Genomic DNA, 57,671 nt, shown 5'->3' with positions numbered 1-57,671 from the left:
CTCGCTGCCGGCGCTGGAGGCGGCGGTGGGCAAGCCGGTGCTCACCGCGAACCAGGTGTCGGCCTGGGAGGCGCTGCGCCTCACGGACCGCCGGGTGAACGCCCCGGAGCTGGGCGCGCTCTTCACCCGGGAGCCGCTGGTCCAGGTCTGATTCCGCGGTCCGAGCCGGGTCCGCGCCGCGCGGTCGGACCCCGGTCCGAGCCGCGGTCAAAAGTCCGTCTCTGCCCGGTCCGCACGTCGTCTTCAAGCCTTCCGCAAGAAGTGGTGCGTGCCTGCGACATATGCCACCTGCGCAAGCACGCCCGGTGGCGTTCCCGTGGGCCGGAAGGCCCTGTCCGGATCGCGTCGCCCCGGTATCGTGAGGCTGTCGATCGACCGGATCAACGGCCCGAACACGCTGGCGCAGGGGGAAACCGTGGCGCTGAACGAACCGGCCGAGTCGCACCATTCGGTCCAGGAGGCCCTACGGGTCCTGGACGTGGTGGCGCGGCACCCCGCCGGAATCACCGACGCAGAACTGGGCCGCCAGCTCGGCCTCCGCACGCGGCGCCCGACCACGCTGCTGCGGATGCTCCGGCGCGAGGGCTACGTTCTGCGCCTCCCGGACGGCGCCTACGCCGTCGGGGACACCTTCACGCGCCTGACCTCGGCCGACGGGCGCGAGCAGGCGCTGCGCGAGAAGCTCCAGCACACCCTCGACCGGCTGCGGCAGGACGTCGGGGCGGCGGTCTACCTCAGCCGGTACGTCGACGGCGAGGTGAGCGTCACCCAGTACGCCGCCGGTCCGGAGGCCCCGGCGGTGAACGAGTGGGTGGACTTCCGCTCGGCCGCGCACGCCAGCGCCGTCGGCAAGAGCCTGCTGCGGCAGCTGGACGGCGACGGCCGCCGCGACCACCTCTCCCGCCACCGGATGCCGCGGCTGACCTCGCGCACCATCACCAGCGAGCAGCTGCTCCTGTCCCACCTGGAGGCCCAGCCGCCGACCTCGCCGGTGCTGGACATCCAGGAGTACGCGGTGGGCACGGTCTGCGCGGCGGTGCCGCTCTCCACGGGCGGGCGGGTCAGCAGTCTGGCCCTGTCCATGCCGGTGAGCCAGGCGCACCGGCTCCGGCTGGCCGCCGACCGGCTGCACCGGGAGGCCGCGCCGGTGCTGCTGTCGATGTCCATCGCGTCCTGACGTCGCCCGTTCGGGCCCCGGCGCCGCCTGTCGGCCGCGGGGCCCGGGTCCCGGCCCGCGGAAAACCTGGTCACGAGCACCCCCGAGGACCAGGTAGTATTTTCTTCGTCGCCGGCCGCAGAACGCGGACGGCGGGAGTCACGCGCCGCTAGCTCAGTTGGTTAGAGCAGCTGACTCTTAATCAGCGGGTCCGGGGTTCGAGTCCCTGGCGGCGCACAGATGAAGGGCCCCTCGCCGAGGCGAGGGGCCCTTCGGCGTGCGCGGCCCGATCAGAAGGTGACGTCCGAGCAGGCGTAGAACGCGTTGGCGGTGTCGGCGACGGTCCAGACCGCGACGATCATGTGCCGGCCGCTGAGGCCACCGGGCAGCGTGCCGCTGTGCGAGAGCGTCTGCGGCGGCTGCTGGTTGTTGTAAGGCACCGTGAGGAACGGCGTCAGGTTCAGGGCCGACCGGGTCAGCGGTGCGTTCTGGTTCCAGCCGGGCTTGGTGATGTAGTAGCGGAAGTCGCTCGTGGAGTGGCGCGCGGTGAACTGCCACCGGAAGGTGTAGCTCTGTCCCGCGGTGACCTTGGTCGCCGGCCAGGCGGCGCCCGACGGCGTCTTCGGCTGGTCGAGCTGGTTGAAGGTCCCGTGGCCCGCCGAGCAGATGTCGCCGTCGGCGGGGCCCGCGGCCGGGAAGCCCTTCGGGCCCTCGACGCTCTGCGGCTCCCACTGGATGTTGCCGCAGTTCGTCACGGTGCCGTTCTGACAGAGCTTCTGCCGGCTGATCGGCAGGTCCGTGTAGCCGTGGCCGTTGGCGCCGCCGGTCGAGAGCACCATGACTCCCGCGGTGGCCAGGCCGACCGAGGCCGCGTACATCTTTGTCCTTTTGCGCATGCCGACGCTCCCTGAGGGGTGGGGGTCCGTTGCTGAGCCGAGTCGTGCGAGAAGGTCTAGACCAAGTTCCACGCTAGAAGCGGAACCTGAACATGTCCATACCAATCTCGGCCGCTCTCGGAAAGCTCGGTGGATCCTCCAACTCCCGTCGCTACGGCGTCGGTTCACTCCGTCCGGCGCAGAACGCGACGGTCAGGTCCTTCACCAGCACCTTTCGCTCGTAGTCGTCGAGCTCCACCAGGCCGCGCAGGGTCAGGCGGTTCACGGTGTCCTCCACCGAGTCGACGACCGCGCTGAGCACCCCGGCCCGCTGCCGCGCGTCCAGCGCCGCGATCCGCCGCCGCTGCATCACCGCGGCGACCTCGGGGGCGTACTCGACGCGGATCGGTCGCACCGCGAAGACCTCCAGGCCCACCGCCCGGGCGTCGGCGGCGACCTGGGCGGTCAGCGCCTCCTCCAGGCCCGGCTCCTCCGCCTCCGTCCCCGCGCGTTCGTCGGCCGGCTCCATCGGCGGGTCGACGGGGACGCGGGCCAGCGCCGCCTCCACGCAGCGGCGCAGGTACTCCTCGTGGTCCGCCACCGCGTGCACCGCCCGCGCGGTGTCCTTGACCCGCCACACCACCAGCGTCCGCACCCGCAGCGCGACGCCGTGGGGGTCGTGCGCGCACAGCGGCTCGCTGCGCCAGTGCCTCAGCCGGACGTCGACCCGGCGGCGCAGCAGCAGGGGGTTGACCCAGAGCAGGCCGGTGCGGCGGACGGTGCCGCGGTAGCGGCCGTACATGCCCAGCACCCAGGCGCAGCCGGTGTTGCCGCGGGCCAGTCCGCCGAAGCCGAACAGGCCGAGCGCCACGGAACCCGTGTACGCGGCCCACTGGGTGAGGCCGAGCCCGGTCCCGCCGCCCGCCACGGCCGGCAGTCCGGCGATCTCCAGGGCGGCCGGGGGCACCACGCCGGTCCACCAGGTGGTGAGCGCGCCGCCCGCGACCCCCACCGCGCCGGCCAGCGCCCCGAGGGCGCCGGGCAGGGCGCGGCCGGGCCGCTCCTCCAGCGCCGGGTCGACGTCGGAGGCGACCGCGGGCACCGGGGTCGGACGGCGCCGGCCCGTGCGGGGCGGGCGCTGCGGGCCGATGGCGCGGTTGGCGCCGGTGGCGCCGGTGGCCGTGTCGGCGGGGGCGCCGGGGCGGGGGCGGGGGCCAACGCTGTTGCCGCTGCCGGTTCCGGTGCCGGTGCCGCCACCGGCGCCGGTTCCGGTTCCGGTGACGCCCACGGTGGTGGTCTCGACGCGGGCGAACACGGCGGGGGTCGTGCCGGTGGCGGGGTCGTCGCGGAAGAGGAGGTGGACGGGGATCTCGGTGGTCGCCTCGTTCTGGATCAGCCGCGCCTGCGGCCGCGGGGCCGGGGCGTACTGCGGGGCGGAAGCGGGCTGTGCGGTGTGGATGCTGTGCGCGGGGTGCGTGCTGTGCGCGGTGTCGGCGGTGTGCGCGGCCGGGAGGGTCGCGGGTGCCGCGGGCGGCGGTCCGGCGGGGAGGGCGGGGGCGCCGCCCTGGGGGGACGGACGGGCCGCGGGGTCGGGTTCGGGTCCCGTGGCGGGGATCTCGTCGGTGGTCGCTGTCATGCCAGTTGCCCCTCGTGTCGCTGCTGCGTCGTCTGCGTCGGGTGCGTCGTCTGCGTCGGGTGGTGCGTCTGCGGGCCGGGCGCGGGGGTTCCGGTGCGTCCGGTTCAGGAGAAGAGCCGGCGCCAGGTCTCCGGGCCGGGGTAGCCGTCGGCCGCGCCGCCGCGCCAGCCCTGGGCGCGCTGGAACGCCTGCACCGCCCTGCGGTCGGCGTCCGTCCACTCGGGGCCCGGACCGGCGGGGTAGTGGCGGCCGTACCCCTTCCTCACCAACTGCCGCCCCAGCTGGGTGATGTACGCGTTGCTCGCGCCCGGGCGGAACGCGGCCCGGCCCGGATAGCCGGTGACACCGTGCGAGGAGGGCGTCCCCTCGGGCGGGATGTCGTGGCCGCCGCCGGTGACGAGCAGCCGCCAGGTGTGCGGGCCGGGAACGCCGTCCGCCTGCGGGCCGGTCCAGCCCTGGGCGCGCTGGAACGCCTGGGTGGCCCGGCGGTCGGCGTCGCTCCAGCGCGAGCCCGGGCCGTCGGGGTAGAAGCGGGCGCCGCCGCGTTCGGTGAGCATCCGGCCGAGGCGGGTGACGTGGGCGTTGCCGGCGCCGGGGCCGAAGGAGGCGCGCCCGGGGAACGCGGCGGACCGCCCGGCACCGTCGCCGGGAACGGGCTCCCCCGCGCCGCCGGGGGCGAGGGCCCGGTAGCGGTAGGGGACGTAACGGTCGCCGTCCTCCGGGTACGGATACGCGAGCACCCGGCGCACGGCGTGCGGGCGGGTCTGCTCGTAGGCGACGTAACGGGTGTGGGTGTAGTCCGTCCAGCCGCCGAAGATCACGACATGCGAGCCGTTCTCCGGGTCCGCGGGGTCGTGGTGGAGCAGGATGTCGCCGGGGCGCAGGTCGTCCTTCGGGATCCGCTCGGCGAAGGCGTCGAGGGTGCCGGTCCAGGCGTTCTCCGGCAGGTTCCAGGCCATCGCGACGAACCCGGAGCAGTCCTGGCGGTAGCCGTCGCTCCAGTTCCGTGTCATGTCGTACGGCACGCCCGCGTCGGTCCACCGCCGCGCCCGTTCGAGGATCTCCCCGCGCGACACCACCCGCAGCGGCGCCGTCCCGCCGCCCGCCTGTCCCGCGCCGGAGCGTTCGGCCTGGCGGCCCACCGGCGCGGGCGCCGCCTCGGGGCCCTCCTGGGCCGCGGGGGCGACGGCCGCCACCGCCGGGGCCGCGCCCATCGCCGTGGCCGCCGCGGCGGTGACCGTGACCACGCGGGCCCCGGCCGGGTGCCGGGCCGCGGCGCCTCCCGCGCTCCCCGGCATCACCCGCCGCCAGTGCACGCACCCTGCGCAGTCGCACGTCCCGGCGGGGTCGAACTCCTCGAAGGCCGGTTCCGTCATGCGATCTGCCTCACATTTCGTAGGGAAATGTCCGCGCTCGTGTACGTTCGCCAGTCTCGCAACCCCGGGCGCGCGCCGCATGTTGACGGTCCGAATGATGTACGCGGCCACCCTGCGGGACGAAAGGGGCAGGTGGGGTGGTCGGGAGCACCCCGCCGCGTGGGGTAGAGTTTTCTTCGTCAGCAGGCGCCGCTAGCTCAGTTGGTTAGAGCAGCTGACTCTTAATCAGCGGGTCCGGGGTTCGAGTCCCTGGCGGCGCACGACAAGGCCCTCGCGCGAGCGAGGGCCTTTTTGCTGTCCGCGCGACGGCGACGGCAACCGCGACCACGACGGCGACCGCGACCGTCACCGCCAGGCACTCCCCGGGAGGGGGAGCCCGCCGCCGCCAGGGGGCGCACAACGGTCCCACATGCCCCACCCTCACCCCTGACCGCCCCATTGTGCTCGTATGACCGGTTACGACCGCGTTTCGCATCTTGCGATCATGCTCAAAACCGTAGAACCCTGGACACAAGTCGCCGCGGAAACGCGGCGGTTGGGGGAGGCGCGGCGCACGGTTGCCGCCGCGGCGGGGGTGGGGCCCCGTACGGACCGGACGCCTGGGGGGCGTCCAGCAGCCGGCCAGGGGGAGGACACGACGTAACGGACACGCGCCGCGGCATCGCCGTGGCGCGTGCGGGGGGATGACTTCATGACGTCGACGCCGAAAGGCGCCGCGCAGGACTTCGGCGCGTCCAGCAACGCATCGCCGCGCAGAGCCGCGGTGCCGCACCACGGGGCGCCGGCCGCCGGCCACACCCCGGCGACCGGCACGACGACCACGACCGGTGTCTTCCGCCGGCTGCGGCGGACCCTGCCGGTCTACGACTACGAGCACTACAGCCGGCTGGCCGGGCCGCTCACCCGCCCGGATCCGCGGCAGCCGTACCGGGTCCGTTACCGCTCGCTGCTCTCCCAGGAGCCGCACCGGGTGCGGGTCTCCCTGATGCTGCTCGCGGCCCCGCTGGTGTCGGTGGGCCTGCTGGTCTGGCTGCTCCAGCCGTCGCACTGGACCGAGCGGGACTACCCGACGTACGACTTCCTGCCGGCGCTGGACGTCGTGATGCTGGTGTCGATCGGGCTGATCGAGCTGTTCCGCTGCGCCAACGTGCTCTCCAACGCGCACGCCACCCTGGTCGCCCGGGACCCGGTCCCGGTGGTGCCGGAGGCCGGGACCCGGGTGGCCTTCCTGACCTCCTTCGTGCCCGGCAAGGAGCCGCTGGCGATGGTGACCAGGACCCTGGAGGCGGCCGTCCGGATCCGCCACCGGGGCGTGATGCACGTCTGGCTGCTCGACGAGGGAGACGACCCCGAGGTCAAGGAGGTCTGCGCGCGGCTGGGCGTGCGGCACTTCTCCCGCAAGGGCGTCGAGAGGTGGAACACGGCCAAGGGACCGCACCGCGCGAGGACCAAGCACGGCAACTACAACGCGTGGCTGGACGCGCACGGCGACGCCTACGACTTCTTCGCCTCGGTCGACACCGACCACGTGCCGCTGCCGAACTACCTGGAGCGGATGCTCGGCTTCTTCCGCGACCCGGACGTCGGCTTCGTGATCGGCCCGCAGGTGTACGGCAACTACGACACCTTCGTCACCAAGGCCGCCGAGTCGCAGCAGTTCCTCTTCCACGCGCTGATCCAGCGCGCGGGCAACCGGTACGGCGCGCCGATGTTCGTCGGCACCTCCAACGCGGTGCGGATCTCGGCGCTGCGGCAGATCGGCGGGCTGTACGACTCGATCACCGAGGACATGGCGACCGGGTTCGAGATCCACCGGCACCGCAATCCGGCCACCGGGCGCAAGTGGCGGTCGGTGTACACGCCGGACGTGCTCGCGGTCGGTGAGGGGCCGAACTCCTGGACCGACTTCTTCACCCAGCAGCTCCGCTGGTCGCGCGGCACCTACGAGACGATCCTCAAGCAGTACTGGAAGGGCTTCTGGTCGCTGCCGCCCGGCAAGCTCTTCAACTACACGATGATGATCATCTTCTATCCGATCTCCGCGCTGAACTGGATCCTGGCGGCGCTGAGCTGCGCGTTGTTCATGGGGCTGGGCGCGTCGGGCGTGAACATCGACCCGGTCGTCTGGCTGATGCTGTACGGCAACGCGTCGGCGCTGCAGATCGGGCTGTACGTGTGGAACCGGCGGCACAACGTCTCGCCGCACGAGCCGGAGGGGTCGGGCGGCGTCGCGGGCATGGTGATGTCCGCGCTGTCGGCGCCGGTGTACGCGCGGTCGCTGCTGGACGCGGTGCTGCGGCGCCGGAGCCGGTTCGTGGTGACGCCCAAGGGCGACTCGGCGAGTCCGGACACGTTGCTCGGGACGTTCCGCATCCACCTGTTCTTCGTCACGGTCTTCGGCGCGGCCATCGGTGTCGGCTTCTGGCAGGGGCACGCCCACCCGGCGATGGTGGTCTGGGCGTCCCTGGCGCTGCTGATCACCGCGCTGCCCGTCGTGGTGTGGCGCCTCACGCTGCGGGCGGAGCGGCGCCGGCTCACCGCGCCGCGGCCCGCTCCGGCGCCGGCTCCGGCCGTGGCGGCGACCACCGCGGTCCGGGTCACGCCGCCGCACGGCACGCCGGCCTGGTCCGCGACCCGGCCGCCGATCGGCTCCGGCGCGCACGCGCGACCGATGCCGGCGCCGGTCCCCGCGCCGGTCCCTGCGCCGGTCCCGGCCGCCGTCGGCGCGTCCCCGTCCATGCCCGCCCAGGCCACGGCACCCCCGTCGGCCTGGCCGGACCGTGAGGCGGACGGCGCCCCGTCCGGGCACCGCCGCCCGAGCTGGGCCGCCGACCCCTGCGAGACCCTGGCCCTCGCGCTGCCCCGCGACGCCCGCCGCGCCCCGTCGGCATCCGCCGACGCCGCGGCGACCGCCGCCCGGGCCGCCGGGGCGGAGCCGGCCGACGCGGCACCCGCCGACGCCGGGCCGGCGGACGATCGGCCCGCGGCGGCGGACGCGGCCGTGGACGCGGCCGTGGAGGCCCGGGAGGGCCGGGGGGAGGGAACGCGGGGATGACGCCGAGCGGGCCCAACCCCTCGCGGCGCAGATGGCGCCGCATCGCCGTGGTGACGGCCGTGGTGCTGGCCCTGGCCGGCGCCAACGGCCCCTGGCTCTACCGTTTCGGCTCCGAGAAGTACCACGCGTACCGGATCGACCGGCCGGAGTACAAGGCGCGCAACGGCCGCTGGGAGATCGTGGAGTTCCCGGAGGGGTACCGGCAGAACACCATCCACGCCGCCCTCCTGCGCACCGGCAAGGTGCTGCTGGTCGCCGGCTCGGGCAACAACCAGAAGAACTTCGACGCGAAACGCTTCGACACCCGCGTCTGGGACCCGGTGAAGGGGACGGTCAAAAAGGTCCCCACCCCCAGCGACCTGTTCTGTACCGGCCACACCCAGCTCGCCGACGGCAACCTGCTGATCGCGGGCGGCACCCGGCGCTACGAGAAGCTGAAGGGTGACGTCACCAAGGCGGGCGGCCTGATGGTGGTGCACAACGAGAATCCCGACAAGCCGATGACCATCGCGGCGGGCACCCGCTTCACCGGCAGGAAGAACGGCAAGACCTTCGTCGCCCAGGACGCGGTGCTGGTCCCGCGCGCCAGGAAGCGGTTCGACCCGGAGACGGGCAGGTTCCTCGGCAACGACGCCGGGCTGGGCCGCGTGTACGTCGAGGCGGAACAGCGCGGCGCCCGCCACGAGACCGGCGCCGAGGACAACTACCGCGTCCAGGGTCTGCGGGGCGCGGACGCCCGCAACACCTACGGCATCGCGCAGAAGCTGGCGTTGGACAAGAAGGACTTCCAGGGGATCCGCGACGCCTACGAGTTCGACCCGGTGGCCGAGCGGTACGTCAAGGTCGACCCGATGAAGGAGGCCCGCTGGTACCCGACGCTCACCACGCTCTCCGACGGGAAGGTCCTCTCCGTGTCGGGCCTGGACGAGGTCGGGCAGCTCGTGCCCGGGAAGAACGAGGTGTACGACCCCGCGACGCGGTCGTGGGAGTACACGGAGAAGGAGCGTCGGTTCCCCACCTATCCGGCGCTGTTCCTGATGCAGAACGGCAAGGTCTTCTACTCGGGTTCCAACGCCGGGTACGGCCCCGCCGACCAGGGCCGCGACCCGGGAGTGTGGGACGTGCGGACCAACAGGTTCACCAAGGTGCCGGGGATGAGCCACCCGGACCGGCTCGAGACCTCGGGGACGGTGCTGCTGCCGCCCGCGCAGGACGAGAAGTACCTGGTCATCGGCGGCGGAGGGGTCGGCGAGTCGCGGGCGTCCACCAGGAGGACGCGGCTGGTGGACCTGAAGGCGGAGAACCCGCGGTTCACCGACGGGCCCTCGCTCGGCCGCGGCACCCGCTACCCGCAGTCCTCGATCCTGCCGGACGACACCGTGCTCGTCTCCGGCGGCTCGGAGGACTACCGGGGACGGTCGGGCTCCGACATCCTCGAGGCCCGTCTCTACGACCCGGACAGCAACAGCTTCCGCCGGGTCGCCGACCCGCTGGTGGGCCGGAACTACCACGCGGGCTCGATCCTGCTGCCGGACGGGCGGGTGATGTTCTTCGGCTCCGACCCGCTCTTCGCCGACCCGGCCAACTCGAAACCGGGGGTGTTCGAGCAGCGCATCGAGATCTACACGCCCCCGTACCTGTACCGGGGCGAGCGGCCGGTGGTGGAGGACGGCCCGGACACCCTCCGGCGGGGCGGCACGGCGGCCTTCCGTTCCCCGGACGCCGCACGCCTCCGGACGGCACGGCTGATCCGGCCCAGCGCCTCCACGCACGTCACGGACGTGGACCAGCGGTCGATCGCGCTGGAGCTGGAGAGGACGGCCGGCGGTGTGGAGGTGACCGTGCCGGAGAACCGGAACCTGGTGCAGCCGGGGTGGTACATGCTGTTCCTCACCGACCGGGACGGGGTGCCTGCGACCGCCCGGTGGGTGAAGGTCCCCTGAGGCCGGACCGGGGCCGGACCGGGGCCGGACGGCGGAGGGGCGGGCCCGGGTCGCGGGACCGCCCCTCCGCCGTGCCGTCACCCGGAGGCCCGGGCCAGCTCCAGCGCGTACTCCGGCCACCACTCGCCGGCCTTGGGGCCGCCCTTGCAGGTCCCGTCCGACTCGCCGGGCCGCTTGGCCCAGACGTAGGCGTCGACCAGCGGGTCCGCCGTCCTCGTGGTCGGTGTCTCGCCCAGGGCGCGGCCCGGCGGGTTGCACCAGCGCTCCCCGGGGTCGCCCTCCTGGTAGGCGCCGTTGCCGTTGCGGCTGGTGTCGACGACGAAGTGCTTGCCGCCGGTCTTCTCGGAGAGCGCCTTGCCGTAGGCGATGGAGTCCTCGGTGGAGTAGAAGTTGGAGACGTTGACCGCGAAGCCGTCGGCCTTCTCCACCCCGGCCCGCCGGAGCGGTTCCCAGATCTGCTCGGGTCGGCCCCAGCCCGCGTTGCCCGCGTCCAGGTACACCTGGGTGTTCTTCAGTTCCTTCAGCCGGCCCACCGCCTCGTCGAGCAGCGCGTACCGCTCCTCGTGGAACTCGGCGGGCGTGCACCCGTCGACCAGGTGGAGCACGGCGTCGGGCTCCAGGACGACGGTGGCCGGACGGTCCCCGATGCCGCGGATCACGCCGTCCAGCCACGCCCGGTAGGCGTTGCCGTCGGGGGCGCCGCCGCCGGAGTAGTTGCCGCAGTCGCGGTGCGGGATGTTGTAGAGCACCAGCAGGGCCCTGCGGTCGGCCTCGACCGCGGCCTCGGTGAGCGCGCGGGCCTCGCTCTCGGGTGTGTCCGTGCCGATCCACTCCCCCACCGGCTGTCGCGCTATCCGCCGGATCGCCTCGGCCTCGGCCTCCCGGCCCTCCCTCTCGTAGGCCTGGACCTGACGGGCCGCGTTGCCGTTCGGGTTGACCCAGAACGGCGCGCCCGGCGCGGCGGCCGCCCCCCGCTCCTGCGGCGGCTGCCGCTCCTCGTCGCCGTCGCCGTCGTCGCCGGAGCAGGCCGCGGCCGTCAGCAGCAGCGTCGCGCCGAGCGCCGCCGCGCAGAACCGTCTTCCTGCCCGGGCTCGCCTGATGGCGTCCATGCTCTTCCCCCCTGGTGTCCCCCCTGGGCGCACTGTCGTTCTCATTCTCAGTCCTGACATTTCAGTTGTCACCCACGCGAATCCAACGCAGGGCGCCAAGACGGAAGTTCCGGATCATCACTCGTCCGAACCGGTGAGATAGGCGGAGATCACCACATTGGCCGTGTAGGCCCGCGCCGTCCCGTCCCATGCCCCGGCACAGGTCACCAGCCGCAGTTCGGCGCGGCCGGGTCTGCGCGGGCCGTAGGCGAGACGGGCGTCGAAGCGGTCGCGGTCCAGGGTCCACACGTCCTCGACGGTGAACCGGGCCGCCCGGCCGTCGCTCCGGTGGACCCGGATCTCGGCGCCGGGCCGCAGTTCGCCGAGCCGGTGGAAGACGGCCGCGCCGCTCGCGGTGTCCAGGTGGCCCGCCAGCAGGGCAGGGCCCGCGGCTCCGGGGGCGGGGCCGCGCTGCCACCAGCCCACCGCGCCCGCCATCTCCGGCGGCGGCGTCCCGGGGGCGCCCGAGGCGTCGAGCGGCCGGGCCACCACGGGCGCGCCGAGCTCCAGCGAGGGGACGGCGATCCGCACCGGCGGGGACGGCGGCAGGGGCCGCCGGGCGGCCGGCAGGCGGACACCGGGTCCGGGCGCCGCGGAGGCCGCCGTGCCCGCCCCGTCCCGGCTCCGGGCGGCGGGCGGCGCCAGGTCGACGTCCGTGAGCTCGGCCGCCCAGGTCAGGGTGGCGCCGAGGAGCAGCGTCCAGGCCAGGGCGGGCAGCAGTCGTCCGCGGCGCACGGTCACCGTTGCCTCGCACGTCGCCTCCGCGCGGTCCGCGGCACCAGCACCACCACGGCCGCGGCGACCCCGGCCAGCACCAGTCCGGTCACCGTCTGGGCGGCACCGGGCGCGGCGGCGTCCGCCTCCGCCTCGGCCTCGGCGCGGGCCAGGCCGCCGCCGCCGGCCGGGACGGGGGCGGTCGGCGTGGCGGGCGGGCTGCCTCTGTCGGCGCGGGAGCCGGCCACCGTCATCCCAATGCGGCGTTCGGGCACGCCGTCGCACCGCACCCGCACCGGGTAGGGGCCCGGCCGCGCGCCGGACCGCACGCGGGTCTCGCCGCTGAGCCTGCCGTCGGCCCCGGTACCGGTGAGCCTGGCCTCCGCCACGAAGGCGTCGGACGCGGCGGTGCCGGTACGGCCGTCGCAGCCGTTCACCGTCACCCGGACGTCGTCGCCGGGGCGCGGCGCGGTCGGCGCCACGTCCACGGCCCTGTCACCCTCCTCCGCGAAGGTGCCGCCGGCCACCGGGGTGAGCGCGACGGCCACCGCGGCGCCCGCACAGCTGAGCGTCGTACGTAGTGCACCCATCACGAACCTCCCGTTACCAGGAGACTCCCCCGGGCTCCGCCGTCCTCATCGGGACCGTGCCGGGTATGCCACGAACGAACGTGCGCGCGCCGCCCGTTCGGAGCAGCGCGCGCGGTTCGGGCCACCGCGGGCCCCGCCCTGCCGGGCGTCAGACCAGGTCGACGATGTCGGCGATCGACTCGACGACCTCCGACGGGCGGAACGGGTAGTTCTCCACCTGGGCCTTGCCGGTCGACCCGGTGAGCACCAGGTAGGTGCGCATCCCGGCCTCCATGCCGGCCAGCACGTCGGTGTCCATCCGGTCGCCGATCATGGCGGAGCTCTCCGAGTGCGCGCCGAGCCGGTTGAGGCCGGTGCGCATCATCAGCGGGTTGGGCTTGCCCGCGAAGTACGGCTGCTTGCCGGTGGCCCGGGTGATGAGCGCGGCCACCGATCCGGTGGCGGGCAGCGGGCCCTCGGTGGAGGGGCCGGTCTCGTCCGGGTTGGTGGCGATGAACCGGGCGCCGGCGTTGATCAGCCGGACGGCCTTGGTCATCGCCTCGAAGGAGTAGGTGCGGGTCTCGCCGAGGACCACGTAGTCGGGGTCGTGGTCGGTCAGGACGTAGCCGATGTCGTGCAGCGCGGTGGTCAGGCCCGCCTCGCCGATGGCGTACGCCGTGCCGCCGGGGCGCTGGTCGTCCAGGAACTGGGCCGTCGCCAGGGCGGAGGTCCAGATGTTCTCCACCGGCACGTCCAGGCCCATCCGGCGGAGCCTGGCCTGCAGGTCGCGGGGGGTGTAGATCGAGTTGTTGGTCAGGACCAGGAAGGGGCGGTCCTTGTCCTTCAGGCGCTTGATGAACTCCTCCGCGCCGGGGATCGGCACGCCCTCGTGGATGAGGACGCCGTCCATGTCGGTGAGCCATGACTCGATGGGCTTCCGCTCGGACATCCACAGCCTCCTGAACCTCTACTGCCACCTGGCGCTCACCCTATGCGCCCCGGGCCCGGGGCCAGGGCCCACCTCCCGGTTTTCCTCCGCCTCCCGGCCGGACCGCCTCGTCACTCGGCGCGGCGGCGGCGCCTCACGTGGCGGACGGTCCAGGCCCCCGCCGCGGCGAAGGCCGCCGCCGTGGCCGCGGTGACGGGGCGCCAGGGGAACGGGTCGTCCTGGGCCGCGGCGGGGCCGGCGGCGCCGCGGACGGGGGCGTCGGCGGGGCGGATGCGGAACCGGTACGGGTCCTGCGACCTCCCGACCCACTCCCCGTCGGCGCCGCCCGCGCCGGCCCGCCGCACCACCACCGCCTCCGCCGTGACCTCGTTCGCCGCCGCGTCGGGTGCGACCGACAGCAGCACCCGTACCCGGACCGTGCCGCCCGCGGGGACCGTGAAGCCGTCGAAGTCCCCCTTGCGCCCGCGCCGTTCCTCGCCGAACACGCCCACCAGTTCGGCCCGGTCCGTGCCCTCGAAGTCGACCGCACGCGGCCGCTCCCCGTCGAAGAAGAACAGCGCCGCCTGGGAGGGCAGCAGCGACCGCCGCTCGTCGGTGAGCACCACCACCGGGTGCAGCCCGGCGCAGGCCCGCGCGGACCGGTTCGTCAGCTCCAGCACCCACGCCTCGGGCACTCCGCCCGCCCGGAAGGCGTCCGGTCCCCGCAGCCGCGCCACCACCGGGAACCCCCGCCGCCCCTTTCCCACCCCCTCGCACCTCCGCTCCCGCGCCGACGGCGCCGACGGCACGGACTCCGCGGGCCGCGCGAACCGCCCGGGCGGCACGGCCACCCCGGGCCGCGCGGACCGCTCGGCCGGCGCGGACCGCTCGGGCGGGGCCGCCGGGGCCCACCCGGCCGCCGGCGCCACCACCGCCGCGGCGAGGACCACGGCGGCCGCGCCCCGTCGACACCGTCGCAGGCACCGTCGCATGTCCCGAGAACTTCCCCGGGCCTCGCCCGCGTCCCCCGACACGCCGTCACACCACCCGAACGGACGTACGGAACCCCCCGCCCGGACCAGCGCCGGAACCTCTCGTGCCAGAGTGGTCGTATGACTACTGCACCGCTGCGCGTGGCCCTGATCGGTTACGGTCTGGCCGGGTCCGTGTTCCACGCGCCGATGATCGCCGCCGCCGAGGGCCTGGTCCTCGACACCGTGGTCACCTCCAATCCCGAGCGCGCCGCCCAGGCCCGCGGCGAGTACCCCGACGTGCGGATCGCCGCCTCGGCCGACGAGCTGTGGCCGCGGGCCGACGAGCTGGACCTGGTCGTCGTCGCCTCCCCGAACCGCACGCACGTCCCGCTGGCCACCGAGGCCCTGCGTCGGGGCCTGCACGTGGTGGTGGACAAGCCGGTCGCCGGCACCGCCGCCGAGGCCCGCGAGCTGGCCGCGCTGGCCGAGGAGCGGGGCCTGCTGCTCTCCGTGTTCCAGAACCGCCGCTGGGACGGCGACTTCCTCACCCTGCGCAAGCTGCTGGACGAGGGCGCGCTCGGCGAGGTCCAGCGGTTCGAGTCCCGTTTCGAGCGCTGGCGTCCGCAGCCGAAGGGCGGCTGGCGCGAGTCCGCCGACCCGGCGGACCTCGGCGGCCTCCTGTACGACCTCGGCAGCCACATCGTCGACCAGGCGCTGCACCTCTTCGGTCCGGCCGTGGCCGTCTACGCGGAGGTCGACACCCGGCGTCCCGCCGCGACGATCGACGACGACGTGTTCATCGCCGTCACGCACGCGAACGGCGTCCGCTCCCACCTGTACGCCTCGGCGACCACCGCCCAGCTCGGCCCCCGCTTCCGGGTGCTCGGCTCCAGGGCGGGCTACGTGAAGTACGGGCTGGACCCGCAGGAGAACGCCCTGCGCGAGGGCTTGCGTCCGGCCTCGGAGGGCGAGCGCTGGGGGCAGGAGCCCGAGGACATGTGGGGCGCGGTCGGCGCGGGCGAGTCCCCGCTGACCGGCGGCGGGCAGCCGGTGCCCACGCTGGCCGGTGACTACCCGTCGTACTACCGGGCGGTGGCCGCGGCGGTGACGGGCGGCGGGGCGAACCCGGTGACAGCGCTGGAGGCGGCGGACGCGCTGGCGGTGCTGGAGGCGGCCGCGCGGTCCGCGCGGGACGGGGGGACGGTGAAGCCGGCATGAGCAGGGTGATTCCCGAGATCTCCCCGACCGTCGAGGAGCTCGAGGCGCAGGAGCGGCGGCTGGTGCTGCCGCGGTTCGGCAACGAGGACGCCTGGGAGCTGGGTTCGCTGCTGGTGGCGTTGGCGCGGGAGCGGCAGGCGCCGGTCGCGATCGACATCCACCGGGCGGGGCAGCAGTTGTTCCACGCCGCGCTGGAGGGGTCCGCGCCGGAGAACGACGCGTGGATCGACCGGAAGCGGCGGGTGGTGATGCGGTACGGGCACGCGTCCTTCCTGGTCGGCACGCGGTTCCGGGCGAAGGGGCGGAGCTTCGAGGAGTCCTCGCGGCTGGACCCCGACCGCTACGCGGCGCACGGCGGGTCGTTCCCCCTCCGGGTCGACGGGGTCGGCGTCGTCGGCGCGGTGACGGTGTCCGGGCTTCCCCAGGCGGAGGACCACGCGCTGGTGGTCGAGGCCCTGGAGCGCTTCCTGGGCCTCGCCACGGACTGACCGCACCCGCTTGCTGGGTGTGGTGTGTGTCCTGTGTCAGGTCGGGTGGGGCTGGGCCTGGCCGGTGGGGGCGACGGGGCAGAGGGGCGGGGCCTGGCCGCGGGTCGTCTGGGCGTCGCCCAGGGTGACCGCGGCGGTCAGGACCATGCCCGCCGCCGCGGCCGCCGCGGCGGTGACCACGGCCGACCATCGCCGCCACCGGAGCTCCGCCGCGACCGCGTTCGGTGTCTCCGCCGCCGCGTACGGTGCCCCGACCGCGGCCCGCGGGCCCGGTTCGCCCCGCGCCGCGGAGTGGGCGTCGGGCCCGGCCTCTGCGGCGGTCACCGGCGCGGAGTGGGCCCCGGGCTCGGTCCCTGGTGCGGACCGGTGCTCGGGCTGGTGTGGCGTCACGGATCGGGCGTCGGCCCCTGCCGGGTCCCCAGGGGCGGGCTCGACCCGCGCCACGGGGCGGGGCTGGGGCTCGGCCCCTGCGGAGTGCCGACGTTCAGGTCCGGCCCCTGCCGCGTCGCGGCCTGCGGGCCCGGGCTCGGCCGGCGGCGATGACCGGGGGCCGGGTTCGCCCCCGGGCGCGGAGTGGGCGTCGGCCCCTGCGGCGGAGCGGCGTTCAGGCTCGACCCCCACCACGGGCCACGGTTCCGCCGCCGTCCCGTACCGAAGCGCGGGCTCGGCCCCCGACACTGATCGGGAGCCGTGCTCGACCCCTGCCGCGGTATGCGGCTCCGGCAGCGCGGGGACCCCGGCCCCAGGCTCCGGCTCGACGCCCGCAGGGAACCGGGCCCCGGGCTCGGCCCCCGATGCGAACCGGGGGTCGGGTGCCCTCAGGGCCCCGGGGCGGGCCTCGGCCCCCGCCGCGGGGCGACGTTCAGCATCGGCCCCGGCCGCGGCGCAAGGCTCCGGATCAGCCGCCCCGTACCGAGGCTCGGGCACAGCCCCGTGCACAGGCTCAGCCGCCGCCCCGGGCCGAGGCTGGAGCCCGGTCCCGCGCGGAGGCTGAGGCACCGCCCCGGGCCGGGGCTCGGGCACCGCCCCGCCGGGCAGAGGCTCCGGCGCGGCCCCGCCGGGCCACGGCTCAGCCACCGCCCCGCCGGGCAGACGCTCGGGCACACCCCCGCCGGGCCACGGATCAGACGGAGCCACACCGGGCGGAGGCCCGGGCTCCGCCCCCGTGGTGTGCAGGCGCCGCAGCGCCGCGGTGGTGTCGGGAACGCCCCGTGCGGTCGCGTGCAGTTCCAGCGCCTCGGTCAGCTCGCTCTCGCGCCGGCCGAGCACCTCGTGCAGCGCGCGGATCACGTCCGGCCGGGCCACCGTCGGCCGGGTCCGGTGCAGGTAGCGGCAGAGCATCTCCTGGCTGGTCCTGACCCCCCGCTCCCCCAGCCGCCGCGCCAGCGAGGACTGCGTGGCGCGACCGGGGTCCTCCTGCCACCAACTCCGCAGCAGCGCCGCCAGCTTCAGTCGCGCCTCGGCACCGCCCTCCGTCAACTCCCCGCGCCCCCGCCCCCGGCCCCGGCCCAAGTCCCCACGCATATTGATGCGCCTCCCCCACGGCTCCCTGCATCGCCGCTGGTCGGCCGCGTGCATGGGAACCGGTTTGTGCATGAATCAACTGACCCGCCGGAAGTATAGAACTCGCCGGAATTGCCGGGGCAGTGTTGAGACGTCCAAGCCACCCGGTCGAGCGTCATCGGCCGGGGAAACCACCGTCGCCCCGCGATCCACGACGCGACCACGACGGCAGTCGAAAGGACCCGCATCCGTGCGCAACGCCACCGAGCAGCTCGCCCCGGCCACCGAGGCCGCCCCGTCCCGCACGCCGGCCCGTCGCCGCAAGGGAGCCGTGGCCGCTCTCCTCGCCACGGCCCTGGCCGGCGGCCTGATGGCCTTCTCCCCGGTCGCCTCCGCCGCCCCGGCCGCGGCCGACTCCGTCACCTCGTCGTCCCGGCCCGGTGACCGCCTCAGCGACCGCGAGGCGGACCGCGTTCTCGACCGCGCGGGCGTGCGCCGCGTCTCGCCCGGCGACTGCCGCAATCCCAACCGTTCGCGCTGCACCAGCTACGACGGCATCCAGGAGGACACCGTCCGCGGCCTGGTGCGGCTGAAGCGCGACAGCCGCTGCCAGGTGGTCGTGGTCAACGGCACCGAGGTGGGCAACGACCGCTTCGGCCGGGGCCGGTACACCCACGCCAACGGCCACAAGGTCGACCTGCGCGAGAACCGCTGCCTGATCCGCTACATCCGCGACACCGCGGACCGCGTCCGCGGGGCGCGCGGCGACATCGTCTACCGCGACAGCTTCCGGGGCCGTCCGTACGTCCAGTACGACCTCGAGCGCGGTGTCCTGGACGTCACCTACTTCTGACGTCCGCCGAACGGCAGGCGCCCGGACCCGACCCGGGTACGGCTCCCCGCCCGGGCGCCTGCTCCGCACCTCCGTTCCACGTCTCCATGCCCACGTCACCCGGCGGTTCCCTGGCGGCCGCCGGGTGACGTGTGCCTGGGCCCCCGCGGCCCGCGCGCCGTGACGCTGCCGACACCGTGCCCCGCTCCCCCCGCCGCGTCGGACCCCGGCGCTACCGTGAGGACATGCGCCCCGACATGCCTGCAGAGAACGCCGTCGACCACACCGAAGAAGCCGCCCGCCTGGAGCGCGCCGCCGGTCTCTACCCGGAGGACGCCGAAGCGCTGCTGCTGCGTGCCGCCGCGCACCACGAGCTGGCCGGGGACCGGTCCGCGGCCACCGCCCTCTACGACCGGCTGCTCGTCCGGCCCGCCGCCCTGGACGACCCGCACCTGGTGCGCGCCCTGAAGGCGTCCAACCTGTGGCGGTACGACCACGTCGCGGAGGCCAGGGCGATCATCGACGGCGTGCGCGCGGCGACGCCGCGGACGCCGGAGCCGTGGGTGATCGTCGCGGAGGCCCTCGAGTCCCACGACGAACTGGCCGCCGCCGAGGAGACGTTCACCGAGGGGGCCCGGCTGCTGATCGGGGACGCGCAGGAGCCCTCGTCCGCCACCCGCCCGCTGCTCTACGGCCGGCACCGGGTGCGCCGCATGCTGGGCGTGGACCACGACGCCTGGGACGCGCTGGCCGACCGCCTGCACGACGGCTCGTCCGCGGTCCGCCTGGACGAGCTCCACGACCCCAAGCGGGTCTGGTCCCTCGGCTCCTCCGACCCCGGCGAGCTCGCCGCAGAGATCGCCAGGCTCCGTGCCGAACTGGGCGCGTTCCGCCGTGAGATCTCGCGCCCGTTCCCCGTCGCCGTGCTCCACTGGCCCGAGCAGGAGCTGAACGAACTCCTCGCCGCCTACCCGGAGTTGTCGGCGGAGTACCCGTCGCACGCCGCGCACGTGGCCTCCATAGAGGAGAGCCTCAGGGAACTCGCCGCGTCCGGCACGCCCAACCTGGGCATCGTCTCCGGCACCGTCCCCTCCTACGAGGCCTTCGCCGCCTCCGAGCAGGGCACCCCCGGCGACGCCACGCTCCTCCCCCAGTACGCCACCACGCTGGCCGCCCGCGGCCGCGCCCTCCCCTGGCCCCCGGAACCGACCGCCCCCTGCTGGTGCGGCTCCGCCCGCCCGTACGGGGAGTGCCACGGGCCGAAGTCGTAACCGAACCTCAACACTCACAGGACTGTCACACAATATGCACACGGCTAGAGTCTCTCCCCTCGCTTCACCCGCATCACCGAGGGGGGATTCCTCATGCGCAAGTCCACCGTGGGCGCGGCCCTGCTGGCCGCCGTCTCCACCGCCGCCCTGGGCGTTCTGACCGCCGCCCCGGCGCAGGCCGCCGAGTACAGCTCCGCGCTCAAGATCCGTGGCGTCCAGTACGACGCCCCGGGCACCGACCGCAACAGCTGCACGTCGGGCAACACCAGCCAGGAGTACCTGACGCTGAAGAACTACTCGAAGACCGCGACGATCAACCTCAAGGGGTACGTCGTGGAGGACGCGGCCGGCAACTCGTTCACCTTCACCGCGAGCCACTCCCTGCAGCCCGGGGACTACATCCGCCTGCGCGGCGGCAACGGCGCCGACTCGGACGCCAAGAACGTCGTCTACCGGGACAACTGCAACTTCATGTGGAACAACGACAAGGACACGATCTACCTGTACAAGCCGTCCGGTCCCCGCTCGGACGTCCACGGGTACACCAGGTCCGCCGACGGCGACCGCGACGGGTACATCACGTTCCACAGCTGACCGCCGGACGGCCCGCACGTCACGCACGGGCGCGCTCCTGAGGGGCGCGCCCGTCCGCGCGTCAGGGAACGACCCGCAACTCCTCCGGCCAACCGAGGGAGTCGAGGCGGGTGAAGAGGTCCTTGATGTCGTCCGGGCGGAGTTTCACGGAGCCGTCGGAGCGGTAGTCGGAGTCGCCGTCCCAGCGGCGGGGTTCGGTGTCGCCCTGGGTGCCGTCGCGGTGCATCTCGGAGTGGACGAACAGGTCGGTGCGGGTGACGGTGCCGTCGGAGCAGCGCAGGTTGCCGAGCTGGATGCCGTACCCGCGGACCTTGGCGCCCTTGAACCGCCGGTCCTTGAGCACGATCCGCCACGTGCCGTCGGGCAGCCAGCCCCGTCCGGCGGCGCAGTCGTCCACGCTGCCGTCCCCCGACCCGGCCCGGTAGCGGGCCTGACGCACGCCGTCGCGGTGGAGGGTGAGCGTGGAACGGCCGGGGTCGGCCGGGTTCTTGTCGAACACCAGGGTCACCTCGGGCCGTGCCGAGGCCCCCGCGGGCGCCTCCGCCGTCCCCGCCACCACGGCGGCCACGGCCACCACCCCGCACATCCCGCGCGTCCACCGCGCCCGCCCTGTCGTCCGCTCTCCCGTCGCCACCGCGCTCCCGCCTCCCGTGTCCGCTCCGGCCCCGTCGGTCCGCAGCATCGGTGGTGCGCGGCCGGCGGGGGAAGCGCGGGCGGGACCGGCCACCCGGACGGCAGGAGCACGGTCGCGTCGCACGCCCCGCGCGCGGGCGGTGAGCGCCCCGGGCGGGCCCGTGGGCTCAGCCGTACCGGGCCTGTGACCGCGGGTTGGCCCGGAGCGCGGGGGGCCGGCCGCGCCGGGCTCTTCCGAGCACCGCCCCGGCGGCCAGTCCGGCGGTCAGACGCAGAAACTTCCCTCGTGTCATCGGCACGCACCTTCCGCGAGAAGGCCCTTCTGGATCACCGGGCCGTTCTCGCAGGATCAGCAGGGATCACCGCCGTCGACAGGGCCCGCACCGCCGATTCACCCGGTCGGCCGGAGCCCGCCTCCGCCGCACGCCCGGCCGGGCCCGGTCTCCCGCCGCCGCACGGGCCGTGCGGTCCGGCGCAACGGGCGCTCCACGGCGCCCGGTTCGCGCCGGGGAGCAGGACGACCGCCTCGGTGGCACCGTGCGGTCGTCCCGAGCTTCCGCGCGGGAGTGAACGGGGCGCGGGTGAGGGGCGCGTCGGCTCGGCGGGTGCGCCCTCTGCTGGGTCCGATGGGTGAACGACGGGTGCGACACGGGGCGGGTGGCGGTCGACGGGGGCCGTCTGCTGGTGCCATGGGGGCACCGGACGCGATCACCCGCCCGACCGTTCCGCGTCCGGGGTCCGATCTCTGAGGAGGAACCATGCGCGTTCGCCGCGCCACCGCCACCGTTCTGGCCGCCTTCGCCCTCGTCGCCGGCCTCGGCGCCGGGACCGCCGTCGCCGCCGGCGACGACGACTCGCCGAACCTGTTCTCCGGCACCCTGTGGACCTCCGAGGAGGGCAACTACGGGACCGCCAACGCCGGTCGCGTCGACTGACGACTTCCGCGCGACGTCCTGGCCGCGCTGGGTCACGTCTCACTCCGCTCCGCACCCCCGCAGGTGCCGCGTCCGACGACGCGTCCGCCTCGGGGGTGCGGCGCGTCGCGGCCCGGACGCCCGTGTCGCGCCGACCCGACGGGGAACGCGGCCCGACGGGGAACGCGGCACGGCAGGACGCGACACGGCAGGACGCGACACGGCCGGGCGCGACACGGCCGGGCGCAGCACGGCACGGCAGGGCACGGAGGACAGAGCACGGTGACAGCGGACGCGGGGCGGAGAGGAACGAGCGGTGGATGAGAGAGCGACGGCCGCGCTGCAGTGGGCGCGTCTGATCGAGGCCAGCCACACCGCCACCCTCGAGCAGCTGCCGAGGATGATCGCCCGCCACGCCGAGGCCGCCGGACTGTTCGACGTGACGGTGTTCATCGCGGACATCCGCGAGACCACGCTGCGCCAGCTGACCGGCCAGGGCCAGGACGCCGGCCGCGGCGGGCAGTCGCTCAACGTCCAGGGAAGCCTGCCGGGTCAGGCGTACCAGCGCGTCGACATCGTCCCGGAACGCCTCGCCCCGCCCGTCTCGGGCCGGCAGCGCTGGTGGGTGCCGATCACCGACGGGGTGGAACGGCTGGGGGTGCTGCGCGCGGACACCGACACGGTGGGCGAGCCGGTCCGGGCGGCGTTGCGCGACCTGGCGTCGGTGACGGCCCTGGTCCTGCTCAGCAAGCGTTCCTACAGCGACTCCTACGCGAGGCTCACCCGCACCGAGCCGATGAACGTGGCGGCGGAGATGCAGTGGAACCTCACGCCGCCCCCGGCCTTCGCCGGTCACGAGGTGACCGTGAGCGCGGCCATGGAGCCCGCCTACCACGTGGGCGGGGACGCCTTCGACTACGCGGTGGCCGACAGCACGCTGTACATCAGCATCTTCGACGCGATGGGCCACGACACCACGGCCGGCATCACCGCCAACGTCGCGGTGGCCGCCTGCCGCAACGCCCGCCGCCAGGGCGCCTCGCTGACCGAGACCAGCAGGCACGTGGAGCGCACGCTGGTGCGGGAGTTCAGCACCAGCCGGTACGTCACGGGCATCATGGCCCAGCTCAAGATGGACACCGGCCGGCTGACCTGGATCAACCGCGGCCACCACCTGCCGATCCTGCTGCGCGGCAACCGGTGGATCACGGAACTGTCCTGCCCTCCGGCCGGCCCCCTCGGCACCGACCTCGGGCTGCCGGTGCGGGAGTGCACCGAGCAACTGGAGCCGGGCGACCGGCTGCTGCTCTACACCGACGGCATCGTGGAGGCCCGCGACTCCCGGGGCGTGGAGTTCGGGCGGGAACGCTTCGTCGAGTTCATCCTGCGCCACCACTCGGGCGGTCTGGCCGTGCACGAGACGCTGCGGCGCCTGATGGCGGCGGTGCTGGAGCACCACGACGGGGAGCTCGCGGACGACGCGACCGTGCTGCTGACCGAGTGGCGCGGCGGGTACCAGTCGCTGCTGACCCCCTGACCCCCCTGGCCCAACCCTGACCTCCTGCCCCTGACCTCCTGACCCTGACCTCCTGACCCCCTGACCGGCAGGGCGGAGGTCGTCACCCGTTCCGCCCATCGCGGATGCCGCCGTCCGGGCACGACCCGAGGATGGAGCCACCCTCGGCCCCTTCCTGGAAGCGAGAGTGCCCATGACCCCCACCTCCTCCGGTACGTCCTCCCGGCCGCCGCGCCGCATACGCCTGTCGGCCCGCCGGGCCACCGTGATCACCGCCGCGACCCTGGCGGTCGGAGCGACCGCCGCCGCGCTGTGGCCCTCCCAGCCGGCCGCGGCCGCCGCCGGCACCGCCCCGGCCTGCGTGAAGCGGTACGTGAACCCGACCCACGAGGGGTTCGACGTCCACCTCACCAACGACTGCTCGAAGACGATGCGGGTCCGCGTCGTCGTCGACAACGCCGGGGACAGCCCCTGCTACTCGCTGAACCCGAAGGCGTCGGTGATCTACGCCCACGAGTCGATCACCGGCAGCTACGAGCGCACCGTCACCTGCTGAGGCACCGGTCCCCGTCCCCCGGACGGCCCCGCGGGAGTGCGCGGGGCACCGGGCGCTGGTGGACTCGTCACGTCGGCCCCGCGCCACCGGGTCAGAGCCGAGCGGGGCCGACGACCAGGGCGCGGGCAGCGATGACGTGCCGTCCCCCGGGCCCCGTTCCGCCCGCCCGACGCGGGAGAGCGCTTTTGCCCCGGGCGACTTTCGCCCCCGGCGACTTTTTGTCCGCGGCGACCGGTCATGACGCGGGCGTGGCGTGAAATCGACGTTGTCCGCCGGCGGCGGCGGAGGGGCACGGAACCGGGTGGCGGCGGAAAAGGATCATCGCTCGCCTCGGCCCCTCCTTGCCGTTTTCCTGTCTCCCCCGGCCGCCTTTTCCTGCTTTTCGCGCCGCGATTCCGGTACGCGAGACCCCCGGCTTCCGCGCGAACGCGGAGACCGGGGGCGGCGCGCACCTCGGGGTGCGTCAGGAGGCCGAGGTGGAGGCCTTCTCCGTCCGGGACTGCCCGGGCACGAGGGCCGCGGCGACCGGCTCAGGGTCCTCCGCGGCGACCGGCTCCGGCGGCACGTACCCCTTGAACGCCTCCGGCTTGATCACGCCGGCGTTCACCCCCGCGCCGGGGTCCAGCTCGGCCATGACCCGGTTGAAGTCCTTGGTGGAGAGCCAGAACTTGTACATGATCACGAGCTCGAAGGCCATCATCAGCACCGCCGCGACGGCCGTGGTCCACAGCAGCTGCCCGATCAGCGGGCCCACGATGAAGACGAACATCTGGAACTCGATGCCGCTGACCAGGTGCGGCCTGACCCGCCGCTCGAGGAGCGCGGTGCGGACCCGGGTGTACCAGGGGAACTTGGAGCGGAACTCGGTGTGCAGGTCGATGACCTGACGCTCGGGAGCGAGCGCCCCGGCCCGCAGTTCCTCGGCGCGGGCCTCGGCCTCGTCGTTCGAGTCGTTCTCGCCCTCGCTCTCGCTCTCGCGGAGCAGGTCCTCCATGAAGACGACGCCCGACTCCGGGTCGCCTGAAGCGGCCACCGGGCGGCCGTCCGCGTCCAGGCCCTGCTCGGCGGCAGCGGCGGCGCGGCGCGCGCGCACGGCCTTCTTGATGCGGCCGCGCATGCCCGCGCGCATCTTGTAGATCTGCAGCGCGTCCAGGTACCGCAGGCTGTCCAGGAAGACGACGACCAGGCCGGCGAGGAGGTACACGCCCTCACCGGTACGCAGGTACTGCCCGCCCATCAGGCCGAGGGCGCAGCACAGCACGCGGACGCGGTCGAAGACGTAGTCCAGCCAGCCGCCGAACAGCGAGCCGTTGCCCTTGAGGCGGGCCAGCTTCCCGTCGACGCAGTCCAGCACGAAGCTGAAGTGGTAGATCACCGCACCGATGACCAGGGACAGCGGGTCGCCCGCCAGGAAGAACCCGGCGGACGCCAGACCGAAGACCAGAGCCGCCCAGGTCACACCGTTGGGCGTGACGAACCGGAATTTCGCGAGCACCAGCAGCAGCCGGGTCGCCAGCGGGTCGACGAGAAACACCGTCCACCAGGCGTCCCGCTTCTTACAGGTCAGATGCTGCACGGCTTTCAGCGAAAGTTGACTCATGGCTCCTCGTCACAGGGACGCGTCTCCGATTGGCTGCTCGCGCCGTCGGTGAACCCCCGACGACCGCCCCACTCGCTCCGGCGGTACCAAGATCACGCCCATGGGGGGAATTCGGACTGTAGCAATCACTCACCCTTTCGACGCGCGAACGTAACCTTAAGTTCGGGCGTCGTTTGTCACAGCACTTCGCGTACAACCTTGCGCCTTCTCATCCGTCGTTGTAGCTGAATGTGACAGTCCGCTTCTTCTTCCGGTCGATGGCGGACGTGCGGGCGACGACGCCCGGTGGGGCGCGGGTGCCGGGTCCGGTCAGTGGCTGCCGGCGAGTTCGCCGCTGAGCCTGCCGTGGAGGTGGGCGCTGGGGGTGTTGAGGCCGGTGATCTCCACGCTCTTGCCCCGCCGGGCGTACCTGGTTTCGACGGCGTCCAGCGCGGCCACCGAGGACGCGTCCCAGACGTGGGCGGCGGACAGGTCGATGACGATCCTGCCGGGGTCGCCCGCGTAGTCGAACCGGCCGACCAGGTCGTTGGAGGAGGCGAAGAAGAGGGCGCCGGTGACCCGGTAGACCACCGTGCCGCCGTCGGGGTCGGTGACGGCGGTGACCTCGGCCAGGTGGGCCACCCGCTTCGCGAAGATCACCATGGCGGTGACCGACCCGACGACCACGCCCACGGCCAGGTTGTGGGTCGCCACGACGCAGATCACGGTGATCGCCATGACGGCGATCTCCCCGGCCGGCATCCGGCGGAGCGTCCTCGGGGCCACCGAGTGCCAGTCGAAGGTCGCGAACGACACCATGACCATCACGGCGACCAGCGCCGCCATGGGGATGTCCTGGACGACCGGCCCGAAGACGATGCACAGCACCATCAGGAACACGCCCGCGAGGAAGGTCGACACCCGGGTACGGGCGCCGGACACCTTCACGTTGATCATCGTCTGGCCGATCATGGCGCAGCCGCCCATGCCGCCGAAGAAGCCGGTCACGATGTTGGCCACGCCCTGCCCGACGGACTCGCGGGTCTTGTCGGAGCGGGTGTCGGTGAGGTCGTCGACCAGTTTCGCCGTCATCAGCGACTCCATCAGCCCGACCAGCGCCATCGCGAACGCGTACGGGGCGACCGTCGTCAGGGTGTCCAGGGTGAACGGCACGTCCGGCAGGCCCGGCGTCGGCAGCGCGGAGGGCAGGGCGCCCTTGTCGCCCACGGTGGGCACGGCGATGCCCGCCGCCAGCGTGATCACGGTCAGGACGACGATCGACACGAGCGGCGCCGGGACCACGGTCGTGATCCGCGGGAAGAGCACCATCAGGGCGAGCCCCGCCGCGATCAGCGGATACACGGCCCAGGGGACGTCCCGCATCTCGGGAACCTGCGCCATGAAGATCAGGATGGCGAGCGCGTTGACGAAGCCGACCATCACCGAGCGGGGGATGAACCGCATCAGCTTCGCCACCCCGAGCACGCCGAGGACCACCTGGAAGACGCCGGCGAGGATGACGGCGGCGATCAGGTACCCGAGGCCGTGCTCACGGTTGAGCGGGGCGATGACGAGGGCGACGGCGCCGGTGGCGGCGGAGATCATCGCCCGGCGTCCGCCGACGACCGCGATGGTGACGGCCATCGTGAACGAGGCGAAGAGGCCGAGGGCGGGGTCGACGCCCGCGATGATCGAGAAAGAGATCGCCTCGGGGATCAGCGCGAGGGCGACCACCAGTCCGGCCAGTATCTCGGTGCGCCAGACCTTCGGGTCGGACCACCAGTCGGGCTTCAGGCCGCGCAGGCGGGAGACGGCCGGGGACACGGCGACGGGAGGGACGGGAGGAGAGGACAAGGGGGTGCCTGTCTGTCGGGGTGCCGCACGGCCCGGCGGGGCGGGCGGTGCGGGACGGGGAGTGGGGCGGGGCGGGGCGGTGTGCGGGGTTCGCAGGCGCGTGGCCCGACCGGGGCCCGAGGGGAACGGGACCGGACGTCGGCCGGGGCTCCAGCGGCCGGCGGGGGTCCGGGGCCTGCGCCGCGGCCGGACTCAGCAGCGGTCGGCGGAGGCGCCACCCGGTCAGGGCCGGGGCCGGGCATGCGCCGGAGGCCGGGGGCTGCGGGGACGCCGGGTTCCGGCACCGCCCGCGGTTGCGCGGGGCCTGGGAGCGCGCTTCGCGCGGGTCACGTCCGGCGGCGGAACGTCACGGCGGGCAGGGGGCGGCGGGAGTCATGGGCTCGCGCACGCGTCTCTCCTGCGAGAATCGGAACTTCGCCGGGGGCTCCATCGGCCTCGGCACGGCAACGGCGGGCGACTGCTCGCCGCCCGGCCGGGGGCATCTCTACCCTAACGTTAGGGTAGAGATGGGCGCCCGCGCCCGCCCCGGCGGTCGGGAACGCACACGACGACGAGCGCCGGAGGATGACCAGCGTGGACGGCAAGCACATGCAGATCGGCGAGGTCGCCGCGCGCACGGAGCTGTCCCTGCGCACCATCCGCCACTACGAGGAGACCGGCCTGGTCGTCCCCTCCGCCCGCTCGCAGGGCGGGTTCCGGCTTTACACGGAGACCGACGTCGCGCGCCTGCTGGTGATCCGCCGGATGAAGCCGCTGGGCTTCACCCTGGAGCAGATGCGGGACCTGCTGGACGCCACCGACCGGCTGGACGCCGGCGCCGGGCTCGACGCCGGGGAACGCGAGGCCCTGCTGGAGCGGGTCCGCGCGTACCGGCGGGCCGCGGACGAGCAGGTGGAGAAGCTCCGCGTCCAGCTCGCCCGCGCCGAGGACTTCGCCGCCACCCTCACCGCCCGCCTGGACGAGCCCGTGGACGCACCCGCCGCCACGGTCGACCAGGACGCGAACGGGCCGGACGGCCGCGCGGAGGACGGCCGGGCGTGACGGACGGCCGCGTACACGGTCCGGCACGGCGACCCTCCGGTCGGCGATCCGCCGTCCGGTGCGCTGCCGTGACCTACGGGTGCATCACGATCTTCCCCACGTGCCCCCGCTTGGCGAGCTCCTCCTGTGCCCGGGCGGCCTGATCCAGAGGGAACACCGCGGCGATCACCGGCTGGACGGTCCCCTGCCGGGCCATCTCCATCAGCGCGTCGAAGTACCGGGGCGTGTGCATCGCGGAGCCGACGACCTGCGCGTTGTGCAGGTACAGGCGCCGCACGTCGAAGTCGACGTCGTACCCGCCGAGGGCCCCGGCCACCACCCAGCGGCCCCCTTCGCGCAGCAGCGGCAGTCCGTCGCTCAGCAGGTCCCCGGCGACGACGTCCAGCGCGACGTCCACGCCCTCCGGGGCCACGGCGCGCGTCTGCTCGGTGATGTCCCGCCCCCGGTCGACGACCTCGTGGGCCCCCGCCTTCCGCACCGCGGCCATCTTGGACCCGCTGCTGACGGCCAGCACCCTCGCCCCGCGCGCCCGCGCGATCTGCACCAGCGCGATCCCGACGCCGCCGGACGCCCCCGACACCAGGGCGGTCTCCCCCTCCCGCAGCCGCCCCCGCTCGACCATGCCCAGCGCCGTGCCGTAGGCGGTCGGCAGCGCGGCGAGCTGGTCGTCGGTGAGCGGCGATCCGGTCACGTCGTGCACCCGCTCCGCCTTCGCGGTCACGTACTCGGCGTAGCCACCGTCCCGCTCGCTGCCCATCAGGCCCACCGGGTTCGCGTCCGGGCCGTCGGTGTCGTAGATCGCCGGGTCCACGACCACCCGGCGCCCCACCAGGCCGTCGTCCACGCCCGCGCCGACCGCCGCCACCCGCCCGGCCACGTCGGCGCCCTGGATCCGGGGGAAGTCGATCGGGCCCCGCCAGCCGGACAGCGCCTTCGGGTCCCCCGGGCGGCCGTAGGCGCCGTCGCGCGTCCAGATGTCGGTGTTGTTCAGGGCCACCGCGGCGACCCGCACCAGCACCTCGCCGGGCCCCGGCTCCGGCACGGGCACCTCCGCCGGCTCGAGCACCTCCGGCCCGCCGTGCGCCTGGAGCCGCACCGCGCGCATCGTCCCGGGCACACCCATCACCGAACCCCTCGCCGTCCACTCCCGCCGTACCGAACCCGTCGCCCTCCGCGTACCGCACCACCCCGACCGGAAACAGCGATCGACCACCCCGTAGCGGGCTTCGGCCGGGGGTTAAAGTGCGGTGACGTCGGGGTGAGGGCAGGACGCAGGAACGGGGGCGCTATCCGTGCGGTACCGCAGCGAGAGCGTCACGGATCTACCGCCCGCGGCGGCCGCGGCACTGGGCGTGCTCCTGCTCCTCGTCCTCGCTCTGGTGGTGTGGGGCCTGCTGCGCATTCCGAACTCGGCGAGGCTCCGGAGCCCGGCCGCGCGGGAGCGGGCGCGTCGCGGTGCGGAGAGCCGAAAGCGGCAGAAGGCGCTGCGCGCCCGCCGTGAGGCTCTGCAGCGCACGGCGCGGAAGCGCGAGGACCGGGCATGACCGAAACCGAAGGCACGCGGTCGGGCCGCTCCTCGCGTCCCGTGGAGACGAGCGAGCTGGACCACCTGCGGGAGATCGAGCGCCTCGCCGGCCAGGTCGTCGAGGACGCGGTGGCCGAGGGGCGGCTCGACTTCGAGGACGACGGGGCCGAGGGCGGCACACCGCTGGGGCGGAGCCTTCGCGCGCTGGCGCGGGCCCGTCGTCACTACCACTTCGAGGGCGACGGCTGCCTGGACGAGGACCGCCCCCTCGTGCGGCTCGTCGGGGCCTGCGTGCTGAAGCCCGCGGTGATGCCCGCCGGCGTGGACGAGCCGTACGACGAGGTGTGCGCGCGGCTCGGCGTGGAGCCCCGGCCGGACGGCTGGGCGCTGTGGAACGCCTGGGGCGACGAGGGCGTGAAGGTGACGTTGGTGGTGTCCGCGGTCGCGACGACGGAGGGCCTGATCGCCAACTGGTCGCGCGGGAGGGAGGTCGATCCGGTGACTCCGCTGCCGTCCCAGGTCGCCCTCGTCCGCCGTGGCTGGATCGGGCCGGTGACGTTCGCCCCCCGCGCCGTCCGCCGCCTAGGCGTCGGCGGCCTGCCCCTCTCCCCGGACCCAGGCCCAGACGCGGGCCCAGGCCCAGAACCGGGGGCTGAGGGCCACGCCCTGTCGCCCTGGAGGAGCCGTCGGACGCCGGACCGGTGGGTCAGCGGCCGCCGAGGAGGGTGCGCCAGGTGTTCGGGCCGATCACGCCGTCGGCCGCCAGGATCTGCGCGGCCTGCACCGCAGACCCGGTGGAGCCGGACCTCACCGTCCTGACGCGTGGGGCGACGCACGTCCCCGGCCCGTCCGGGGGCCCGGACCGGGGACGACCGCCGTTACGAGACCGGGGACCGGGAAGGCGGCGACGGGGAGGGTACGGGTGCGGGGGCTCAGGCCGCCGGGACCGGCAGCGGGCGGGCCTCCGCGGACCGCGCGGCCTCCCGCGTGCGCCACCACCGGCGCGACGCCAGCCCGGCCAGCAGCGCCCCCGTGGCGTTGACCAGCACGTCGTCCACCGAGGACACCCGGTCCAGCCGCAGCACGTACTGCGCGACCTCCACCAACGCCGAGCAGCCCGCCCCGAGCGCCAGGATCCTCGGCGCGGACGCCAGCGCCGCGAACCGTATCGGGGCGAAGAAACCGAGCGCCGCGAAGATCACCAGGTTGCCGGCGATCCCCAGCGGCCCCATCACGATCAGGTCCCGCAGCGGCACCAGACTCACCCGGCCGGGCACCAGGCCGGCCGCCTCGCCCGGCATCATCGTCATCCACACCAGGGGAACGGTGCCGTGGACCATGCCCACCTCGGCGAGCGACATCCGCCACGCCGACACCGTCCCGGCCGCCCGCCGCCGCCACGCGAGCAGCCACGCCACCAGCAGCGACAGCGGCACCGTGACCAGCGTCATCAGCACCACGCCGTTGAACGTGTCGCCGCAGCCGTGCCACTGCCCGGCCATGCACCGGGGGGCGGCCATCAGCAGCATCCGGTGCGGGAAGAAGAACAGCAGGGCCGCGGTGCCGAGGACCGCCAGGCCGACGATCAGGAACCGGCGGGTGCGGCGGGGCGGTGCGGGCGAGGACGCGGTCTGGTTCACGGCCCCCATTCAAGAGGGGCGGGCGTCGTCACCGCGTAAGTGGTCCCCGCGGTGCGCGGATTGCACGGATTCCGCCCTGGGGCCATCGAGGTCACGGGCACCACGGGCACCACGGGCACGCGCCATCATGGGGCATGCGCCCGAACGACTGGCATCTCGAACTCACCGAGGACGTCGACGCCTTCCTCTCCCGGGCGGGGGCCTTCCTCCGCTCACGCCCCGGCCGGCACGTCCTGCAGCTCACCTGGGCCGAACGGGTCCGCACCCGCGGTCCGCGGTCGTTCGGCCCCGAACTCCCCGTCTTCGGCACGCTGGAGCGGGACGGCGAGGTGCACGCCACCCTCTACCGCCTCCCGCCCCGCGCCCTGGGCCTCTCCCCGCTGACCCCCGAGCAGGCCGAGACCCTGGCCTCCCACCTGGCCGGCCTCCGCCACGACCTGACCCGGGTCAGCGCGGACCACGACACCGCCACCGCCTTCGCCGATGCCTGGCAACGGCACACCGGCGCGACACCGGCCCTCCGGGAGACCCGGCTGTGCCTCTACGCCCTGGACGCCCTCACCCCTCCGCGGCCGCTGCCGCCGGGCCGGGCCCGCGTCCTGGGCGAGGACGACCTCGACGAGGCGATCCACTGGTGCGCCGCGTTCGCCCGCGCCGTCGGCGAGACCGGCACCGTCGACGCCGCGTCCTGGCCCACCACCCGGTACGCCGACAAGCGCTACACCCTCTGGGAGACCCCCGACGGCACACCCGTCTCGGTCGCCGGCATGAACCCGCTGATCGGCGGCCAGGTCCAGGTCGACGTCGTCCACACCCCCGCCCACCACCGCGGCCACGGCTACGCCGCCGCCGTCACCGCCGAGGTGACCCGGGCGGCCCTGGCCGCGGGCGCCCGGGACGTCGTCCTCTTCGCCGACCTCGCCAACCCGACCAGCAACGCCCTCTACCGGCGCCTGGGTTACCGCCCGCTCACCACCTGGGCGATGTACGACTTCTCCTGAACCGGCCCCTGGGCGACGGCGCCTGCTTCGCGAGGCCGACCGGCCGTGCGCGTCCGGCCGTCAGTCCTCCACGACGGCCGAGGTGCGGGCGAACCAGGTCCGCGCCTCCTCGTCCGGGAGGACGCGGGTCAGCCGGGCGCTGCCCGGCAGGTTGGGGAAGAACCGGTCTGCGTTCCAACTGCGCGCGTACAGCGGCTCGTCCAGCACCAGCAGGCGGCGGCCCTCCACCACGGGTATGTCGTCGGGCAGGCCCTCGTTCCATATCCGCCCGCCGTCGGGCGCGAGGAGCTCGAACGCCCCCGTCGCGACCGTGTCCGTGCGTCCCCGGGCGGGCGCGGGGTCCGTGGCCAGGCGGACGCTCTCCGCAGAGGGGGCGACGCCGGGGACGTGACCGCCGCCGACGAGCACGTGGGCGAGCAGCGTGTGCAGTTGGAAGTTGTCCCCGATGCCGCCGATCCGCACCTCGAACGCCTTGCCGCTGGGCCGGTGCAGCACGATCACGGGCTCGTCGTCCAGGACGGCGAGCGCGTAGGCCAGGCACTTGAGGTCGTGCGCCTCCAGGGCCGCCACCTCGTGGCACAGGGGCAGCAGTGCGGCCCCGTGCTGTCGCCGCACCTCCGCGTCGCCCAGCAGCACGGCCAGCGCGGGCGGCTGCCAGTTCTCCACGGAGCACCAGGCGAGCGCCAGCCTCAGCGCCTCGTACGCGTCGTCGCCGCCGAGGCGGGCCAGGAACGCGTCGTCGATCGACTCCTCGTCCGGCTCGGGCAGTTCCTCCTCGGCGCCCTGGGCCGCCCTCCAGCGGGCGGCGAACTCCAGCGCGTCGGCCAGGTCCCGCCGTACGGCGTCGAGGACGGGACCGGCGCAGGCCCGCGGGTCGGCGCCGCGCTCGACGCAGTACCCGGCCGCGTGGGCCAGGTACGGACGCGGCCCGGCGGGCGGGAAGTCGGGCAGCAGCGTCGCCAACCGGGGCCCCGCCGGCACCAGTTCGTCGTCCAGCGCCTCCGGCAGCCTCTGCATCACGGCGCCGAAGGCCCGTTCGGTCCGCTCCCCGTCGCGCACGGCGACGGCCTGCTCCAACTCGTCCACCAGGGCGCCGAGTCCGGCGGCCCTCCTTCTCCTGAAGATCACCGGCACACCATAGGCGCCCGCTCCGACACCCTCCGGCCCGGGCGGGCCGGGCCCCGTGCCGGACGCCGGTGCGCCGCGCGGACGGTTCCGCTACGGCAGCTCGACGACCTTGCCGTTCTCGTCGAGGGTGCGGGTCTGCCAGTACTCGTCCCACTTGTCGCCGACCTTCTGCGGCACCTTGCCCTCGGGGTACCGCACCATGTCCTTCGGCGGCTCCTCGCCGTCCGCGACGCACGCGCTGCCGGAGTTGTTCACCGCCAGCACCGGGTACTCGCCCTTGCTGCAGATGTCCTCCTCGTACGCCCACCCGGAGCAGCCGCTCAGCACCGCCACGGCCATCGCGGCCCCCACGAGGGCGGCGACGGCCCCCCGGCCACGCCCTCCGGTGGTCCCGCCCGTGCTCCTCCGCCCGACGCGCACGCCCATGTCCGTCCCCCGCTTCTCGGCCCGGGCGGCCGGCCCCCTGCTGGAGCCGGCTCGTCCGCCCGTTCGCCGTGCCTCAACTCTCGCTCCCGGCGCGGCCGGAGAACTGAGTACGCGTACTCGCCCACGGCCGCCCGCGTACTCAAACCCGCACGGGCCGGGGGGCGGGGCGGAGTGGTCGGGCGCGGCCTGGGGGCGCGAGAGGGGTCGGTCGAGCACGGCACGGGCCCGCGAGCGGGGGTCGCCGAGCACGGCACGGGGGCCGCGAGCGGGGGTCGCCGAACACGGCACGGGGGGACGCGATGGGCGGCCGGTCGAGCGCGGCGCGGGCCCGCAAGCGGCGATCGGTTGCGTTGCCGCCCGGGCACGCGGTTCAGCGCTGGGCCCCGTACTCGCCCGGGGCACGCGGTTCAGCGCGGGGCCCCGCAGTCGCCCGGGGCACGCGAGCGGCGGTCGGTCGCGTACCCCCGAGCCGCGCGGCACAGGCCTAAAGATCGAGTACCGCCCGCACCGCCGTCTCCACCCGCGCCATGTCCCCCGGCGCGAGGTGCCCGAGCAGCTTCCCCTCCTCGAACCGCCGGGGCCTGAACGCCGCGATGTCCGGGGCCATCACGACCCCGCGCACCGGCGCGGTCACCGGCACCGTGACCAGCGTGTCCAGCGCGTCGTCGACCTCCTGCACGGGGACGCACACGACGCCCCCGGGATGCAGCCGGGTGACGGCGGAGTTCTCGATCACGACCACCGTTCGCTCCCGCCCCACGGTGGGCACCCGCCACACCGACCCCCGCTCGATGTCGATCACGAGGCGTCCTCCTCCGCCGCCAGCCAGAAGTCGGCGGCCACGTCCGTCTCGAGCGCCCGGATCCGCCGGTACTCGGCCATGGCGTCGCTCAGGAGCTTCTCCCACATGGCCTGGGCGGCGAAGTCCGACAGGTCGGGGTGGGCCGCCCTGGCCCGGCGCACCAGGTCCGGCGGAAGGGTGAGGGAGATCTTCTCTCGCACAGCGCTCATGGGCACAACCTACTCACGCCCGTCCACCCACGGCCGACTCCCGCCCGCCAACGCCGCGCCGGTGACGCCCCGTTCGGGTGACCGCGCGCAGCCGCCTCGTTCAGGTGACCGCCGGCCGCCCGTCCGCACAGACCCGGCCCCCGCCGCCCCGCCGCGGCCCCGGCCGCCGCCCATCCTCCCGTCGGGGCCGGGCTCTCCCGTCCCGCTCCCCCGCACCAGCAGCCGGTACCCGCCCGGCGGCACGCCCTCCCTCCTGCGGAACGCCCGGCTGAACTCCGAGGACCGCGGGAACCCCCAGCGCGCCCCGATGGCGTGGACCGGCACCGCCTGGAGCGCCGGGTCGGCGAGGTCGCGGCGGCAGCGGGCGAGGCGGCGTTCGAGGATGAACGCCGACGGCGTCGTGCCCTGCTCCTGAAATGTCACCTGCAGGTAGCGCAGCGAGATGCCGAACGCCCGGGCGACCCCGGCCGGCGCGAGCCCCGGATCGGCGAGGTGACGTTCCACGAACGCCGCGCACTTCATGAACAGCACCCGGCGCTGCGAGTCCGGCAGCAGGTCCGCGTTCACGTCCCGGTCCACGAAGTGCCCCAGCACGGCGGTTGCCAGGTCCACCGCGCTCTGCCCGGTGCGGGTCAGGTCGTGCGGGGAGAGCGAGGGGTACTCGTCCACCAGTCCCCTGAGCAGCCCCGCCAGTACCTTCCCCAGCCCAGACGTCGTCGGTAAGGGAACCCCCAGCAGTTCCCGCACCCGCTTCCGCGGCAGCCGCACCATCTGCTGGGGCAGCCGCAGCACCAGCGCCCCCGCCAGACTCGCGGTGACGGCCGTCCACGACCGGAACGGCAGGGACGAGTCGCAGAGCACCATCTCCCCCGGCCTCACCACCGCCTGCCGCCGCTGCTGCTCGATGCCCTGGTCGCCGTGGACGACCAAGGCCAGTTCGAACACCTCCGGATCGTCGCGCCGGATGAGCCGCGGGGTGCGTTCCACCGCCTGCGCGCTGTACGTGGCCTCCGTGAGCCCACCGCAGCCGAGCGGCATGGACACCAGCCGGCCCCGGCAGTCGTCCGGGTCCAGGAAGCGGCACGACAACGGCAGCACGTCCCGGCCGACGGCCTCCTCCCAGGCGGTGGCGCGGTCAGGGCAGGGCAGAGCCTCGAGATTCAACACGGTGCGCACAACGTCCCCCTCAGGTCCCCCGATGGCGATGCACCCCACGCCTGCGCCGCCCGACGATTACACCGGCTTGACGCGCGTCACGCCTACGGGCGTGCGCCTCCCGCCAATCACTGTGCGCCGACGGCACATGCGCCACGGTCCGCCCTCGACACAGAGTTGCCTCGCCTGCACGTCCGGTCCCCGCCGAGCCCTTCCCGCCGGGAACCGAAGGCCGGGTGCGTCCACGACCCTCCGTCGCGGACGTCCCCGTCAGCCGTCCGTCACACGACTGGAGCCCGACATGAGCCTGCGCAAGAAGCTGGCGTTCACCGCCGCCACGGCCGCGATGGCCGCCTCGGCGGGAATGCTCACCGCCGCCCCGGCGTCCGCCGGCCCCAACTGCGCCTCCGGCTACCACTGCGTCTTCTACCTGGGCATCAACAACTCGGCCCGCCACTCGTACTTCGACTCCGACAGCAACTTCTCGGGCGACACCTTCAACCAGCTCACCTCCCGCTCCGGCGGCGGCCTCAGCGTGAACAACAACACGGTGTCCGCGAGCAACTCCTCGTCCTCGGGGCTGGAGAGCCACTACTACAACTACTCGAACCACAGCGGCTTCGTGTTCTGCGTGAACCCGGGCTCGTACGTGGACTACCTGCCGACGGCCCAGCAGAACCTGGCCAGTTCCCTGCTGCTGCGCGGGACGACGTCCATCTCCTGTTACTGACCCGGCTCGGTGGCCGGCTGACGGCCGACCCGACGCCCGGTTCGGCGGCGGCCACCCGGCAAGCGGCTCGGTGGCGGCGGCACATCGGCGCACCGCCGCCACCGCCGCCGATCGGCCCGGGCGGGGCGGTGCCGTGGGCGCCCACGACACCGCCGCGCCCGGGCGCCACAGCGCCCTGCGGCGCGGACGTGGCGGGAGCGGAGCGAGGCGTAGGCCGGTCGGGGGCGCGCCCAGGCAACGGGTTCCTGGGCGGCCGGGCACCCGGGGATATCTGGACGTAGCTGAGGGCCGGGCCCGCGCCGGCCGCCGTCCCTCCCGTGCGGAGTCCCGCGCACGGCCGGACCCTGCCACCCCTGCCGCGGCCCCGCAGCCGCACCACCACCCCGCGTACGCACCACGCGCGCCGCGCCCCTGGCCCACGCCCGCGCGCGCCTCTCCCTCTCCCCCTTCCACCACCACCCGCTCCGCACCCTCACGTCGTCATCCCACTCACGTCGTCATCCGGAGGACGCCATGCCACCGACGAGCCCGCCCACCGGACCGACCGAGCCGCCCGCCGCCCCGGAACCGTCCCCGTCCCGCTCACGGCACCCGTCCCGCCGCGCACGCGGGCGCCGCCGAGCCGGGACGGTCCTCGCCGTGGTCGTTCCGGTCACCCTGGCCGCGACGATCGGCTGGACCCTCGGCCGCGACGACACCCCCGCCGCCCCGCCGTCCCCGTCCACCGCCGAGCTGACCGCCCTGCGCGGCTCCCTCCCCCTGCACACCCTGCTGAACGCCTCCCCCGAAGCGGCACGCCAGGCACACCGCGCGGAACAGGCCCTCATCGCCGCCTGCATGACCCGCCACGGCATGCGGTACGAACCCGCTCCCAACCTCGCTCCCGCCGGTTCGGAAACGGTCGGCACCTCCCCGTCCCACTTCGGCATCGAGGCCGTGGGCACCCCGTCGGAACAGGCCCCTCCGACCCGGCAGCCCACGGAACGCAGACAGGACGCATCATTCGACCGTGCCCTCTACGGCGACCCGGAGCGGAAGATCGCCGCCCGCAACAAGGCCATCCGCGTCACCCGCCCCGCCACCGGCTGCCTCGCCGAGGCGCAGACCCGTCTCCTCGGTGGCCGTGAAGCCCGCCAACGCGACCTCGCCCTCCGCCTCTCCCTCGACCAGGGCGAACGCGACGCCGTCGCCGGCCTGGCCCGCGACCCCGCCCTCCGCACCGCCGACGAGGACTGGAGCGCCTGCATGGCCGACGAGGGCGTCCAGGCCACCACCCCCGCCACCTTCGCCCAGCGCCTCCCCGAGGGCACCGACCTCGCCACCGACCCGTCCGTCACCGCCGACCTGCGCTGTAAGCAGCGCACCGACTACCTGACGCGCGCCTACGGCCGCCTCGCCGCGCTGCAGCGGCACTGGCTGAAGCGGCACCAGGACGACGCCGCCGAGTGGCGCACCCTCCGCTCCCACGAGGCGACGGAAGCGGCAAAGGTCCTCAAGGCGACGCGGGACAGTGGGCGCACGGCCCGGTGAAGCCCTCCGAACCCCCACCGACCGCTCGACCCCCTCCCCGGCCCACGTGCCGTAAGCCAGGGAAACCCAGAGAAGCCGACCTTCCCGCAGCAGGCCATCGCGCTGCCCGCGGCGGAGCGGGTGCTGCTGGAGGACGTCGCGGTGGGCGGCGAGGCCCGGGAGACGGCTGCCGATGCCCTCTCCGCCTGGGCGGCGAAGCTGCCGTTCACGGTAGAGCCGAAGCTCTGATCTCCTACCTCAGCCGGTGCACCCCAGGGCCGATCCCAACACTGGCAGAATGATGATGTGAGCAGCGTCGTCCCCTCATCCGCCGCCGTCTCGGCCCGCATGAGCCGCCAGGGCCGTCGAGACACGGCACCCGAGGTCGCGGTCAGACGCCTGCTGCACGCCTCCGGGTTGCGTTTCCGGGTCAACGTGCCCGTTCCCGGGATGCCGCGCAGAACGATCGACATCGTCTTCCCCCGACTCAAGATCGCCATATTCATGGACGGCTGCTTCTGGCACGGCTGCCCCCAGCACGCCACGCAGCCGAAGTCGAACGCGGAGTGGTGGCGGGCCAAGCTGGACAAGAACATGGCTCGGGACACCGAAACCACCGCGCACCTTGGTGAGACCGGGTGGACGGTCCTCCGCTTCTGGGAACACGAGAGTCCTGACGAGGTCGCGCAGACGGTCCGTGATCTCGTGATGCGGCGCCGTTCATTGGCATAGCCACCCACTTTTTCCGCAGGTCGGTGTCGTCATCGTCTCCCCGGTGGCATGATCCTCAGAATCGACCACTGGGGGGAAACCATGAGGAGATTTACGTCTGTCGATGTCTGTTCCGGGGCCGGTGGCCTGGCTCTGGGTCTCGAACAGGCAGGCTTCGATCCGGTTCTCGTCCTGGACCACGGGCAGGACCCCTGCCGGACGCTGCACCACAACAGGCCGGGGTGGAAGGTTCTCCGAACGGACCTCGAGGAGTTCGATCCCGCCGATCACCAGGAGAGCTACAACGTCGATCTTCTTTCGGCGGGCCTGCCGAGGGTCCTTTCTCCGGCCACGAAGAACCGGACCGGCAGCGACGGCAAGGAGCTCGCCCTTCTCCGGGCCACGGCCTTTCTGGCCCACGGCGTAGGCTCCAAGGCGATCCTCATCGACAACGTCCCCGAACTCGTCGAGCGGGCCGACTACGCCCCGATCCGTGACTTCGTCCGGGACGAGTTCGAGCATCTCGGATACGAGGTGCATTGGTTCGTCCTGAACGCGGCCGACTTCGGGGTTCCTCAGGAGAGGCCTCACGGCTTCATCGTGGCTTTGAAGGAGCCCTACGCCGGCAGGTTCCGGATACCGAAGGCGACCGTGACGCGCCACATGACCGCCGGCGAGGCGCTGCTCGAGTCCATGGCGTCTCGCGGTTGGTCCGGCGCCGAGGATTGGGCCCGCACCGCCGCTCGCCCCGCCCCGACTCTCGTCGGCGGCTCCGAGAACCGAGGAGGTGCCGACCTCGGGCTCACCGGCACGAAGAAGATCTGGGCAACCATGGGGATCAACGGCGGAGCCTTGGCCGACGAGGTTCCGGGACCGGACGGGGTGCAGGAGTCGGACAAGTCCGGGCACCCGCTCAAGAAGCTCACGGTCGACCAGGCTGCGCTGCTGCAGGCCTTCCCGAAGGACTGGGCCATCACCGGCAGGAAAACTGCACGCTACCGGCAGATCGGCCACGCCACGCCGCCTCCGCTCGCGCGGGCCGTGGGTGAGGCCGTCGCGCGAGCGCTCTGCGACTGAGGTGACGGCCGGCGTGCGGCCCGGAGCACGTGGCGTCCGCTGTCCGGCACGCCGGCTAGACTTCCACCTCATGACCAGCCCGGCAACGCATGCATCCACTTCGACCTCGGAGAACGAGGAGGAGTATGACATTCTGGACCTCTTCGCAGGTCCTGGTGGGCTGGACGTGGCCGCACACTTCCTCGGGAAGAAAGCCATCGGTATCGAGTGGGACGCCAACGCGTGTGAGACGCGTTACGCAGCCGGCCTGGCGACGATTCACGCCGATGTCACCAAGATGCGGACTGATCCGGGCAGGTACAGGGAGATCCTGAAGAACATCAAGGTTCTCGCGGGCGGACCGCCCTGCCAGACATTCTCCGTCGCAGGCAGCGGAGCGGGCAGGCAGGCCTTGGACGAGGTCACGGGCTTCATCGAGCGTCTTGTGGACGACCCGCAGTCCGCGGACGTCATCGACAAGGAACTCTCCGCGGCCCAGATCGACGAGCGGACCGCACTGGTTCTTGAACCACTCCGCTGGATCCTTGACGCCATCCTCGACGAGGACAGGGAACCGTTCGAAACGATCATTCTGGAGCAGGTGCCCGCCGTCTGGCCCGTCTGGAAGGTCTACGAGAAGGTTCTGCGGAGCCGGCTTCCCGACGGCGTCGTGTACCGCACGGTGTCGGGTGTCCTCCGCACCGAGCAATTCGGTGTTCCTCAGACGCGCCGTCGGGCGGTGCTCATCGCTCAGCTCGGAAAAGGCGACGATCCTGAGCTGCCGGAGGCGACGCACGGAGCCTTCCGACGGGCAACAGGGCCGGTGTCCGCGGCTCCTGCTCCGTCTCGGCCGTCCGCACCGGCCGTCCAGGAAACATTGCTGGAGCTGCCGGAACAACGGAGGAGCGAGGACGAGTCCCCCGCCCAGTGGGTCTCCATGGGAAAGGCTCTGCACCGCGCGCGGAAGACATTGGGCGTCTCCGAGGAGCTGCCTCTCCGCTCTTCCTTCGTCGTCCGGTCCAACTATGGATCCGGCGGCGACCCCAAGAAGCGGGGGGAGCGCGCGTCTGCCGAGCCGGCCTTCACCGTGACCGGCAAGGTCTCGCGCAATGTCGTCACGGGCGAGACCGGCCCTGACAAGTTCACCATCCACGAGGCGGGGGTGCTGCAGACCTTCCCCGGCAACTTCCCGTGGTCCGGCAACGACAAGGCTCAGCAGGTCGGCAACGCGGTTCCCCCACGCTTCGGCGTCCACCTCCTCGCTGCCGCTCTGGGCTCCACACGTGAAGTGCGCGATACCGCACTGGCCTCGATGGTGGAGTGGCCCGCGGTCGACCACGACGAGTGCGAGCGGTTGCGGGCCCTCGGCTGCGACGACTACACCGACTGCCCTGCGACGCCGCCGCACCCGGGCCGCGACCGACGTTCCGCGTCGAGCAAGCGGGCATAGAAGTCCGGCGCATCGGTACCGAGCGGTGCGGCGAGTCGTCGACCCGCGGCACATCGCCATGTCGTACCGAGCCGAAGGCCTGACGCACCCGAGCGGGGGCTACTCGGCCTTCACCCGCCCTCGCACTCGGGCATCCGTGAACAGCTCCTCGAACCGCCCCACCAAGTACTCCACTGCCCGCTGCGGCACCGGACCGTCGTCCGGTCCCTCCGGCAGCCCTCGGCGTGGCACCGGTGGAGCGGAATCCGCTTCGGCGATCCATCTCTCCAGAGCCGTGCCGTCCCAGTCGTCGTCCTCGGCGAGGGCGTCGTACATGAGCGTGCTCGCCGCGGAGTTGGTGACGACGGCCAGGGCATTGACCTCGCGGCCGGTTTTCACCGTCCCCTTGGCGATCATGCGTATCAGGGCCTGCGCCGTCGGGCGGTGATCAACGATGTCGAGGCGCAGAGTCGTGTTCAGTACGTCCTGATTGCCGCAGGCGACCTCGACCGGGCGGTAGTCGCCGCCGTCGCGAAAGAGTTCGGCGGCCCACCACAGGCGGGCGAAGGCCTGGGTGTAGTGGACGCCGGAGAAGCGGGCGGCCTGGACCTTGGGCCGCTCCCCCTTGCTGCCTTTGGCCGGCAGGTGACGCCACAGGACGTAGTCCGGCGCGACGGCCAGGGCGATGTAACTCCACAACCGGCTGTCCGCCGCTTCCCGACGAGAGAGCCGGAGGGCAGCATGCAGACGGGGGGCCAGCCAGGCGTCGGCCTCGGTGCGGGGCCCACCGTCGAACCTGTGCAGCGCGTCGTCGATCAGGTCGCGCAGCGGCGAGACCTCGGCCCGTGGGCCTGTGTCGGCAAGCGGCTCGGTCGCCTTGTCGAGTGCCACGTACGGTGGGGCCTCGTCACCGGTGAGAAGGCCGATCGTGATGTACTTCGCCGCATTGACGTCGGACAACAGGGCCAGGTACTCCGGCAGGTGCTCAGGTTTGTCGATCACTATCGGCTCTCCCTCTGGGCCGCGTCGACGGTACGGATGGCCGCACCCAGGTTCTTGGCGACCTTGGCCCGTCGGCCCGCCGCATAACTGATGCGCGCCTGCAGATCGTTCCAGCCGCTCGCCTCGGCGCGGCGGGAGTGGATCTCTCGAAGGGCGTCGTCCGGTGAGAGGTCGGGCAGGACGTCGCCGAGCATGCTCTTCAGTACGGCGTCCCTCCAGCCACCGGGCCACTCGGGCTCCCCGTACTCGTTGAGCTCCAGGTCACCGACAGCGGCGTGGAAGACCGCGGTCCACACATCGGTGGCAATCTGTGCGGCAAGCATGTTCCGCATGGCCTTGGACATGGGGTCGCGAGCCGAGTTCAGCAGGTCGGTGACGCCCTCGAACGCCGTGTTGAGGTGGACCCTGGGCATGTCTCCGGACGTCTCCACGATCCAGGGGGCGTCCTTGAACGGCCGCAACCACTCCGGTCCTTGGACGAAGTCCTCCTCGACGATCTCCATCTCGTTCTGCCGGACCGGCTTGGCAGCCGCAAAGTCGACGATCCACGGAGAGTCCGACCTGCCGATCATGCGCCCAGGCTCACCGTCCACCGAGCCGACGACGACGATTGCCAGCTCGGCCCGACGGTGGTGCATCGACCGCCAGAGCCGGAGGTGGCCACTCCAGGTCTCCGAGGCACCGGGCGCCCTGGTGAGTCGGGCGGTGACGCGCGCGTTGGTCACGCTCTCGGTGAGGACGGCGACGACGGCGACATCGCTCCACGGTCCCGACGCGATCTCTTGGGCAGGCAGCTTCGCCGTGATCGCCAGGCGGGCACTCTCCCAGTCGTCACGCTCGATCTGGTGAAGGGCGACCACCTTCTCCTGAGCGGAGAAACACCAGGTCTCCAGGTCGTGCTGGTAGTACCCCTCCCGCTCCTGCCGAACGGCGGTCACCTCGAGAGCGATCTCTCCGGTGATCCGCTTGTACGGGTAGACCTTCATTCTCAGGCCCCCTTCGGCTTCTGCAGTTCGACGATCAAGCCGGCAAGGTGAGCTCTGACCGGGTGGGTGGAGGCGTCGGTGACGGCGGAGAAGGACGCCTGACGCTCGCCGGCGGCAAAGACGAGTCGACCGCCGTCCACCTCGCAGTTCTTCCCGGCCTCGATACGCGCCCATCCGACGACGGGCTTGGCTCCTGAACGGACGTCGAACTTGGCCACGGGCGCGAGGACCCACGGGTCGGGTGCACCCGGGAGCTTGACCTCAGCGGTGATGCACCACGCTCCGTCGGCGTCCAACTGGGCGTCGACGCTGCGGATGCTGGGTTGCGCGGTGGCCGCCCGGGCAACCGGACCTGCGGAGGCGCCGTCGAGACGGAGAAGGTCACGGAGGGCCTTCGGGCCGTCCTTCTTCTTCTCCCGTGCCCGACCGACCAGTTCACGAACAGCGGCGTTGGCCGCACGGGTGAAGTCGGTGATGCGGGTGGCGGCCCCTGCGGCATAGACCGTGCGCAGTTCGTCCGTCGGGCCCCACTTGTTGTGCTCCGGGGGTTCGGAGGCACGCAGGAAGCGCTCGGCGGCCTCCGCCTCGGCCGAGTCGTCGCCTGTGGCATGGCCGGCCAGCAGGACGGCCTGGAACGCGACGGCACCGAGTGGCAGGTCGGTGACGCGGGCACTGCGGATGACCATGCGATTGCCGCGCATCATGGCCATGTGGTTCAACTTGCCGTCGTTGTCGTCGGCCGCGGTCACCAGCACGACGGCCTCGTGTTCCACCGCACCGGTGCGGCTGCCTCGCAGTGGCGGCATGCGCAGCGGAACGCGGGCCAGCGCCACCTGGCCGGCCTCGGTCAGGCGATCCACGGTTTCACCGTTGAGGAAGGCCCGGAGGGCCCGGCTTCGCGCCGGCTGTGTCCGGTGGGGGTCGACACGCTCCTCGTCGATCACCACCTGGCCGTTGCGCAGTGTCCTCACGGACGCCTCGAGGATCGGCGGTCGGCCACGCCCGGAGGTCATGGCCGCCCAGAAGTTCTGGCCGAGAGCTTCGACCAGGCGGTGGTGCATCGACTGGACCGAGTCGTCCTCGACGTCCGCGGCGGTCGCCGAATCACCCGCCTTACCGGCCACGTCGTGAGCGCCGACGATCAGGAACGAGGTGCCCGGCTCGGTGCTCTCCCGTTTCAGATACAGCTGCTCGACCGTGGGCTCGTCGGCCCACCAGGAACGCGCAACGTTCTGGCTGCCCGGTGCGGTGTCCGGTTCGCCGAGCCACGCGGGTCCGGCGTACGGCGTACCGTCGACCTCGTGCCACGGGAGGTCGAGACGACCGATGAGACGGCGCTCGGTCCGGCCTTCGTGAGGCTCGGAGAGCGTGGAGTTGATCAACACGAGTCCGAGGCGGCTGGTCGCCCAGAGCGTGGCCTTGCCCAAACCGTAGGAACCACCGGCACCCGCGAAGGACTTACGACTGTCTAGCTGTCGGCGAACGACGGCGGCGAAGCGGCCGTCGTCGTAATCGTCGCCGGTCAGCCCGGAGGCGTTGTAGTCGTCGACACGAAGGAGGACGAGCCGGTCGCGGTCGTACATCTCCCGAAGTCCCTCGGCGACCACCTGGCCGACCTTCTGCTTCTGCGCCGCAGCGGCCTCGTAGTGGGGGAAGAGCTCGTCCCACTTGATGGCCTCGCGGAATCGGACCAACGACTCGCCGGTCAGCTCGTGCAGGGTGTACCGCACGCGCACAGGTCGGGACTGGTCGTAGCGCTCGTCGAGGCTGTTCTGCGTAGCCTCACGTGCGAGGACCGAGACATCGGCGTCGAAGGCGAACGCGGCGGCGTTGCCGAATTCCCTCCCTCCGTCCCGGTGGGCGGGGCGGTGGTACCAGCTCACGGGCTTGGCAGGGCTGACCACATCGGTGGTCCGCGTGTGCAGGGCGGCGTAATCGGCATCGAGCGCTGCCGCTATCGCTCTCATGGTCTCTTCCCTGGGAACCGCCCGGCCTGTGATCCAGGCCGACACCGCGGCTCTGGTGAGCCCCACGGCTTCCGCGAGTTCCGTCTGGCTCATATCGGCCCGGCGCAACTGCCGGGCCAACCAAGGTCCGAACTCCACTGCGTCCTCCACCGTGTGCCAGCCCCCTCGGTCGACCTGCCTGCCACAACGCCCAGACCATAGCAGGGCATTTGACAAACTGACGGTAGGACAAAATTCTTTGACACCGACGACCTGTTCCCGTAGAACCGACCGAACGCACAGAACGGCGGAGATCCACGGTTCGCCGCTTCCATCCGGCTGTGACCTACCGCAACGCCGGTCATGCGCGAGATGGATCGGCGGGTACGCGGACATATCGATCCAGCCGTAGAGCCACGCGGTGTGGGTGGTGAGGTCTAGAGTCCGGACCGTGGGCCGACACGGGTACGTTTGACAGAGAGTGGCGGTACATGCCTTGCGGGGTTCGGGGGAGCCCGCAGGTGCAATCTGACGAGGGGCACTGTCGTGTCGTTGACTGAGGGGGTGCGGTCATGACGATGAAGAGGTGGCCGGACTGGGTTCCGGACGCAGGTCTGGTTCGCGAGGTGGACGCGGTCTTCGAACGGGCCATGAGCGCCTACCGGGTGAATCCGCACCTGATCACGGAGCACGCCAACCAGGAAGAGTCCATTCGGGTCGGCGGCTACTCCAACCGCACGCTGCTCGAGCTCGTCCAGAACGCCGCCGACGCGATGTCCGGGAGTTCCGAGCACACAGCGGGCGCCGGACGGGTCGAGATCGTCCTTGATCTCGACACTCGGACTCTGTACTGCGCGAACGCCGGTCGCCCGTTCTCCCGGACCGGGCTGACAACGCTCACTCACGCACACATCAGCGGCAAACGCGGTGACGAGATCGGCAGGTTCGGTCTCGGCTTCAAGTCGGTGCTGGCGGTCACCGACGCTCCCCAGGTCTTCAGCCGCTCCGTCGCGTTCGAGTTCAACTCGGACAGGGCGAAGGCCGCGATCAGGTCGCTCGGCACCGCAGCCTCCCGGCTTCCGGCCCTGCGCCTCTCCACCCGACTCGACGCAGAGGCTGAGTTCGCCAAGGATCCCGTCCTGGCGGACCTTGCCACCTGGGCCGTGACGGTCATCAAACTGCCGAACGCGGCCAAGCTGACCAACCTGCAGGAGGAGATCCACAGGTTCCGGTCCGAGTTCCTCCTGTTCGTCAACGCGGTTCGGGAGGTTCGTCTCCGCGTCGTCGGCGGCGGGAAGAGTGAGTTCAGCACCAGCCACGTGTCTCGTGATCTTGGCGACGGACGCTTCCGGATCGAACGACCCGACGGCGATCACGACGAGTGGTACGTCGAGAACCGCATGCACTCGCCCAGCCCAGAGGCGCGGGCCGAGGTCGGAGAGGCGGTGTCCCGTGACCGGATGAAGGTCACGGTCGCCCTTCCGGCACGGTTCTCACAGCTCCGGACCGGGGAGTTCTGGTCCTACTTCCCTCTGCAGGACAAGACCTCGGCGTCGGCCCTCTTCAATGCGCCGTGGAGCGTCAACGACGACCGCACCACTCTCCTCGACAACCTCTACAACAAGGAGATCTTGGCGACTCTCTCCGAGATGTTCGTCGACGCCTTGGAGCAGATCTCGTCGGTGGACGATCCGGCTGCTCACCTCGACTACATGCCGGCCCGTGGCCGTGAAGCCCACTCGTTCGGCGACGAGATCCTCTGCCACCACGTGCCGCGCCGGGGCGCCATGCTGAGCCTGGTGCCGGACGCCCGCGGCGCGCTGCGCATGCCGCAGGATCTCCGCCCGCTCGACTTTTCCGTCAGCGCGACCGAGAAGAACCACGAGGACTGGATCAGGTCGCCCCACACGGCTGAGGATGTGCCGCACTGGCGCTGTTACAGCAATCCTCAACGGGTTTCCCGGCTCCGCCAGCTCTTCCACCACAGCGTGACGGATGCCTACCTCGCGGAAGGCATCCGGGACGAGAACAAGGCGCTGGAGAAGATCGACAAGCGCGGAGTACGTACCTGGCTTCGTGAGTGGGCGGACGGCGACGACATGACGTCCGCTGCGAGGGCCTTGGAGTACGTCCTTATGAACCCCAAGGTCGAGGGCATCAACTCGGCGCGGGTGATCCCCACCACGGATGGTCTGCGCTCCCTGAAGGACAGCCGTACGGTCTTCCTGGACCGCACGGGAGACGACGAGATCGAGGGTTCCAGCTTCGTCGTGCCGGCCTTCCTGGACATCCCAGGTGTCCGGAAGAAGCTCGGCGACCGTGGGTTCAGGGACCTCGATCCCTTCGCCGTGCTCCAGTCACGGGCCGCCAAGTTGGCCGCAGAGCCGGAGGAAGAGGCCTGCTCCAAGTTCTGGGAAGCTGCCCGGAACGTGTCGCCGAAGCAGGCCGAGAGCATTGTCACGGGAGACAAGGCACGGCATCTGAAGGTGCCGACGTTGGCCGGAGGATGGGCCGAGCCCGGCCAGGTCCTGGACATCGAAGGACTCTCCGGAAGCACACCGCATCTCGTGCTGGACAACGACCGCTGTGTACCGCAGGTCGCGCACTCGGCCGGCGTCATCACACGGCCGGTCCGGTCATACGCGTTGGAGGACGAGGGCCGCTTCGAGGAGTACGGCGAGTTCGTCATCGACGAGCTGAATCGAAAGCTCGGTCCTGGTGAGCGCCACGTCGAACGAGTCGAGTTCGAGGAGGAGACCGGGCCGGGTCCCTTCTCCGTGCTGTTCATGCTCAAGGAGGCCGGGGCCCCCGATCGTGTCCGCGAGACGTGGACCACGCAGCTCCTCACCCTCGACGAGTCGAGGTACTGGAACTGCACGGATGTCGACACCGGGTTGACGCACCGGGTTCTGTCGCCCGTGCGGTGGGCGGTCAGCCGGGCGGGCCTGATCGGTTCGACGCGCGGCTACCGCGCTCCCGAGAAGGTGGTCTCGGCGTCTCTCGTGGAGTACGGAGCCGTGCTGCCTCTTTTCCGAGGCCCCCGCCCGGTGGAGGACGCGTTGGCCCTGCCCAAGGATCTGGACAAGGTACCGGCGGACGTCCTGCGTGAGGCTCTCCGGACAGAAGTATCCGCGCCCATCAAGAACGCCGCCCTGGCCGGGTTCGTGCTGACCGCCGGCCGCATCGCCTTCGCCGGCGGGCATCCCACCCACATCCCCGCGCGCGTGGGGAACGCGGTGGAAACCAAGCGGCCCAGCATGGTCTACCTCGCCACCACGGAGGAGGAACGGGCCTACCTCAGCAGTCGACAGAAGCCGTACCTGCGTGTGGGCGAGGACGAGGCCGAGCTCTTCGTCGAGACCGTCGGATGTCGACGCTTCGACGACAGCTTCTCCTTCTCCCTGCACATCGACGGCCGGCAGGCCCCCGAGCCCGTGCTGGACGTCTACGCGGGCCTGCGCAACTCCTTCGTCGCGGACAAGGTGTCGAACGCGGAGATCTCCAGGGTCGCTCAGATCGTCAAGCGGGTCACCAGGGAGGACGGTGTCGACGACGAATCCCTCGAGTGGCATCTGGACGGGCTCACCCTGCTCGTCCGTGCCGAGTTCGACGAGCGCCGCGTTCTGGAGATCGTCAGCCGGGAGTTCGACCTCGGACTGTCGAATGCCGACATGAGCGAGGTGATCCGGTCCGGCCTCGATCAGCGGCTCGAAGAACAGCGGCAAGCCGCTCAGGCGGCGTCCGGCGACGAAGAGCGTCTGGAGATCTTCTTCGGGGACGACACCCTCCGGGAGAACCTTCCCAAGGGTCTGTGGCAGGCGCTCGAGAGCCAGGGGCTGGTGAACGAGGGCACCTCGGTCCCGGAGCTCTTCCTGACCGTCTACGGGAGTGACTCCATCAAGCAGCTCGCCCCGGAGTTCGTCTCGGAAGGCTATACCGATGTGCCCACCACCTGGGCGGGCTCGCCTTCGACGATCACATGGCTCCGCAAGATGGGGTTCGGCGCCAAGTACGCGGGCCACCGCACCCGCCATCAGGACGACGAGTTCGTCGTCCCGGGCGCTGTACGACTCACCCGTCTGCACGGCTTCCAGGAGGAGATCAGTAAGGAGCTGACGAAGGTCCTGACCCTGCGGGAAGAGAACGGGCACGCCCGTAAGTGCCTGGTGGAGCTGCCCACGGGCGCCGGTAAGACCCGCGTCGCCACGGAGACGGTACTGCGGCTCTTCGCCCGTGAACGTTTGAGCGGCACGGTCCTGTGGATCGCCCAGTCCGAAGAGCTCTGCGAGCAAGCCGTGCAGACCTTCAGCACCGTGTGGCGATGGCTCGGCGACGAACGCCCGCTGACAGTCGGCCGACTCTGGAACAACAACATCGTCCATGAGCCCGACACCGAGTGCAGCGTGGTCGTGGCGACCGACGCCAAGCTGAACAAGGTGATCGAGAACGGCGGCGCCGAGTACGACTGGCTCTGGCAGGCGTCCGCCGTCTTCATCGACGAGGCCCACCGCGCCGGCGGGTCGTCGATGTACACCCGGATTCTGCGTCGGCTAGGCATCGACGGCCGAAGCTGGGAGCGACCCCTGGTCGGTCTTTCGGCGACGCCGTTCAAGGGCAACCCGGAGGTGGGCACGCAGACCAAGGAACTCGCCGCCCGCTTCGGTGCCCACAAGATCCAGGCCTTCGGCGGAAACGCCTACGAGGAACTCGCCAAGCGCGGCGTTCTGGCCCGGGTCGAGCACGAGGTTCTCGAGGGCGTACACGTCGCGCTGGACCCGGCCGAGAGCGAACAGATCAGGTCTCGTCGCAAGCTCGAACCGAAGGTCCTCGACCGCATCGGTCGGGACCAGGCACGGCTGAAGGTCCTTGTGAACCACATGAGTGCCGTCCTCGACAGGAACCCCGACTGGCCCGTGCTCGTCTTCACCCCCAACGTCCTGTCCGCCCAGGTGCTCGCTGCCACCCTTCGGTACCGGGGTGTGGAGGCCGCCTCGGTCAGCGGGCAGACCGGCCGGCAGGAGCGCCGGGACATCATCAAGCGCTTCAAGGACGGAAAGATCAGGGTCCTCACCAACTGCGACCTGTTGATCCAGGGCTTCGACGCTCCGGGAGTGCGGGCCCTCTACATCGCCAGGCCGACCTTCAGCCCAAGCGCCTACATCCAGATGGCCGGGCGAGGCCTCCGGGGGCCCGTCAACGGCGGTAAGCCCGAATGCCTCATCGTCGATGTCGCCGACAACTTCGGGGCCGTGAACGACTTCCTCGGCTACCGAGCGTACGAGAAGCTTTGGCGGGAGCAGGAAGCATGATTCTTATACCGGACGTCGCCGAGATCGAGGCGACCACCACCAGCAACGCCGAGCGCCGGGTGGCCCGACTGCTCCAGATGGTGGACGGTCCCGGCGACGCGGTGGCCTTCCACTCCGTGAAACTGCGGAGCCACGCGGTCAAGCAGCAGGGCGAAGCGGACTTCGTCGTGCTGTGGAACGGCGTCGTGATCCTCATCGAGGTCAAGGGCGGGGGCGTCAGGAAGTACGACGGCGTCTGGTACTCGATCGATCGTCGTGGTGACTGGAAGAAGCTCCGGGAATCGCCGATGGATCAGGCCCAGTCTGCCATGTACGCGCTGCGCGACATCCTCCGCCAGGAGGGAGTCGGGTGGTTCGCCTCCGAGGCTGTTGCGATCACCCCGGACATCGACGCGCCTCCACCCGCTGTCGAATGGAAGGGCAGCCATTGGTGGGCCAAGGACGAGATGAATGTCGCCGCGCTGACCAAGGCTCTGCGGGATGTCGCTGCCGAAGCGCGGTCGGCGCCCCATGGAATGAAGCTCGCCCGGTCAGAGACCTTGCGCGCCCGTCTCTTCGGCGAGTTCACCCGGATGCCCGTCATCGATGCGCAGCGTGGCGCTGTCATCGAGGAACAGAACCGGGCGACCGAGGGGCAGGCGCGGGTCCTCGCGGCCCTGTCCCGCAACCCGAGGATGCTCGTGTTCGGTGGTGCGGGAACCGGCAAGTCGTTGGTGCTCGCCGAAGGCGCCAAGCAGGAGGCGTCCGCGGGCAGGTCCGTGCTCGTCACCTTCCATTCGCCGTCCTTGGTGCACTTCTTCGGCCCCCGTCTCGCCGGCAAGGACGTCGATCTCCGCCCCTTCGCCGACCTGGACGGCGACAAGCAGTACGACGTCGTGTTCGTGGACGAGGCGCAGGACCTGATGAACGCCGAGGGCATGGACAAACTGGATGCGGTCATCCGTGGCGGCCGCTCCGGTGGTCGTTGGCGGATGTTCCTGGACCCCAACAACCAGGCACACGTCGACGGCGAATTCGACTCCGAGGTCTGCGAACTCGTCCAGGAGGAAGCCCTCCAGTACGACCTGGACCGCAACGTGCGGAACACGCGTGCCATCGTCCACATCGTGCAGGAGTACCTCGGTGCGGATGTGGGAGATCCTGGCATCGTCCACGGCGACAGGGTGGAATGGCGTTGGTCCGACGGCGCTGCCGACGTCAGTGCGGCGGAGGCCGTGGCTCGTCAGCTCGTCTCCGCCGGCGCACGCAGCGACAACATCTGGATCATCAGTGTCTCCGCGGATCAGGAGCCCCGCAGGTCGACGGCGGGCTTCCTTGTGACCAGTCCCCGCTTCGCGAAGGGCCTGGAGGCGGAGCACGTCATCGTCTGCGATCTGCCGGCCGAATACGACGCCCGAGGACTCTCCGCCTTCTACGTGGCGGTCACCAGAGCCCGGGTGACGCTTCATGTCGTCGCGTCCGCGCAGGACAAGAAGCGACTGCAGGGACTTCTTGGGAAGCAGGTTGCCAAGTGACACTGACGGAAGCCCAGAAGGAGGCCCTGCGCCACCTGCGTACCTCGTACGTCGGGCCGGAGGCCGGCGAGGAGGAGATCACCACGAACCTCCCGCACCGACAGTACGCGGTGGGCATGCTGTTCCCGGCCGGGGCGACTTCCTCCGGCGAGGGGGACGACAGCACCGGGTCGGGCGGGGCGCTCTCCGCCGACGTACCCACCGGTGAGGTCGAGGAGTCCGGCGCGGCGGTGCCTCTGGCCGAGGACTGGAAGCCTTCCACGGTGGCGATCTCCTTCGTCACGGACGGGGACTCGGTCCACGTCGATCTCTCCTGCGGCACCTACGCCCGGGTGGAGGGTGACGGCCCTCCACGGTGGCGTCGGACACCGTTCTCCGTACGAGGTCTCGTCCTCAAGAAGGGCAACGGCCCCGAGGAGCTCGACGCGGGCAACGTCCGCGCCGCGGTCGGAGCGCGCTGGCGTGACTTCAAGGGAGCCCACCTCGTCACGGTGCACGTACGGGTGCTCACCAGGACCAGCGGAGACGACCGCTCGGACATCGCCCGGATGCTGTTCCAGGTAGGACTGGCCGTTTCGCCCTGCCCGGGCGGCCGGATCCTGGAGTACGACACGACAAGGTCGTTCGACACCGATCCGGAAACGGCCGAGCTCCGCCTCCGCTACCGCAACCGCAAGGTCTACGCGGTCGGACACGGCATGGCCGCGGACTGGAAGACCACGGACGGACGTTGTGCCAAGGTCTTCCTCGATCCCGTGCCGTCGTTCGTCGTGCCGGCGGTGGAAACCACCGGCTTCGACGCGGGATCTCCCGAAGCCCGGTCCTTGGATCTCGACCACCTGTCGATGATCGACGCGAACCCCGAACCGGTACTCGGCTCGCTGGACACCTTCGTCGACGCGTTCGCGAGATGGGCGTCCGACCAGATGAGCCGGGCCGAATCCCTCGATGCGGACCGGGACGTCGCGGTGCGCATCGCCGAGCGCTCCCAGGTGGCGGTCGAGCGGATGCGGGTGGGCGTGCTGGAACTGCGTGGCCGGCCGGAGTACCGGACTGCGTTCGCCCTTGGCATGGCCGCCATGCGCTTGCAGATGCGCCAGGCCGAAATCAACCGCGGCACACCCGAAGAGCAGGTGACGGAGCCACGATGGCGTCCGTTCCAACTCGGCTTCCTTCTCATTTCGTTGGCCTCGACGATGGACCCCGCACACGACGAACGGGACTTGGTCGACCTCATCTGGTTCCCCACCGGGGGTGGCAAGACCGAGGCGTACCTCGGTCTTGCCGCGATCGAAATCTTCCGTCGGCGGCTCGCACACGGGCTCAAGGGCGGGGGGACCGCCGTTCTGACGCGGTACACCCTGCGCCTGCTCACCTCGCAGCAGTTCCAGCGTGCCGCTGCCCTGGTCTGCGCCATGGAGATCCTGCGCGCGACCGACGGTCGCGTGAAGGGTATGGCCCCTTTCTCGATCGGACTCTGGGTCGGCAACGAGGTCACTCCAGGTACACGCGACGAGGCGAAAAAGGCCCTGGAACGCCTTCGGAAGGCGGCCCGTCCCGAGGAGGCGAACCAGTTCCAGGTCGAGAGCTGCCCCTGGTGCATGACGCCCTTGGTTCCGGATGCCAGAAGCGACAAGGACTCCGACTACGGCATGCGTCTCGTCGGACGCGACGTGGTGATCCATTGCGTCGACGACGGCTGTTCGTTCAGCGCCGAGCTCCCGCTGGCAGTCGTGGACGAGGTCCTCTACGAGGAACCACCCACGATCCTCCTGGCCACTGTCGACAAACTGGCCCGACTCCAGTTCCGGCCCGAAGCCGGAAAACTTCTCGGTCTGGGCACCGTATTCCTACAGCCGTCCATGATCATCCAAGACGAGCTGCACCTGCTCTCGGGTCCGCTGGGAACCACGGTCGCGGTCTTCGACGCGGTACTGCAACTGCTGCTGAAGCGCGCGGGCAGCAGCCCCAAGATCATTGCCTCGACAGCGACCATCCGAGCCTCCGCGGAGCAGGTCCAAGGTCTCTACGGGCGAAAGGTCGCCCTCTACCCCCCGTCGGGTCTGGACGACGATCGGACGTTCTTCTCCCGGCCTGTGCGGAGCGGCGAAGGTCGCCTCTACGTCGGCCTGATGCCCCAGTCGGTGTCCCAGCCCTCCGCCGTGATCGCGGCGGTCACGCCCATGGCCGAAATGCCGGAGGTACTCTCCGCCCGGGCGCCGGACGCGGCGACGCGCGACGCCTACTGGACTTTGGTCATGTATCACAACAGTCTCCGCGAACTGGGACGCACCGGAACCCTGGTCGTCGACGACGTCAACGGTCGACTCGAGGCGAGGGCCGAGCGCCTGGGAATCCCCCTCCGCCCGATCAGGGCGGACAACGTCCTGGAGCTCACCGGTCGACGGGAAGCGGAGGAACTGCCGAAGGATCTTCGTGCCCTCCGGGCTCGCGCGGACGACTCGAAGGACGCCATCGACGTCGTTCTCTCGTCGAACATGCTGTCCGTCGGCATCGACATCCCCCGGCTCGCCCTGATGCTCATGGTGGGACAGCCCAAGACCACCGCGGAGTACATCCAGGCGACCAGCCGTGTCGGGCGTGGCGACACCCGAGGCATCGTAGTGACGCTCTTCCGGTCGACCAGAGCTCGCGACCGCTCCCACTTCGAAACCTTCCGCACCTATCACGAGGCCCTCTACCGCAGCGTCGAGCCGACCAGTGTGACCCCTTGGTCCCTGGCCTCCCGCGAACGCTCGCTCGCCGGCGCTTTGGTCGCCCTGCTGCGGCAGTCCTTCACCCCGCTGGCCGACAACACGGCGGCTGGTCGACTCGATCTTGAGAACAGCACCATGAGCGGGGCTGTGGAACGCCTGGTGCACGAGTTCATCGGGTACGTCGAGCGCTCCGACCCGCCGGAGGCACAGGAGACGGAGGAAGCGGTCTGGAGTCTTCTGCGGCAATGGGACGGCCGGGCGGCGGATGCACGCGAGGCGCACGATTCCTTGCGCTATCAGAGCAACAAAAAGGAACAGGCAACGCTTTTGAAGAGGTTCGAGCAGCCTGGTGAAGGCTGGCTCGTCGGAGACTCGATGCGATCCGTGGAACCCAACGTGGCCGTCGAGGTCCAGGAGCCGCAGGAGGAGGTGCACCGTGGAGAAGATCAAGCATGACCTGCGCCTCTCCGAGACGATTTCGCCCTTCGGTGTCGGAGCGATCGTGGACGTGCGAGGGGCCTCCCTGATCGCACCCGACACCTCTTGGTGGAACACCAAGTACGCGTCGAGGATCAGCTGCGACCGTCTGATGGCCCGCCTCGGGGCAGGCACCCTGAGGGAGCCCCCCACGCATGCGGGCACAGCCGGCAAGGAGACTCCCGCGCTCCCCTACTGGCGATTCCCGGCCTGGCGGTTCTGTGAACGCTGCAACAGACTCACCAAGCTCACCGGTAGGAAGAAGGGCGAGTGGAGCAACACCTGCGACTGCGAGGGCAAGCTGGTGCCGATGCGGTATGTCGCAGTCTGCGAGAAGGGCAGCCACATTCAGGACATCCCGTGGTTCCAGTGGCTGCACCGGGGCCAGGCCGCATCCCTGAGCGAGTCGGTGCGCTTCTGCAAGGACTACAAGGCGATCCGGTTCAGGAAGTTGTCCGGCCGCGGTGAGGGACTCTCCTCCCTGGAGGTCAGATGCACCGGCTGTCGCAACAGCCGGACCTTGGCGGAGCTCGTCACCAGGGGCTCTCTGCATCGTGACGGAATCCGTTGCGCGGGTCGCCAACCCTGGGAGCCGGAGAGCGCGGTCAAGCAGCCCTGCCCGCACGGGTTGATCGCTGTCCAGCGGGGCGCGACCGGCAACTACATCGCCGAGCGCGTCTCGGCCCTCGACATACCGGAGGAGCGTCCACCGTCCGAGGAGACGGCGGACACGATCCGGGGGCACGTCTACTTCGACAAGATGGTCACCGACAACGGCGGGCCTCAGACGGAGCAACTCGCCACGTGGATCGCGGAGGAACTCGGCATCGCCCGCGAAACCGTCCTGGCGGTGGCTGCCGGACAGGAGACCTCGGCCAACGACATGCTGCTCGATCTGAAGGACGGCGAATGGGCGGCGTTCCTCAAGAAGCTCGAGGGCGGACGCGACCGCTCCGGGAGCAACTTCGTCGTCGACGGGACCGACCTCCGAGGCGCCGCAGGCCCGCAGGGTCTCCTGACCGTGATCAGCGGCATCGGACAGGTTCGTCGGGTCCGTGAGGTGCGCGCCCTCAAGGGGTTCCGTCGTCACAGCGCCGACGCCGACCTGATCAGGTCGGACCTGGGGCCCGATCAGGGCCGATACCCGACCTATCCGGCCATCGAATTGTTCGGCGAAGGCATCTTCATTCGCTTCGACGAGGACAGCCTCGCCCGGTGGGAGACGCGGCCGGAGGTCCAGGCACGTGCCCGACTCCTCACCGAGCGCAGGGCCGCTTCGCTGTGGGCAAGCCGTCTCGACGTGCCGGAGCCTCGGTACATCGCGCTGCACACGCTTGCGCATCTGCTCATCAGGCGCCTCGCCTTCGCAAGCGGTTACGCGTCGGCAGCCCTTCAGGAACGGATCTATGCGAACTCCGACCGCGCCGACAGGACAGCCGGGATATTGATCTACACGGCGGCGGGCGACGCTCAGGGGACACTCGGAGGTCTGGTCAGGCTGGGCCACCCGGACAGGTTGATCCCGCTCCTGGTCTCGGCCCTGGACGACGCGGACTTCTGCTCCAACGATCCCGTCTGCATCGAGAGCGACCGGCAGGGATCCTCCCATCTCAACCTCTCCGCCTGCCATGGATGCTCGCTGGTGAGCGAAACGTCCTGCGAGACCGGGAACCGACTTCTGGACCGGCAGTTGGTGCTCGGTGGCGGCGAGGTCACCGGCCTGTTGGAGGGCGTCCTGCCGGAGATCAGGCAGGTGATTCCACGAGTACCGGCGCAAAACCTGGGAGATTGATCTCCCGCCGGGGCATCGGTGATGTCCGCCGAGCGCGGAGTCGCGGTCGGCGGCTCGGCGCCGAAGCTCCCGGGCGAACCTGAGCCGCCTCAGGGCCGGCTGCGGCACGTAACCCTCGCGCCGCAGCCGGTACTCGGGGGGGGGGTGCCTCTATGTCTTTCGTCAAGCGGTGCGGGGGCTTCTCGGTTCGTAGAAGGTTCCGTCGCGGAGCATGGCGAACAGGACGCTGATGCG

Annotated in this window: 47 protein-coding genes and 2 tRNA genes (1 of these 49 running past the window's edge); 27 read left to right on the top strand and 22 right to left on the bottom strand. The window is 72.0% G+C overall.

Annotated elements, in window-relative coordinates; translation table 11 throughout:
- From ACWD3O_RS21180 to ACWD3O_RS21170, 3 genes are all read left to right on the top strand, one after another.
- On the top strand, nt 1-151 hold the 3' end of the coding sequence (locus ACWD3O_RS21180; protein WP_451411141.1) for a maleate cis-trans isomerase family protein. 584 nt of this gene lie to the left of the window's left edge; the window shows 151 of its 735 coding nt (coding positions 585-735); its start codon lies off the left edge, out of view; its stop codon occupies nt 149-151.
- A gap of 264 nt (nt 152-415) precedes the next feature.
- Complete coding sequence (locus tag ACWD3O_RS21175) at nt 416-1,177, top strand: IclR family transcriptional regulator (protein ID WP_451411266.1); 762 nt, start codon at nt 416-418, stop codon at nt 1,175-1,177.
- Nucleotides 1,178-1,319: 142 nt separating this feature from the next.
- Nucleotides 1,320-1,393: transfer RNA gene (locus tag ACWD3O_RS21170), tRNA-Lys, on the top strand.
- Nucleotides 1,394-1,446: 53 nt separating this feature from the next.
- Here ACWD3O_RS21170 and ACWD3O_RS21165 read toward each other — a convergent pair.
- The 3 genes from ACWD3O_RS21165 to ACWD3O_RS21155 form a co-directional block, all read right to left on the bottom strand.
- Nucleotides 1,447-2,052, bottom strand: coding sequence for a lytic polysaccharide monooxygenase auxiliary activity family 9 protein (locus ACWD3O_RS21165; RefSeq protein WP_451411142.1), 606 nt, complete (start codon nt 2,050-2,052; stop codon nt 1,447-1,449).
- A 151-nt stretch (nt 2,053-2,203) separates the two neighbouring features.
- Entirely contained in the window at nt 2,204-3,667 is a 1,464-nt protein-coding gene (locus tag ACWD3O_RS21160; RefSeq protein WP_451416937.1) for an SPFH domain-containing protein, read from the bottom strand.
- 104 nt (nt 3,668-3,771) lie between these two features.
- Nucleotides 3,772-5,043 carry a peptidoglycan-binding protein gene (locus ACWD3O_RS21155; protein WP_451416936.1) on the bottom strand — a complete coding sequence of 424 codons (1,272 nt, stop codon included), beginning with the start codon at nt 5,041-5,043 and terminating at the stop codon, nt 3,772-3,774.
- Nucleotides 5,044-5,229: 186 nt separating this feature from the next.
- Here ACWD3O_RS21155 and ACWD3O_RS21150 point away from each other — a divergent pair.
- From ACWD3O_RS21150 to ACWD3O_RS21140, 3 genes are all read left to right on the top strand, one after another.
- A tRNA-Lys gene (locus tag ACWD3O_RS21150) sits at nt 5,230-5,303 on the top strand.
- Nucleotides 5,304-5,734: 431 nt separating this feature from the next.
- Nucleotides 5,735-8,098, top strand: coding sequence for a glycosyltransferase family 2 protein (locus ACWD3O_RS21145; RefSeq protein ID WP_451416935.1), 2,364 nt, complete (start codon nt 5,735-5,737; stop codon nt 8,096-8,098).
- Nucleotides 8,095-10,041: a galactose oxidase-like domain-containing protein gene (locus tag ACWD3O_RS21140; protein WP_451416934.1), complete on the top strand. Its 1,947-nt coding sequence runs from the start codon at nt 8,095-8,097 to the stop codon at nt 10,039-10,041. Before ACWD3O_RS21145 ends, ACWD3O_RS21140 begins: the two co-directional genes overlap by 4 nt.
- 77 nt (nt 10,042-10,118) lie before the next feature.
- Here the strand turns inward: ACWD3O_RS21140 and ACWD3O_RS21135 are convergent, their stop codons facing one another.
- The 5 genes from ACWD3O_RS21135 to ACWD3O_RS21115 all read right to left on the bottom strand — a co-directional run bounded on the left by ACWD3O_RS21135 (nt 10,119) and on the right by ACWD3O_RS21115 (nt 14,167).
- Nucleotides 10,119-11,150 (bottom strand): glycoside hydrolase family 6 protein, encoded by a 1,032-nt coding sequence (locus tag ACWD3O_RS21135; protein WP_451416933.1) that lies wholly within the window; start codon nt 11,148-11,150, stop codon nt 10,119-10,121.
- Nucleotides 11,151-11,267: 117 nt separating this feature from the next.
- Entirely contained in the window at nt 11,268-11,924 is a 657-nt protein-coding gene (locus tag ACWD3O_RS21130) for a class F sortase (RefSeq protein ID WP_451416932.1), read from the bottom strand.
- A 2-nt stretch (nt 11,925-11,926) separates the two neighbouring features.
- On the bottom strand, nt 11,927-12,493 hold the full coding sequence (locus tag ACWD3O_RS21125; protein WP_451416931.1) for a hypothetical protein: 567 nt from the start codon (nt 12,491-12,493) through the stop codon (nt 11,927-11,929).
- Between the two features lie 148 nt (nt 12,494-12,641).
- On the bottom strand, nt 12,642-13,421 hold the full coding sequence (locus tag ACWD3O_RS21120; protein WP_451411150.1) for an HAD-IIA family hydrolase: 780 nt from the start codon (nt 13,419-13,421) through the stop codon (nt 12,642-12,644).
- Between the two features lie 110 nt (nt 13,422-13,531).
- Nucleotides 13,532-14,167: a hypothetical protein gene (locus tag ACWD3O_RS21115; RefSeq protein ID WP_451416930.1), complete on the bottom strand. Its 636-nt coding sequence runs from the start codon at nt 14,165-14,167 to the stop codon at nt 13,532-13,534.
- A 345-nt stretch (nt 14,168-14,512) separates the two neighbouring features.
- Here ACWD3O_RS21115 and ACWD3O_RS21110 point away from each other — a divergent pair, with 345 nt between their 5' ends.
- Nucleotides 14,513-15,592 (top strand): Gfo/Idh/MocA family oxidoreductase, encoded by a 1,080-nt coding sequence (locus tag ACWD3O_RS21110; protein WP_451411152.1) that lies wholly within the window; start codon nt 14,513-14,515, stop codon nt 15,590-15,592.
- Nucleotides 15,589-16,080 carry a heme-degrading domain-containing protein gene (locus tag ACWD3O_RS21105; RefSeq protein ID WP_451411153.1) on the top strand — a complete coding sequence of 164 codons (492 nt, stop codon included), beginning with the start codon at nt 15,589-15,591 and terminating at the stop codon, nt 16,078-16,080. The genes ACWD3O_RS21110 and ACWD3O_RS21105 overlap by 4 nt, the downstream gene beginning before the upstream one ends.
- Nucleotides 16,081-16,116: 36 nt before the next feature.
- On the opposite strand, the gene ACWD3O_RS21100 is transcribed toward ACWD3O_RS21105, so the two are convergent.
- Nucleotides 16,117-16,404: a hypothetical protein gene (locus ACWD3O_RS21100; protein ID WP_451416929.1), complete on the bottom strand. Its 288-nt coding sequence runs from the start codon at nt 16,402-16,404 to the stop codon at nt 16,117-16,119.
- Nucleotides 16,405-17,833: 1,429 nt separating this feature from the next.
- On the opposite strand from ACWD3O_RS21100, the gene ACWD3O_RS21095 reads away from it, so the two are divergent.
- The 3 genes from ACWD3O_RS21095 (at nt 17,834) to ACWD3O_RS21085 (ending at nt 20,280) form a co-directional block, all read left to right on the top strand.
- The gene (locus ACWD3O_RS21095) at nt 17,834-18,436 is read left to right on the top strand and encodes a hypothetical protein (protein WP_451411155.1); all 603 of its coding nucleotides are present in this window, start codon (nt 17,834-17,836) and stop codon (nt 18,434-18,436) included.
- A 224-nt stretch (nt 18,437-18,660) separates the two neighbouring features.
- Nucleotides 18,661-19,686, top strand: coding sequence for an SEC-C domain-containing protein (locus ACWD3O_RS21090; protein ID WP_451416928.1), 1,026 nt, complete (start codon nt 18,661-18,663; stop codon nt 19,684-19,686).
- A 93-nt stretch (nt 19,687-19,779) separates the two neighbouring features.
- Nucleotides 19,780-20,280 carry a lamin tail domain-containing protein gene (locus tag ACWD3O_RS21085; RefSeq protein ID WP_451416927.1) on the top strand — a complete coding sequence of 167 codons (501 nt, stop codon included), beginning with the start codon at nt 19,780-19,782 and terminating at the stop codon, nt 20,278-20,280.
- A 61-nt stretch (nt 20,281-20,341) separates the two neighbouring features.
- Here ACWD3O_RS21085 and ACWD3O_RS21080 read toward each other — a convergent pair whose 3' ends face one another.
- Nucleotides 20,342-20,854, bottom strand: coding sequence for a hypothetical protein (locus tag ACWD3O_RS21080; protein ID WP_451416926.1), 513 nt, complete (start codon nt 20,852-20,854; stop codon nt 20,342-20,344).
- 817 nt (nt 20,855-21,671) lie between these two features.
- On the opposite strand from ACWD3O_RS21080, the gene ACWD3O_RS21075 reads away from it, so the two are divergent.
- From ACWD3O_RS21075 to ACWD3O_RS21065, 3 genes are all read left to right on the top strand, one after another.
- The gene (locus ACWD3O_RS21075) at nt 21,672-21,848 is read left to right on the top strand and encodes a hypothetical protein (protein WP_361140601.1); all 177 of its coding nucleotides are present in this window, start codon (nt 21,672-21,674) and stop codon (nt 21,846-21,848) included.
- Between the two features lie 379 nt (nt 21,849-22,227).
- Nucleotides 22,228-23,364, top strand: a complete 1,137-nt coding sequence (locus ACWD3O_RS21070; RefSeq protein ID WP_451417004.1) for a PP2C family protein-serine/threonine phosphatase — start codon at nt 22,228-22,230, stop codon at nt 23,362-23,364.
- Nucleotides 23,365-23,536: 172 nt separating this feature from the next.
- Nucleotides 23,537-23,899, top strand: a complete 363-nt coding sequence (locus tag ACWD3O_RS21065; protein WP_451411159.1) for a beta-Ig-H3/fasciclin — start codon at nt 23,537-23,539, stop codon at nt 23,897-23,899.
- Between the two features lie 463 nt (nt 23,900-24,362).
- Here ACWD3O_RS21065 and ACWD3O_RS21060 read toward each other — a convergent pair whose 3' ends face one another.
- Together ACWD3O_RS21060 and ACWD3O_RS21055 are read right to left on the bottom strand one after the other, a co-directional pair.
- Nucleotides 24,363-25,499 carry a CDP-alcohol phosphatidyltransferase family protein gene (locus ACWD3O_RS21060; protein WP_451411160.1) on the bottom strand — a complete coding sequence of 379 codons (1,137 nt, stop codon included), beginning with the start codon at nt 25,497-25,499 and terminating at the stop codon, nt 24,363-24,365.
- 309 nt (nt 25,500-25,808) lie between these two features.
- The gene (locus tag ACWD3O_RS21055) at nt 25,809-27,302 is read right to left on the bottom strand and encodes a SulP family inorganic anion transporter (protein WP_451411268.1); all 1,494 of its coding nucleotides are present in this window, start codon (nt 27,300-27,302) and stop codon (nt 25,809-25,811) included.
- Between the two features lie 603 nt (nt 27,303-27,905).
- On the opposite strand from ACWD3O_RS21055, the gene ACWD3O_RS21050 reads away from it, so the two are divergent.
- A complete protein-coding gene (locus tag ACWD3O_RS21050; RefSeq protein WP_451416925.1) occupies nt 27,906-28,373 on the top strand; it encodes a MerR family transcriptional regulator in 468 nt (155 codons plus the stop codon).
- A gap of 73 nt (nt 28,374-28,446) precedes the next feature.
- Here the strand turns inward: ACWD3O_RS21050 and ACWD3O_RS21045 are convergent, their stop codons facing one another.
- Nucleotides 28,447-29,496 (bottom strand): zinc-binding dehydrogenase, encoded by a 1,050-nt coding sequence (locus ACWD3O_RS21045; protein ID WP_451411164.1) that lies wholly within the window; start codon nt 29,494-29,496, stop codon nt 28,447-28,449.
- A 169-nt stretch (nt 29,497-29,665) separates the two neighbouring features.
- On the opposite strand from ACWD3O_RS21045, the gene ACWD3O_RS21040 reads away from it, so the two are divergent.
- Complete coding sequence (locus ACWD3O_RS21040) at nt 29,666-29,917, top strand: hypothetical protein (RefSeq protein WP_451416924.1); 252 nt, start codon at nt 29,666-29,668, stop codon at nt 29,915-29,917.
- A complete protein-coding gene (locus tag ACWD3O_RS21035; RefSeq protein ID WP_451416923.1) occupies nt 29,914-30,717 on the top strand; it encodes a hypothetical protein in 804 nt (267 codons plus the stop codon). The genes ACWD3O_RS21040 and ACWD3O_RS21035 overlap by 4 nt, the downstream gene beginning before the upstream one ends.
- A 113-nt stretch (nt 30,718-30,830) precedes the next feature.
- Here ACWD3O_RS21035 and ACWD3O_RS21030 read toward each other — a convergent pair whose 3' ends face one another.
- Nucleotides 30,831-31,538, bottom strand: a complete 708-nt coding sequence (locus ACWD3O_RS21030) for a VanZ family protein (RefSeq protein ID WP_451416922.1) — start codon at nt 31,536-31,538, stop codon at nt 30,831-30,833.
- Between the two features lie 134 nt (nt 31,539-31,672).
- On the opposite strand from ACWD3O_RS21030, the gene ACWD3O_RS21025 reads away from it, so the two are divergent.
- Nucleotides 31,673-32,539 (top strand): GNAT family N-acetyltransferase, encoded by an 867-nt coding sequence (locus tag ACWD3O_RS21025; protein ID WP_451416921.1) that lies wholly within the window; start codon nt 31,673-31,675, stop codon nt 32,537-32,539.
- 60 nt (nt 32,540-32,599) lie between these two features.
- Here ACWD3O_RS21025 and ACWD3O_RS21020 read toward each other — a convergent pair whose 3' ends face one another.
- From ACWD3O_RS21020 to ACWD3O_RS21000, 5 genes are all read right to left on the bottom strand, one after another.
- The gene (locus ACWD3O_RS21020; protein WP_451416920.1) at nt 32,600-33,667 is read right to left on the bottom strand and encodes a hypothetical protein; all 1,068 of its coding nucleotides are present in this window, start codon (nt 33,665-33,667) and stop codon (nt 32,600-32,602) included.
- 90 nt (nt 33,668-33,757) lie between these two features.
- A complete protein-coding gene (locus tag ACWD3O_RS21015) occupies nt 33,758-34,093 on the bottom strand; it encodes an SCO0607 family lipoprotein (RefSeq protein ID WP_451411171.1) in 336 nt (111 codons plus the stop codon).
- Nucleotides 34,094-34,577: 484 nt separating this feature from the next.
- The gene (locus ACWD3O_RS21010; RefSeq protein WP_451416919.1) at nt 34,578-34,895 is read right to left on the bottom strand and encodes a type II toxin-antitoxin system PemK/MazF family toxin; all 318 of its coding nucleotides are present in this window, start codon (nt 34,893-34,895) and stop codon (nt 34,578-34,580) included.
- Nucleotides 34,892-35,104, bottom strand: coding sequence for a hypothetical protein (locus ACWD3O_RS21005; RefSeq protein WP_451416918.1), 213 nt, complete (start codon nt 35,102-35,104; stop codon nt 34,892-34,894). The genes ACWD3O_RS21010 and ACWD3O_RS21005 overlap by 4 nt, the downstream gene beginning before the upstream one ends.
- Before the next feature lie 9 nt (nt 35,105-35,113).
- Complete coding sequence (locus ACWD3O_RS21000; protein ID WP_451416917.1) at nt 35,114-36,280, bottom strand: AraC-like ligand-binding domain-containing protein; 1,167 nt, start codon at nt 36,278-36,280, stop codon at nt 35,114-35,116.
- A gap of 280 nt (nt 36,281-36,560) precedes the next feature.
- Here ACWD3O_RS21000 and ACWD3O_RS20995 point away from each other — a divergent pair, with 280 nt between their 5' ends.
- From ACWD3O_RS20995 to ACWD3O_RS20975, 5 genes are all read left to right on the top strand, one after another.
- Nucleotides 36,561-36,989 carry a hypothetical protein gene (locus tag ACWD3O_RS20995; protein WP_451416916.1) on the top strand — a complete coding sequence of 143 codons (429 nt, stop codon included), beginning with the start codon at nt 36,561-36,563 and terminating at the stop codon, nt 36,987-36,989.
- A 639-nt stretch (nt 36,990-37,628) separates the two neighbouring features.
- A complete protein-coding gene (locus ACWD3O_RS20990; protein WP_451416915.1) occupies nt 37,629-38,519 on the top strand; it encodes a hypothetical protein in 891 nt (296 codons plus the stop codon).
- Between the two features lie 285 nt (nt 38,520-38,804).
- On the top strand, nt 38,805-39,230 hold the full coding sequence (locus tag ACWD3O_RS20985; RefSeq protein WP_451416914.1) for a very short patch repair endonuclease: 426 nt from the start codon (nt 38,805-38,807) through the stop codon (nt 39,228-39,230).
- Nucleotides 39,231-39,278: 48 nt separating this feature from the next.
- On the top strand, nt 39,279-40,286 hold the full coding sequence (locus tag ACWD3O_RS20980) for a DNA cytosine methyltransferase (RefSeq protein WP_451416913.1): 1,008 nt from the start codon (nt 39,279-39,281) through the stop codon (nt 40,284-40,286).
- Nucleotides 40,287-40,356: 70 nt separating this feature from the next.
- Nucleotides 40,357-41,715: a DNA cytosine methyltransferase gene (locus ACWD3O_RS20975; RefSeq protein WP_451416912.1), complete on the top strand. Its 1,359-nt coding sequence runs from the start codon at nt 40,357-40,359 to the stop codon at nt 41,713-41,715.
- Between the two features lie 99 nt (nt 41,716-41,814).
- Here the strand turns inward: ACWD3O_RS20975 and ACWD3O_RS20970 are convergent, their stop codons facing one another.
- The 3 genes from ACWD3O_RS20970 to ACWD3O_RS20960 are packed head-to-tail and all read right to left on the bottom strand — an operon-like array spanning nt 41,815 to nt 45,799.
- Nucleotides 41,815-42,696 (bottom strand): DUF6339 family protein, encoded by an 882-nt coding sequence (locus ACWD3O_RS20970; RefSeq protein ID WP_451416911.1) that lies wholly within the window; start codon nt 42,694-42,696, stop codon nt 41,815-41,817.
- Nucleotides 42,696-43,682 carry a hypothetical protein gene (locus ACWD3O_RS20965; RefSeq protein WP_451416910.1) on the bottom strand — a complete coding sequence of 329 codons (987 nt, stop codon included), beginning with the start codon at nt 43,680-43,682 and terminating at the stop codon, nt 42,696-42,698. Before ACWD3O_RS20965 ends, ACWD3O_RS20970 begins: the two co-directional genes overlap by 1 nt.
- Before the next feature lie 2 nt (nt 43,683-43,684).
- Entirely contained in the window at nt 43,685-45,799 is a 2,115-nt protein-coding gene (locus ACWD3O_RS20960) for a helix-turn-helix transcriptional regulator (RefSeq protein WP_451416909.1), read from the bottom strand.
- A gap of 401 nt (nt 45,800-46,200) precedes the next feature.
- Between ACWD3O_RS20960 and ACWD3O_RS20955 the strand changes: the two genes are divergently transcribed.
- The 4 genes from ACWD3O_RS20955 to drmB are packed head-to-tail and all read left to right on the top strand — an operon-like array spanning nt 46,201 to nt 57,437.
- Nucleotides 46,201-50,937 carry a sacsin N-terminal ATP-binding-like domain-containing protein gene (locus ACWD3O_RS20955; RefSeq protein ID WP_451416908.1) on the top strand — a complete coding sequence of 1,579 codons (4,737 nt, stop codon included), beginning with the start codon at nt 46,201-46,203 and terminating at the stop codon, nt 50,935-50,937.
- The gene (locus ACWD3O_RS20950) at nt 50,934-52,451 is read left to right on the top strand and encodes an NERD domain-containing protein (protein ID WP_451416907.1); all 1,518 of its coding nucleotides are present in this window, start codon (nt 50,934-50,936) and stop codon (nt 52,449-52,451) included. Before ACWD3O_RS20955 ends, ACWD3O_RS20950 begins: the two co-directional genes overlap by 4 nt.
- The gene (locus ACWD3O_RS20945) at nt 52,448-55,624 is read left to right on the top strand and encodes a helicase-related protein (protein WP_451416906.1); all 3,177 of its coding nucleotides are present in this window, start codon (nt 52,448-52,450) and stop codon (nt 55,622-55,624) included. Before ACWD3O_RS20950 ends, ACWD3O_RS20945 begins: the two co-directional genes overlap by 4 nt.
- The gene (drmB, locus tag ACWD3O_RS20940) at nt 55,605-57,437 is read left to right on the top strand and encodes a DrmB family protein (protein ID WP_451416905.1); all 1,833 of its coding nucleotides are present in this window, start codon (nt 55,605-55,607) and stop codon (nt 57,435-57,437) included. Before ACWD3O_RS20945 ends, drmB begins: the two co-directional genes overlap by 20 nt.
- The last annotated feature ends 234 nt before the right edge of the window (nt 57,438-57,671 follow it).

Source organism: Streptomyces sp. NPDC002640, from assembly GCF_053592575.1.
The sequence above is the reverse complement of the archived record's forward strand: the minus strand, read 5'-3'. Positions and strand labels throughout refer to the sequence as shown.

Coding starts and splice junctions, on each gene's coding strand:
- ACWD3O_RS21165 (WP_451411142.1), bottom strand. CDS start 2,052: ATGCGCAAAAGGACAAAGATGTACGCGGCCTCGGTCGGCCTGGCCACC.
- ACWD3O_RS21160 (WP_451416937.1), bottom strand. CDS start 3,667: ATGACAGCGACCACCGACGAGATCCCCGCCACGGGACCCGAACCCGAC.
- ACWD3O_RS21155 (WP_451416936.1), bottom strand. CDS start 5,043: ATGACGGAACCGGCCTTCGAGGAGTTCGACCCCGCCGGGACGTGCGAC.
- ACWD3O_RS21145 (WP_451416935.1), top strand. CDS start 5,735: ATGACGTCGACGCCGAAAGGCGCCGCGCAGGACTTCGGCGCGTCCAGC.
- ACWD3O_RS21140 (WP_451416934.1), top strand. CDS start 8,095: ATGACGCCGAGCGGGCCCAACCCCTCGCGGCGCAGATGGCGCCGCATC.
- ACWD3O_RS21135 (WP_451416933.1), bottom strand. CDS start 11,150: ATGGACGCCATCAGGCGAGCCCGGGCAGGAAGACGGTTCTGCGCGGCG.
- ACWD3O_RS21125 (WP_451416931.1), bottom strand. CDS start 12,493: ATGGGTGCACTACGTACGACGCTCAGCTGTGCGGGCGCCGCGGTGGCC.
- ACWD3O_RS21120 (WP_451411150.1), bottom strand. CDS start 13,421: ATGTCCGAGCGGAAGCCCATCGAGTCATGGCTCACCGACATGGACGGC.
- ACWD3O_RS21110 (WP_451411152.1), top strand. CDS start 14,513: ATGACTACTGCACCGCTGCGCGTGGCCCTGATCGGTTACGGTCTGGCC.
- ACWD3O_RS21105 (WP_451411153.1), top strand. CDS start 15,589: ATGAGCAGGGTGATTCCCGAGATCTCCCCGACCGTCGAGGAGCTCGAG.
- ACWD3O_RS21090 (WP_451416928.1), top strand. CDS start 18,661: ATGCGCCCCGACATGCCTGCAGAGAACGCCGTCGACCACACCGAAGAA.
- ACWD3O_RS21085 (WP_451416927.1), top strand. CDS start 19,780: ATGCGCAAGTCCACCGTGGGCGCGGCCCTGCTGGCCGCCGTCTCCACC.
- ACWD3O_RS21075 (WP_361140601.1), top strand. CDS start 21,672: ATGCGCGTTCGCCGCGCCACCGCCACCGTTCTGGCCGCCTTCGCCCTC.
- ACWD3O_RS21070 (WP_451417004.1), top strand. CDS start 22,228: ATGATCGCCCGCCACGCCGAGGCCGCCGGACTGTTCGACGTGACGGTG.
- ACWD3O_RS21065 (WP_451411159.1), top strand. CDS start 23,537: ATGACCCCCACCTCCTCCGGTACGTCCTCCCGGCCGCCGCGCCGCATA.
- ACWD3O_RS21060 (WP_451411160.1), bottom strand. CDS start 25,499: ATGAGTCAACTTTCGCTGAAAGCCGTGCAGCATCTGACCTGTAAGAAG.
- ACWD3O_RS21045 (WP_451411164.1), bottom strand. CDS start 29,496: ATGGGTGTGCCCGGGACGATGCGCGCGGTGCGGCTCCAGGCGCACGGC.
- ACWD3O_RS21035 (WP_451416923.1), top strand. CDS start 29,914: ATGACCGAAACCGAAGGCACGCGGTCGGGCCGCTCCTCGCGTCCCGTG.
- ACWD3O_RS21025 (WP_451416921.1), top strand. CDS start 31,673: ATGCGCCCGAACGACTGGCATCTCGAACTCACCGAGGACGTCGACGCC.
- ACWD3O_RS21015 (WP_451411171.1), bottom strand. CDS start 34,093: ATGGGCGTGCGCGTCGGGCGGAGGAGCACGGGCGGGACCACCGGAGGG.
- ACWD3O_RS21005 (WP_451416918.1), bottom strand. CDS start 35,104: ATGAGCGCTGTGCGAGAGAAGATCTCCCTCACCCTTCCGCCGGACCTG.
- ACWD3O_RS20995 (WP_451416916.1), top strand. CDS start 36,561: ATGAGCCTGCGCAAGAAGCTGGCGTTCACCGCCGCCACGGCCGCGATG.
- ACWD3O_RS20980 (WP_451416913.1), top strand. CDS start 39,279: ATGATCCTCAGAATCGACCACTGGGGGGAAACCATGAGGAGATTTACG.
- ACWD3O_RS20975 (WP_451416912.1), top strand. CDS start 40,357: ATGACCAGCCCGGCAACGCATGCATCCACTTCGACCTCGGAGAACGAG.
- ACWD3O_RS20965 (WP_451416910.1), bottom strand. CDS start 43,682: ATGAAGGTCTACCCGTACAAGCGGATCACCGGAGAGATCGCTCTCGAG.
- ACWD3O_RS20955 (WP_451416908.1), top strand. CDS start 46,201: ATGACGATGAAGAGGTGGCCGGACTGGGTTCCGGACGCAGGTCTGGTT.
- ACWD3O_RS20950 (WP_451416907.1), top strand. CDS start 50,934: ATGATTCTTATACCGGACGTCGCCGAGATCGAGGCGACCACCACCAGC.